54 protein-coding genes and 5 tRNA genes (2 of these 59 only partly in view) are annotated in these 56,553 nt (G+C 73.8%); 41 read left to right on the top strand and 18 right to left on the bottom strand.

Annotated elements, in window-relative coordinates:
- The 4 genes from gltB to ACI79U_RS03305 form a co-directional block, all read left to right on the top strand.
- Nucleotides 1-438, top strand: the final stretch of a protein-coding gene (gene gltB / locus ACI79U_RS03320) for a glutamate synthase large subunit (protein ID WP_457064809.1). Its footprint begins 4,248 nt before the window's first position; the window shows 438 of its 4,686 coding nt (coding positions 4,249-4,686); its start codon lies beyond the left edge, outside the window; it ends in the stop codon at nucleotides 436-438.
- Nucleotides 431-1,918, top strand: coding sequence for a glutamate synthase subunit beta (locus ACI79U_RS03315; RefSeq protein WP_457064811.1), 1,488 nt, complete (start codon nucleotides 431-433; stop codon nucleotides 1,916-1,918). The genes gltB and ACI79U_RS03315 overlap by 8 nt, the downstream gene beginning before the upstream one ends.
- Before the next feature lie 95 nt (nucleotides 1,919-2,013).
- Nucleotides 2,014-3,429, top strand: coding sequence for a pyruvate kinase (gene pyk / locus ACI79U_RS03310; RefSeq protein ID WP_457064813.1), 1,416 nt, complete (start codon nucleotides 2,014-2,016; stop codon nucleotides 3,427-3,429).
- Nucleotides 3,426-4,340 (top strand): acyl-CoA thioesterase, encoded by a 915-nt coding sequence (locus ACI79U_RS03305; RefSeq protein ID WP_457064815.1) that lies wholly within the window; start codon nucleotides 3,426-3,428, stop codon nucleotides 4,338-4,340. Before pyk ends, ACI79U_RS03305 begins: the two co-directional genes overlap by 4 nt.
- Nucleotides 4,341-4,359: 19 nt before the next feature.
- Here ACI79U_RS03305 and ACI79U_RS03300 read toward each other — a convergent pair whose 3' ends face one another.
- On the bottom strand, nucleotides 4,360-6,018 hold the full coding sequence (locus ACI79U_RS03300) for a pyridoxal-dependent decarboxylase (RefSeq protein ID WP_457064817.1): 1,659 nt from the start codon (nucleotides 6,016-6,018) through the stop codon (nucleotides 4,360-4,362).
- 317 nt (nucleotides 6,019-6,335) lie between these two features.
- Nucleotides 6,336-6,412 (bottom strand) — tRNA-Leu (locus ACI79U_RS03295).
- A gap of 70 nt (nucleotides 6,413-6,482) precedes the next feature.
- Between ACI79U_RS03295 and ACI79U_RS03290 the strand changes: the two genes are divergently transcribed.
- Nucleotides 6,483-7,097 (top strand): ANTAR domain-containing response regulator, encoded by a 615-nt coding sequence (locus ACI79U_RS03290; protein WP_457064819.1) that lies wholly within the window; start codon nucleotides 6,483-6,485, stop codon nucleotides 7,095-7,097.
- A 324-nt stretch (nucleotides 7,098-7,421) separates the two neighbouring features.
- Complete coding sequence (locus ACI79U_RS03285; protein ID WP_457064821.1) at nucleotides 7,422-8,753, top strand: ABC transporter substrate-binding protein; 1,332 nt, start codon at nucleotides 7,422-7,424, stop codon at nucleotides 8,751-8,753.
- A gap of 119 nt (nucleotides 8,754-8,872) precedes the next feature.
- Here ACI79U_RS03285 and ACI79U_RS03280 read toward each other — a convergent pair whose 3' ends face one another.
- The 6 genes from ACI79U_RS03280 to ACI79U_RS03255 all read right to left on the bottom strand — a co-directional run bounded on the left by ACI79U_RS03280 (nucleotide 8,873) and on the right by ACI79U_RS03255 (nucleotide 14,200).
- The gene (locus tag ACI79U_RS03280; protein ID WP_457064823.1) at nucleotides 8,873-9,289 is read right to left on the bottom strand and encodes a DUF1772 domain-containing protein; all 417 of its coding nucleotides are present in this window, start codon (nucleotides 9,287-9,289) and stop codon (nucleotides 8,873-8,875) included.
- Nucleotides 9,290-9,368: 79 nt separating this feature from the next.
- Complete coding sequence (locus ACI79U_RS03275) at nucleotides 9,369-10,256, bottom strand: ABC transporter ATP-binding protein (RefSeq protein ID WP_457064825.1); 888 nt, start codon at nucleotides 10,254-10,256, stop codon at nucleotides 9,369-9,371.
- Complete coding sequence (locus tag ACI79U_RS03270; protein ID WP_457064827.1) at nucleotides 10,253-11,278, bottom strand: ABC transporter ATP-binding protein; 1,026 nt, start codon at nucleotides 11,276-11,278, stop codon at nucleotides 10,253-10,255. The genes ACI79U_RS03275 and ACI79U_RS03270 overlap by 4 nt, the downstream gene beginning before the upstream one ends.
- On the bottom strand, nucleotides 11,268-12,266 hold the full coding sequence (locus tag ACI79U_RS03265) for a branched-chain amino acid ABC transporter permease (RefSeq protein ID WP_457064829.1): 999 nt from the start codon (nucleotides 12,264-12,266) through the stop codon (nucleotides 11,268-11,270). Before ACI79U_RS03265 ends, ACI79U_RS03270 begins: the two co-directional genes overlap by 11 nt.
- Before the next feature lie 3 nt (nucleotides 12,267-12,269).
- Entirely contained in the window at nucleotides 12,270-13,487 is a 1,218-nt protein-coding gene (locus tag ACI79U_RS03260; RefSeq protein WP_457064831.1) for a branched-chain amino acid ABC transporter permease, read from the bottom strand.
- Nucleotides 13,488-13,777: 290 nt separating this feature from the next.
- Nucleotides 13,778-14,200 carry a PaaI family thioesterase gene (locus ACI79U_RS03255; protein WP_457064833.1) on the bottom strand — a complete coding sequence of 141 codons (423 nt, stop codon included), beginning with the start codon at nucleotides 14,198-14,200 and terminating at the stop codon, nucleotides 13,778-13,780.
- 67 nt (nucleotides 14,201-14,267) lie between these two features.
- Between ACI79U_RS03255 and polA the strand changes: the two genes are divergently transcribed.
- A complete protein-coding gene (gene polA / locus ACI79U_RS03250; RefSeq protein ID WP_457064835.1) occupies nucleotides 14,268-17,036 on the top strand; it encodes a DNA polymerase I in 2,769 nt (922 codons plus the stop codon).
- A 122-nt stretch (nucleotides 17,037-17,158) separates the two neighbouring features.
- On the opposite strand, the gene ACI79U_RS03245 is transcribed toward polA, so the two are convergent.
- On the bottom strand, nucleotides 17,159-17,782 hold the full coding sequence (locus ACI79U_RS03245; protein WP_457064837.1) for a 2'-5' RNA ligase family protein: 624 nt from the start codon (nucleotides 17,780-17,782) through the stop codon (nucleotides 17,159-17,161).
- A complete protein-coding gene (locus tag ACI79U_RS03240) occupies nucleotides 17,770-18,648 on the bottom strand; it encodes a class I SAM-dependent methyltransferase (protein ID WP_457064839.1) in 879 nt (292 codons plus the stop codon). The genes ACI79U_RS03245 and ACI79U_RS03240 overlap by 13 nt, the downstream gene beginning before the upstream one ends.
- 226 nt (nucleotides 18,649-18,874) lie before the next feature.
- Between ACI79U_RS03240 and rpsA the strand changes: the two genes are divergently transcribed.
- The gene (gene rpsA, locus ACI79U_RS03235) at nucleotides 18,875-20,371 is read left to right on the top strand and encodes a 30S ribosomal protein S1 (protein ID WP_457064841.1); all 1,497 of its coding nucleotides are present in this window, start codon (nucleotides 18,875-18,877) and stop codon (nucleotides 20,369-20,371) included.
- Between the two features lie 356 nt (nucleotides 20,372-20,727).
- Here rpsA and ACI79U_RS03230 read toward each other — a convergent pair whose 3' ends face one another.
- On the bottom strand, nucleotides 20,728-20,982 hold the full coding sequence (locus tag ACI79U_RS03230) for a hypothetical protein (RefSeq protein WP_457064843.1): 255 nt from the start codon (nucleotides 20,980-20,982) through the stop codon (nucleotides 20,728-20,730).
- 150 nt (nucleotides 20,983-21,132) lie between these two features.
- Between ACI79U_RS03230 and coaE the strand changes: the two genes are divergently transcribed.
- Nucleotides 21,133-21,729: a dephospho-CoA kinase gene (gene coaE / locus ACI79U_RS03225; protein WP_457064845.1), complete on the top strand. Its 597-nt coding sequence runs from the start codon at nucleotides 21,133-21,135 to the stop codon at nucleotides 21,727-21,729.
- A 90-nt stretch (nucleotides 21,730-21,819) separates the two neighbouring features.
- Entirely contained in the window at nucleotides 21,820-22,311 is a 492-nt protein-coding gene (locus ACI79U_RS03220; RefSeq protein ID WP_457064847.1) for a VOC family protein, read from the top strand.
- Between the two features lie 54 nt (nucleotides 22,312-22,365).
- Here the strand turns inward: ACI79U_RS03220 and ACI79U_RS03215 are convergent.
- From ACI79U_RS03215 to ACI79U_RS03200, 4 genes are all read right to left on the bottom strand, one after another.
- Nucleotides 22,366-22,440: transfer RNA gene (locus ACI79U_RS03215), tRNA-Val, on the bottom strand.
- Nucleotides 22,441-22,498: 58 nt separating this feature from the next.
- Nucleotides 22,499-22,569, bottom strand: a tRNA-Cys gene (locus ACI79U_RS03210).
- Nucleotides 22,570-22,611: 42 nt separating this feature from the next.
- A tRNA-Gly gene (locus ACI79U_RS03205) sits at nucleotides 22,612-22,683 on the bottom strand.
- A gap of 136 nt (nucleotides 22,684-22,819) precedes the next feature.
- The gene (locus tag ACI79U_RS03200; RefSeq protein ID WP_457064849.1) at nucleotides 22,820-23,278 is read right to left on the bottom strand and encodes an SsgA family sporulation/cell division regulator; all 459 of its coding nucleotides are present in this window, start codon (nucleotides 23,276-23,278) and stop codon (nucleotides 22,820-22,822) included.
- Between the two features lie 250 nt (nucleotides 23,279-23,528).
- On the opposite strand from ACI79U_RS03200, the gene ACI79U_RS03195 reads away from it, so the two are divergent.
- From ACI79U_RS03195 to ACI79U_RS03070, 26 genes are all read left to right on the top strand, one after another.
- Entirely contained in the window at nucleotides 23,529-24,155 is a 627-nt protein-coding gene (locus ACI79U_RS03195) for a sigma-70 family RNA polymerase sigma factor (protein ID WP_457064851.1), read from the top strand.
- On the top strand, nucleotides 24,152-25,051 hold the full coding sequence (locus ACI79U_RS03190) for an anti-sigma factor domain-containing protein (RefSeq protein WP_457064853.1): 900 nt from the start codon (nucleotides 24,152-24,154) through the stop codon (nucleotides 25,049-25,051). The genes ACI79U_RS03195 and ACI79U_RS03190 overlap by 4 nt, the downstream gene beginning before the upstream one ends.
- A gap of 17 nt (nucleotides 25,052-25,068) precedes the next feature.
- On the top strand, nucleotides 25,069-25,587 hold the full coding sequence (locus ACI79U_RS03185) for a TIGR02611 family protein (RefSeq protein WP_457064855.1): 519 nt from the start codon (nucleotides 25,069-25,071) through the stop codon (nucleotides 25,585-25,587).
- 25 nt (nucleotides 25,588-25,612) lie between these two features.
- A tRNA-Val gene (locus ACI79U_RS03180) sits at nucleotides 25,613-25,684 on the top strand.
- Between the two features lie 118 nt (nucleotides 25,685-25,802).
- Complete coding sequence (locus ACI79U_RS03175; RefSeq protein ID WP_457064857.1) at nucleotides 25,803-26,180, top strand: HNH endonuclease; 378 nt, start codon at nucleotides 25,803-25,805, stop codon at nucleotides 26,178-26,180.
- A 10-nt stretch (nucleotides 26,181-26,190) separates the two neighbouring features.
- Nucleotides 26,191-26,760, top strand: a complete 570-nt coding sequence (locus tag ACI79U_RS03170) for an MOSC N-terminal beta barrel domain-containing protein (protein ID WP_457064859.1) — start codon at nucleotides 26,191-26,193, stop codon at nucleotides 26,758-26,760.
- 49 nt (nucleotides 26,761-26,809) lie between these two features.
- The gene (locus ACI79U_RS03165) at nucleotides 26,810-27,952 is read left to right on the top strand and encodes a CapA family protein (RefSeq protein ID WP_457064862.1); all 1,143 of its coding nucleotides are present in this window, start codon (nucleotides 26,810-26,812) and stop codon (nucleotides 27,950-27,952) included.
- 77 nt (nucleotides 27,953-28,029) lie between these two features.
- A complete protein-coding gene (gene thrS, locus ACI79U_RS03160; RefSeq protein ID WP_457064864.1) occupies nucleotides 28,030-30,066 on the top strand; it encodes a threonine--tRNA ligase in 2,037 nt (678 codons plus the stop codon).
- On the top strand, nucleotides 30,063-30,635 hold the full coding sequence (locus tag ACI79U_RS03155) for an HIT family protein (protein ID WP_457064866.1): 573 nt from the start codon (nucleotides 30,063-30,065) through the stop codon (nucleotides 30,633-30,635). Before thrS ends, ACI79U_RS03155 begins: the two co-directional genes overlap by 4 nt.
- Nucleotides 30,636-31,319, top strand: coding sequence for a phosphatidylinositol phosphate synthase (gene pgsA, locus ACI79U_RS03150; RefSeq protein ID WP_457064868.1), 684 nt, complete (start codon nucleotides 30,636-30,638; stop codon nucleotides 31,317-31,319).
- Nucleotides 31,316-32,272 (top strand): phosphatidylinositol mannoside acyltransferase, encoded by a 957-nt coding sequence (locus ACI79U_RS03145; RefSeq protein WP_457064870.1) that lies wholly within the window; start codon nucleotides 31,316-31,318, stop codon nucleotides 32,270-32,272. The genes pgsA and ACI79U_RS03145 overlap by 4 nt, the downstream gene beginning before the upstream one ends.
- Nucleotides 32,272-33,501 (top strand): glycosyltransferase family 4 protein, encoded by a 1,230-nt coding sequence (locus ACI79U_RS03140; RefSeq protein WP_457064872.1) that lies wholly within the window; start codon nucleotides 32,272-32,274, stop codon nucleotides 33,499-33,501. Before ACI79U_RS03145 ends, ACI79U_RS03140 begins: the two co-directional genes overlap by 1 nt.
- Nucleotides 33,502-33,512: 11 nt before the next feature.
- Nucleotides 33,513-34,061, top strand: coding sequence for a hypothetical protein (locus tag ACI79U_RS03135; protein WP_457064874.1), 549 nt, complete (start codon nucleotides 33,513-33,515; stop codon nucleotides 34,059-34,061).
- Nucleotides 34,062-34,110: 49 nt separating this feature from the next.
- Nucleotides 34,111-35,019, top strand: coding sequence for a pyridoxal 5'-phosphate synthase lyase subunit PdxS (gene pdxS, locus ACI79U_RS03130; RefSeq protein WP_457064876.1), 909 nt, complete (start codon nucleotides 34,111-34,113; stop codon nucleotides 35,017-35,019).
- On the top strand, nucleotides 35,016-35,696 hold the full coding sequence (pdxT, locus tag ACI79U_RS03125) for a pyridoxal 5'-phosphate synthase glutaminase subunit PdxT (RefSeq protein ID WP_457064878.1): 681 nt from the start codon (nucleotides 35,016-35,018) through the stop codon (nucleotides 35,694-35,696). Before pdxS ends, pdxT begins: the two co-directional genes overlap by 4 nt.
- Nucleotides 35,693-36,451: a YebC/PmpR family DNA-binding transcriptional regulator gene (locus tag ACI79U_RS03120; RefSeq protein WP_457064880.1), complete on the top strand. Its 759-nt coding sequence runs from the start codon at nucleotides 35,693-35,695 to the stop codon at nucleotides 36,449-36,451. The genes pdxT and ACI79U_RS03120 overlap by 4 nt, the downstream gene beginning before the upstream one ends.
- A 153-nt stretch (nucleotides 36,452-36,604) precedes the next feature.
- A complete protein-coding gene (gene ruvC, locus ACI79U_RS03115) occupies nucleotides 36,605-37,174 on the top strand; it encodes a crossover junction endodeoxyribonuclease RuvC (RefSeq protein ID WP_457064882.1) in 570 nt (189 codons plus the stop codon).
- Nucleotides 37,171-37,806, top strand: coding sequence for a Holliday junction branch migration protein RuvA (gene ruvA, locus ACI79U_RS03110; RefSeq protein ID WP_457064884.1), 636 nt, complete (start codon nucleotides 37,171-37,173; stop codon nucleotides 37,804-37,806). The genes ruvC and ruvA overlap by 4 nt, the downstream gene beginning before the upstream one ends.
- Before the next feature lies 1 nt (nucleotide 37,807).
- Nucleotides 37,808-38,968, top strand: coding sequence for a Holliday junction branch migration DNA helicase RuvB (gene ruvB, locus ACI79U_RS03105; RefSeq protein ID WP_457064886.1), 1,161 nt, complete (start codon nucleotides 37,808-37,810; stop codon nucleotides 38,966-38,968).
- A 157-nt stretch (nucleotides 38,969-39,125) separates the two neighbouring features.
- Entirely contained in the window at nucleotides 39,126-39,464 is a 339-nt protein-coding gene (gene yajC, locus ACI79U_RS03100; RefSeq protein WP_457064888.1) for a preprotein translocase subunit YajC, read from the top strand.
- Between the two features lie 12 nt (nucleotides 39,465-39,476).
- Nucleotides 39,477-41,012 carry a protein translocase subunit SecD gene (gene secD / locus ACI79U_RS03095; RefSeq protein ID WP_457064890.1) on the top strand — a complete coding sequence of 512 codons (1,536 nt, stop codon included), beginning with the start codon at nucleotides 39,477-39,479 and terminating at the stop codon, nucleotides 41,010-41,012.
- Complete coding sequence (gene secF / locus ACI79U_RS03090) at nucleotides 41,009-42,442, top strand: protein translocase subunit SecF (RefSeq protein WP_457064892.1); 1,434 nt, start codon at nucleotides 41,009-41,011, stop codon at nucleotides 42,440-42,442. The genes secD and secF overlap by 4 nt, the downstream gene beginning before the upstream one ends.
- Nucleotides 42,439-43,068 (top strand): adenine phosphoribosyltransferase, encoded by a 630-nt coding sequence (locus tag ACI79U_RS03085; protein WP_457064894.1) that lies wholly within the window; start codon nucleotides 42,439-42,441, stop codon nucleotides 43,066-43,068. The genes secF and ACI79U_RS03085 overlap by 4 nt, the downstream gene beginning before the upstream one ends.
- A 30-nt stretch (nucleotides 43,069-43,098) precedes the next feature.
- Nucleotides 43,099-45,168: an NAD(+) synthase gene (locus tag ACI79U_RS03080; protein WP_457064896.1), complete on the top strand. Its 2,070-nt coding sequence runs from the start codon at nucleotides 43,099-43,101 to the stop codon at nucleotides 45,166-45,168.
- A 112-nt stretch (nucleotides 45,169-45,280) separates the two neighbouring features.
- Nucleotides 45,281-47,680, top strand: a complete 2,400-nt coding sequence (locus tag ACI79U_RS03075) for a RelA/SpoT family protein (RefSeq protein ID WP_457064899.1) — start codon at nucleotides 45,281-45,283, stop codon at nucleotides 47,678-47,680.
- On the top strand, nucleotides 47,680-47,940 hold the full coding sequence (locus tag ACI79U_RS03070; RefSeq protein WP_457064901.1) for a hypothetical protein: 261 nt from the start codon (nucleotides 47,680-47,682) through the stop codon (nucleotides 47,938-47,940). Before ACI79U_RS03075 ends, ACI79U_RS03070 begins: the two co-directional genes overlap by 1 nt.
- Before the next feature lie 11 nt (nucleotides 47,941-47,951).
- Here ACI79U_RS03070 and ACI79U_RS03065 read toward each other — a convergent pair whose 3' ends face one another.
- Both ACI79U_RS03065 and ACI79U_RS03060 read right to left on the bottom strand, forming a co-directional pair.
- Nucleotides 47,952-48,596: a class I SAM-dependent methyltransferase gene (locus ACI79U_RS03065; RefSeq protein ID WP_457065099.1), complete on the bottom strand. Its 645-nt coding sequence runs from the start codon at nucleotides 48,594-48,596 to the stop codon at nucleotides 47,952-47,954.
- A gap of 136 nt (nucleotides 48,597-48,732) precedes the next feature.
- Nucleotides 48,733-49,539: a peptidylprolyl isomerase gene (locus tag ACI79U_RS03060; protein ID WP_457064903.1), complete on the bottom strand. Its 807-nt coding sequence runs from the start codon at nucleotides 49,537-49,539 to the stop codon at nucleotides 48,733-48,735.
- 151 nt (nucleotides 49,540-49,690) lie between these two features.
- On the opposite strand from ACI79U_RS03060, the gene ACI79U_RS03055 reads away from it, so the two are divergent.
- The 5 genes from ACI79U_RS03055 (at nucleotide 49,691) to ACI79U_RS03035 (ending at nucleotide 55,876) form a co-directional block, all read left to right on the top strand.
- Nucleotides 49,691-50,374 (top strand): MBL fold metallo-hydrolase, encoded by a 684-nt coding sequence (locus ACI79U_RS03055; RefSeq protein WP_457064905.1) that lies wholly within the window; start codon nucleotides 49,691-49,693, stop codon nucleotides 50,372-50,374.
- Nucleotides 50,374-51,639, top strand: coding sequence for a histidine--tRNA ligase (gene hisS, locus ACI79U_RS03050; RefSeq protein ID WP_457064907.1), 1,266 nt, complete (start codon nucleotides 50,374-50,376; stop codon nucleotides 51,637-51,639). Before ACI79U_RS03055 ends, hisS begins: the two co-directional genes overlap by 1 nt.
- The gene (locus tag ACI79U_RS03045; protein WP_457064909.1) at nucleotides 51,636-52,643 is read left to right on the top strand and encodes an aldo/keto reductase; all 1,008 of its coding nucleotides are present in this window, start codon (nucleotides 51,636-51,638) and stop codon (nucleotides 52,641-52,643) included. Before hisS ends, ACI79U_RS03045 begins: the two co-directional genes overlap by 4 nt.
- 39 nt (nucleotides 52,644-52,682) lie before the next feature.
- Nucleotides 52,683-54,464, top strand: coding sequence for an aspartate--tRNA ligase (gene aspS, locus ACI79U_RS03040; protein ID WP_457064912.1), 1,782 nt, complete (start codon nucleotides 52,683-52,685; stop codon nucleotides 54,462-54,464).
- A gap of 113 nt (nucleotides 54,465-54,577) precedes the next feature.
- Entirely contained in the window at nucleotides 54,578-55,876 is a 1,299-nt protein-coding gene (locus ACI79U_RS03035; RefSeq protein WP_457064914.1) for a glycosyltransferase, read from the top strand.
- A 73-nt stretch (nucleotides 55,877-55,949) separates the two neighbouring features.
- Here the strand turns inward: ACI79U_RS03035 and ACI79U_RS03030 are convergent, their stop codons facing one another.
- On the bottom strand, nucleotides 55,950-56,553 hold the 3' portion of the coding sequence (locus tag ACI79U_RS03030) for a DUF559 domain-containing protein (protein ID WP_457064915.1). The gene runs 269 nt beyond the window's last position; 604 of the gene's 873 nt are visible here — the last part of the coding sequence; its start codon lies off the right edge, out of view; it ends in the stop codon at nucleotides 55,950-55,952.

Genomic DNA, 56,553 nt, shown 5'->3' with positions numbered 1-56,553 from the left:
CGGGTCGGCGAGCGCTTCTGCGTGCGCAACTCCGGTGCGCTGGCGGTCGTCGAGGGCGTGGGCGACCACGCGCTGGAGTACATGACCGGCGGGTCGGCGATCATCCTGGGGCCCACCGGCCGCAACATCGCCGCCGGCATGTCCGGGGGGATCGGCTACGTGCTCGACCTCGCCCGGCACCGGGTGAACCCGGAGATGGTGGAGGTCGAGGAGCTGGACGGCGAGAGCTCGCTGTGGCTGCGCGACGTCCTCACCCGCTACCGGGAGGCGACCGACTCCGCGGTGGCCACCGCCCTGCTCGCTGACTGGGGCCGGTGGTCCGAGCGGTTCAGCGTGATCATGCCGCGTGACTACCGGCGTGCCCTGGAGGCCCGGCGGGCCGCCGAGGCCGCCGGGTACGACGTGGACCGAGCTGTGATGGAGGCTGCACGTGGTTGATGCGACGGGTTTCCTGAAGTACGACCGGCAGCTGCCGCCGCGGCGGCCGGTCGACCTGCGGCTGCTGGACTGGAAGGAGGTGTACCTCAACCGGGACACCGGTGAGGACTCCGTCTTCCCGGTCACCGCCCTGCGCGAGCAGGCGGCCCGGTGCATGGACTGCGGCATCCCCTTCTGCCACCACGGCTGCCCGCTGGGCAACCTGATCCCGGAGTGGAACGACCTCGCCCGCCGGGACGACTGGCAGGAGGCGATCGAGCGGCTGCACGCCACCAACAACTTCCCGGAGTTCACCGGGAAGCTGTGCCCGGCGCCCTGCGAGGCCGCGTGCGTGCTCAACCTGGAGAACGCACCGGTCACGATCAAGCAGATCGAGTGGGAGATCATCGACCAGGCCTTCGTCAACGGCTGGGTCACCCCCCAGCCGCCGGCGGTGCTGACCGGCAAGAAGATCGCCGTGGTCGGCTCCGGGCCGGCCGGGCTGGCCGCCGCCCAGCAGCTGACCCGGGCCGGGCACGAGGTCACCGTCCTCGAGCGCGACGACCGGGTCGGCGGGCTGCTCCGGTACGGCATCCCCGAGTTCAAGATGGAGAAGCGCCACCTGGACCGGCGGCTGGACCAGATGCGCGCCGAGGGCACCCGCTTCGTCACCGGGGTCGACGTCGGCGGCGAGGGCCCCGACGACGTGACGGTGGAGCGGCTGCAGTCGGACTACGACGCGGTGGTGCTGGCGATCGGCACCCCGGTGGCCCGCGACCTGCCGCTGCCCGGCCGGGAGCTGCCCGGCGTGCACTTCGCCATGGAGTACCTGCCCGACGGCAACCGCCAGGCGCTCGGCGAGCTCGAGCACCCGGCGATCGACGCCCGCGACAAGCACGTGGTGATCATCGGTGGCGGTGACACCGGCGCGGACTGCCTGGGCACCGCCCACCGGCAGGGCGCGGCGTCGGTGGCCCAGCTGGACTACAAGCCGGCCCCGCCCGGCACCCGGCCGCAGGACAACCCGTGGCCGACCTACGAGATGGTCCTGCGGGTCTCCCCGGCTCACGAGGAGGGCGGCGAGCGGCTGTTCGCGGTCAACACCGAGGGCTTCGTCGCCGGGGACGACGGCCGGGTCGCCGGTGTCCAGGTCTCCGACGTCCGCCTGGTCAACGGCCGCAAGGAGGTCGTCGAGGGCACCACGCGGGTGCTCCCGGCCGATCTGGTGCTGCTGGCCCTGGGCTACACCGGGCCGCAGACCGCCGGGCTGGTCGAGCAGCTGGGGTGCGCGGTCACCGAGAAGGGTGCGGTCGCCCGCGACGGCGACTACATGTCCACGGCGCCGGGTGTCTTCGTGGCCGGTGACATGGGTCGTGGCCAGTCGCTCATCGTCTGGGCGATCGCCGAGGGGCGGGCCGCGGCGGCCGCCGTCGACACCTGGCTGACCGGCGCCTCCCAGCTGCCCCGCCCGGTCACCCCGACGGCGGTGCCACTGCGCTGACCTGCGCAGACGTCCCAGACGACTGCGACCCCCCGGGGGGACACGGCCGACCCCGTCGGGCGTGTCCCCTCGGGGGGTCGACTAGTTTCAGAGGCATGTCTCGCCGCGCGAAGATCGTCTGCACGCTGGGTCCGGCGACCGCCACCCCGGAGCAGGTCACCGCCCTCGTCGAGTCCGGGATGGACGTCGCCCGGCTCAACTTCAGCCACGGCAAGCACGCCGACCACGAACAGGCCTACCGCCTGGTCCGGGAGGCCTCGGACAAGGTCGGCCGGGCCGTCGCCATCCTCGCCGACCTCCAGGGCCCGAAGATCCGGCTGGGCACCTTCACCGAGGGCAAGGTGGAGTGGCCGACCGGAGCCCGGGTCTGCATCACCGTCGAGGACGTCGAGGGCACCGCCGAGCGGGTCTCGACCACCTACAAGGACCTGGCCAACGACGTCCGCGTCGGTGACCGCCTGCTGGTCGACGACGGCAAGCTCGCCCTCACTGTCGCCGAGGTCGACGGCCCGGACGTGTACTGCCTGGTCCTCGAGGGCGGCCCGGTCTCCAACAACAAGGGCCTGTCCCTGCCCGGCGTCGCGGTCAGCGTCCCCGCCATGTCGGACAAGGACGAGGAGGACCTGCGCTTCGCCCTCTCGCTGGGGGTGGACTTCGTCGCGCTGTCCTTCGTCCGTTCCCCCCGCGACGTCGAGCTGGTCCGCGAGGTGATGGCCCAGGAGGACGTGTTCGCCCCGGTCATCGCCAAGCTGGAGAAGCCCGAGGCGGTCGAGAACCTCGACGCGATCTGCGACGCCTTCGACGGCATCATGGTCGCCCGCGGTGACCTCGGTGTGGAGCTGCCGCTCGAGCAGGTGCCGCTGGTGCAGAAGCGCGCCGTGCAGGCCGCCCGCGAGCGCAACAAGCCGGTCATCGTGGCCACGCAGATGCTCGAGTCGATGATCGAGAACTCCCGGCCCACCCGCGCCGAGGCCTCCGACGTGGCCAACGCCGTCCTCGACGGCGCCGACGCGGTGATGCTGTCGGGGGAGACCTCGGTGGGCAAGCACCCGATCGCCGCGGTCCGCACGATGGACCGCATCATCGCCGCGGTCGAGACCGACGAGATCCTCGCCCCCCAGCTGCTCAAGGCATCGCACTCCCGGCCGGGGGCCATGGTGCGGGCGGCCAAGGACGTCGGCGAGGCGCTCGACGTGTCGGCGCTGGCCGCCTTCACCTCCACCGGCCGCAGCGCCCAGCGGCTGGCGGCGCTGAAGACCCGGCTGCCGATCCTGGCCTTCACCAACGACCCGCGGGTGCGCAGCCGGCTGGCGTTGTCCTGGGGCGTGGAGACGTTCATCGTCCCCACGGTCGAGCACACCGACGACATGGTCGCCCAGGTCGACTTCTCGCTGCTGTCCATCGGCCGGCTGCGCGAGGGCGACCAGGTCGTCGTCGTGGCCGGCTCCCCGCCGAACACGGCCGGGACGACCAACCTCGTCCGGGTGCACGAGGTGGGAACGCAGGCGTGACCGCAGCAGCGGCGGCGTCGGGGGCGGGATCAGCCGGGGAGGTCCCGGCCCCGACCCCGGCGGCCGAGCTCATGGTCGTCCTCGACCTGGAGGAACGCGCCCCGGACCTGTTCGTCGGCAGCACCCCCCGGACGCCGCTGCAGCGGATCTTCGGCGGTCAGGTGGCTGCCCAGGCGCTCGCCGCGGCGAACGCCACGGTGCCGGCCGAGCGGCCGGTGCACTCGCTCCACTCGTACTTCCTCCGGCCGGGCGACCCGCAGGAGGAGATCCGCTACGAGGTGGACCGGATCCGGGAGGGCCGGTCGTTCAGCACCCGGCGGGTGGTGGCCCGGCAGACCCGCAAGGGCGAGGACGTCGCCATCTTCGCGCTCACCGCGGACTTCACCGCGGGGGAGCGGGCGGTGGTGGAGCACTCCCTGCCCATGCCGGAGGTGCCCGGCCCCGACGGGCTCCCCGGGCTGCCCGAGGTGCTCGCCGCCCACCCCGACCGGGCCGAGGGCGCGCGTGCCCTCAACCGGGCGGTCGACTCCCGCTACCTGCGTGACCCCTACGACCCCGAGCCCCGCACGGCGGGGGACACCGCGTTCCGGGCCTGGTTCCGGGTCACCGGGCGGCTGCCCGACGACGACAACGTGCACGCCGCCGCGCTCACCTTCGTCAGCGACCTGACCCTGCTCTCCGCCGGGCTGGCCCGCATCGGCGGTGGCTGGGGCGGATCGATCGTCGGGGCGAGCCTGGACCACGCGGTGTGGTTCCACCGGCCCGCACGGGCCGACGAGTGGTTCCTCTACGAGACCGACAGCCCGGCGGCGGCCAGTGGTCGCGCAGTGTGCTTCGGGCAGATCTGGTCCGCCGACGGCACGCACGTGGCCACCGTCGCCCAGGAGGGGCTCATCCGCTCGCTCGGCTGAGCCCCTCCCGGCGGGTCGCTCAGTCCTGGGAGGGCGCGCCGTCGAGGTCGGCCTGGGCCGCGGCCTGCTCGGCGGTCTCGTCCTGGGCGGCCGGGGTCTCGACCACCGGCTGCGCGGCTGCCTGCTCTGCGGCTGCCTGCTCTGCGGCTGCCCGCTCTGCGGCGGCCGCCTCCTCGCGCGCTGCCCGCTCGCGGCGCTCGGCCTCCTGCCGCTCGCGGGCCTGCTCCGCGAAGTCGTTGGCCAGCCAGTCGTGGCCCTCCACCAGCAGTGCCCAGACCCGCTCGACGTGCTGCCGGGCCGTCGCGGGCGCACCGATCGCCACCCGCAGCACCGCGGAGCCGCCCACCGTCGTGTGGGTCAGGAAGACCTCGCCGCCGTCGTTGAGCCGCTCCAGCAGGGTCATGGTGGCGACGTCGGCGTCCACGCCGTCGGCCCAGCGGGGGCGCAGGCACACCAGCGACAGCGGGTGCGGGGCGACGACGTCGAAGCGGTCGTCGGCCGCCGCCCAGGCCGCCAGCTCCTGGGCCAGGGCCACGTGGCCGCGGATGTGCTCGCGCAACCCCTCGGCCCCGTACCAGCGGACCACGAACCACAGCTTCAGCGCCCGGAAGCGGCGGCCCAGCTCGATCTGCCAGTCGCGGTAGTCGACGACCGCGCCGGTGTCGGTGGCGGCGTTGCGCAGGTACTCGGGGAGGATCGACAGCGCGCCGGTGAGCGCGGCCCGGTCGGCGACCCAGAAGAGCGTCGCGTCGAAGCCGGTGAGCAGCCACTTGTGCGCGTCGGTGGTGTAGCTGTCGGCCCACTCCACCCCGGCCTGCAGCGCACGCAGCTCGGGGGCGACGGCGCTGACCCCGGCGTAGGCGGCGTCGACGTGCAGCCACACCCCGAAGCGCTGGCAGACCGGCCCGATCTCGGCCAGCGGGTCGACCGCCGTCGTCGAGGTCGTGCCCACGGTGGCGCAGACCAGCACCGGGGTGAACCCGCGGGCGACGTCCCGCTCCAGCCGCGCGGCGAGCGCACCGGGCCGCATCGCCAGCTCCTCGTCGACCTCGACGATGCGGATCGCCTCGGCACCGAGGCCGGCGATGCGCACCGCCTTCTCCATCGAGCTGTGCGTCTGGGCGGAGACGTAGACGGTGTACTCCTCGGGGAGCACCCCGTGGCGCAGCGTGGCGCCCTTGCTGGCCCGGTGCAGGGCGGCGAGCAGGGCCACCAGGTTCGCCCCCGAGCTGGAGTCCTGGACGACGCCGCCGCCGGTGCCGGTGGAGCGGAAGGACGCCGGCAGCCCGAGCAGGTCGGCCAGCCAGTCCATCACGTGCTGCTCGAGCTCGGTGGCGGCCGGGCTGGTCACCCAGGACATCCCCTGCACGCCCAGGCCGGCGCTCACCAGGTCACCCAGCACCGAGGGCCCGGAGGTGTTCGCCGGGAAGTACCCGAAGAAGCCGGGGTGCTGCCAGTGGGTCAGCCCGGGGACGACGACGCGGTCGAGGTCGGCCAGCACCGCGGCGAACGGCTCGCCCCGCTCGGGCGCCTGCGGCGGGAGGGCGGCGCGCACGTCGCCGGGGGAGACCTGCGACCGGACCGGGAGCGAGCCCACCCGGGCCCAGTAGTCGGCGATCCAGTCGACCACCTCGTGGCCGTGCTGGCGGAACTGCTCGGGGGTCATGTGGCCGGTCACGCGGTCACGGTATTGCGGTGCTCGTCCGGCACGCGCAGTGGGGCACCGGCCGCTCCGCAGGTCGGGAGGGGCGTCTGGTGACGGGTCCGATGGAGCCGGGGACGGCCGCCCGGCCGGGGTGACTCCGGTGTGGGGCCCGGAGGGTCCCCGCCGGAGGCACGGGCAGCGGCTCGACGGCGGCCGGGACGGCACTCGGCCGCGGTGCGGTCAGTGAGGAGTGGAGCCCGGAGGGTTCCGCGACCGAACGACGAAGCTGCTCAACGGCGGCCGGGAACGGCCGTTGGCGGCGGTGCGGTCCGTGAGGATCGCCATGTGCATGGTGCCCCCGGTGCGACTCGAACGCACACTGCGCGGGTTTTGAATCCGCTCCCTCTGCCGATTGGGGTACGGGGGCTCAACTCGACCGAGTGGCCCGCAGCCTATCCGGCTCGGGTTCCGCGCCTGCGGTCGATAGGATGATCTCCGTGACCAACGAGCCGACCCGGGTCCTCATCGCCGAGGACGAGGCACTGATCCGCCTCGACCTCAAGGAGATGCTCGAGGAGGAGGGGTACGTCGTCGTCGCGGAGGTCGGTGACGGGCAGGCCGCGGTCGAGCAGGCCCAGCAGCTGCGGCCCGACCTCGTCGTCCTCGACGTGCAGATGCCCGTGCTCGACGGGATCGCCGCGGCCGAGCAGATCGCCAGCGCCCGCATCGCCCCGGTCATCGTGCTCACCGCCTTCAGCCAGCGCGAGCTGGTCGAGCGCGCCCGCGACGCCGGGGCGATGGCCTACCTGGTGAAGCCGTTCTCCAAGAACGACCTGGTCCCGGCGATCGAGGTCGCGGTCGGGCGGTTCCAGGAGATGCACGCCCTGGACGCCGAGGTCGCCGACCTCAAGGAGCGCCTGGAGGCCCGCAAGGTCATCGAGAAGGCGAAGGGCCGGCTGATGACCGAGCGCGGGATGACGGAGGCCGAGGCGTTCCGGTGGATCCAGCGCACGGCGATGAACGAGCGCACCTCGATGCGCGCGCTGGCCGAGGCGATCATGACGACCGAGGTCGGCGACGCCGCCCCGGCCGGGGGACAGCCCACCGCCTGAGCGCCACCGCGTCCGCCCTGCACTCGCACGACCGGCCGCCGGCTCCGCGATCCGCGGGCCGGCGGCCGTTCCGTCTCCCGGGCCGCGCCGGCCACGACAGCCGACGGCGCGTGACGGGCGACACGGTCGTTGCGCACGTGTGTCGGCGTGTCCCACGGTGTGGCGCACCCGAGACGCGCAGGTCACAACGTCATCACGGTGCACTGAGCGGGGGTGGTGGCCGCCGGTGTGGCAGTTAGGTTCTGCCCACTGACCGGCCGGCCGGTGGGCTGTCCAGCTCTTCGGGCCCGGTGACCACGCACGCACCCCACTGGGAGTTCCTTGATGCGCACCCGCACCACCGCTCGCGCGATCGCCCTCTCCGGTGCCGCCCTGCTCGCGCTGACCGCCTGCGGCGGCGGCGACGACGGCGGCGACACCGGCGGCGGCACCGACGCGAGCGGCGAGAAGCAGGTCAACGTCTACGGCACCGACGGCAACATGGGCAACGCCCTCGGCGAGGACTTCTCCGAGCCGGGCGCCCTGGCCGGCATGTCGGGTACGACGCCGCTGACCGAGCTGTCCGGCGACTTCACCGACCGCCTGCTCTCGGTCGACCCCAACCTGCAGGACTTCAACTACGCCGGTGAGACCTACGACGCCGTCATCCTCACCGCGCTGGCGGCCCAGGCGGCCGGCAGCAGCGACGCCACGGTGTTCGCGCCGTACGTCAACGGGCTGACCTTCGGCGGCGAGACCTGCGAGTCCTACGCCGCCTGCCTGGAGATCATCAACGCCGGCGGCAACGTCGACTACGACGGCGTCAGCGGCCCGCTGAGCTTCGCCGAGCCCGGGGAGCCGGCCCAGGCCAGCTTCGGGATCCTGCAGTTCGGCGAGGACAACCAGCTCGACGACTCGGCGACGGAGTTCGTCATCGCCGGCGACGAGGCCAACGCCGCCACCGACGAGGGCCCGGCCTACGCGCCGGCGGGTGCCACGGGCGACCCGCTGGTGGTCGGCACCCTGCTGCCGCTGACCGGGAACCTGGCCTTCCTCGGCCCGCCGGAGGTCGCCGGCGCCCAGCTGGCGATCAACGAGGTGAACGAGGCCGGCGGCGTGCTCGGCCAGCCGGTGCAGCTCGTCGAGGGTGACTCCGGTGACGCCTCGACCGACACCGCCACCCAGACGGTCGACCGGCTGCTGCAGTCCAACGTCGACGCCATCGTCGGTGCCGCGTCCTCCGGGGTGAGCCTCACGGTCATCGACACCATCACCGGTGCCGGCGTCCTGCAGATCTCCCCGGCGAACACCTCCGACCAGTTCACCACCTACGACGACAACGGGCTGTACTTCCGCACCGCGCCCCCGGACACCCTGCAGGCCCGCGCGCTGGCCGACCTGATCGCCGAGGACGGCAACAACACCGTCGGCATCCTGGCGATCAACGACCCGTACGGCACGGGTCTGGCGCAGAACACCCGCGACAACCTGGTCGCGGGCGGTCTGTCGGAGGACAGCATCGAGTACATCACCTACGACCCGCAGGCGGCGAACTTCAGCTCCGAGGTCCAGCAGATGGTCGACTTCAACCCCGACGCCATCGTGGTCATCGGGTTCGAGGAGTCCTCGCGGATCATCCAGGACCTCAACGCCCAGGGCATCGGGCCCCAGCGCTGAGCTGAGGTACGAGGCGCTGTGACCCAGCAGCGCTGACCCGGTTCCACCGTTCCAGGCTGCGGCCCGGCACCCTCGAGGTGCCGGGCCGCAGTGCTGTGCGGGGTCCCGCGGGTGGCGCCTCAGCCGACGAGGAGCGCGGCCACGACGACCCCGGCGGTCGCCAGGACCACCCGGACGGAGTCCACCCGCAGCAGCCGGCGGTGCACGGCGGCGTCCCAGCCGCCGTCCAGGCGCCGGTGCAGCGGGACCGCCCCCACCGCCGTCACCAGCAGCACGAGCGTGACGAGCCCGGCCGCGGCGAGGACGAGACCCAGCGGCGCACCCACCGGGCGGTCGACCAGCAACCAGCCGCTGGTCACCAGCTGGGCCGCGAAGAGGGGACCCACCAGCCGGGCGACGCGGCGCTGGTGGGCGCGCTCGTAGGGCGGGAAGGCGTCCGCGGGCACCTGGTCGAACTGCGGGTAGACGAGCACCCGCACGGTCCACTGGACGCCGGCGTAGGCGCTGACCGCGATCAGGTGGGCGACGAGGAGCACCCGGTGAGTCTGCCCGGACCGGCCGTGCCGGGGACGACGACGGCGCCGGTCCCCTGGGGAGACCGGCGCCGTCGGGGTGTCACTGGGCCTTGGCGAGGGTCCCCAGGTAGAGCTCGATCACCTTCGGGTCGTTCATCAGCGACTTGCCGGTGTCGGTGTAGGCGTTGCGCCCCTGGTCCAGCACGTAACCGCGGTGGCAGATCTGCAGGCAGCGCCGGGCGTTCTGCTCGACCATGATGATCGAGACCCCGGTGGCGTTGATCCGCCGGCAGCGGATGAACACCTCGTCCTGCAGCACCGGGGACAGGCCGGCGGAGGGCTCGTCGAGCAGCAGCACCGACGGGTCCATCATCAGCGCCCGGCCCATCGCCACCATCTGCCGTTCGCCGCCGGAGAGGGCCCCGGCCTTGCCCTTCCGCCGGTCACCGAGCAGCGGGAAGAGGTCGGCGACGTAGTCGAAGCGCTCCTTGAACGTCTTCGGCCGCAGGTAGACGCCCATCTGCATGTTCTCCTCGATGGTGAGCGAGGGGAACACGTTGTTGTTCTGCGGCACGTAGCCGACGCCGAGCGAGACCAGCCGGTGGGCCGGGGCGGAGGTGATGTCCTCCCCGCGCAGCGTCACCGCGCCGGACCGGACCGGGATCAGCCCGAACAGCGCCTTGAGCAGCGTGGACTTGCCGGCACCGTTGGGGCCGATGATCCCGACCAGTTCGCCGTCCGAGAGGTAGAAGTCGCACCCGTTGAGGATGTTGACCCCGGGGACGTAGCCCGCCACCAGGTTGTCGGCGCGCACCAGCGCCCCCTCGGCGAGGCGCTCGTGCTCCTCCCGGGTGGCCGCCTTCTCCGCGGGGGACAGCTCCGCTGCGGTGCCTGCGCCGGGCTCGTCGGCGACCGGTGCGTCCTGTTCGGACTCCGGCACCAGGAACCTGCGGTCCTCCGGCGGACCTGTCGTATCCGCGGTGCTCATCGTCCTGCCCTCCTCGTGCGGCCCCGGTCGGAGCTGATGTCGTTCTCGCGCCGGGCACGTTCGGCCGCCTGGTCCTCGGCGAGGAAGCGGTCTTCCTCCTCCTCCGTCAGGGGGGCGTCGTGGTGGGCACCGAGGTAGGCGTCGACGACGGCCTTGTTCTGGCTGATGGAGTCCGGCGCGCCCTCGGCGATGACCTTGCCGGCGGCCATGACGACCACCCAGTCGCTGATGTCCCGGACGACGTCCATGTCGTGCTCCACGAAGATGACCGTCATGCCCTCCTCGCGGAGGTCCTTGACGTGGCCCAGCAGGCTCTGGGTCAGGGCGGGGTTCACCCCGGCCATCGGCTCGTCGAGCATGACGACCTGCGGCTCGCTCATCAGCGCCCGGGCCATCTCCAGCAGCTTGCGCTGACCGCCGGAGAGGCTGCCGGCGAAGTCGTCCTTCTTGGCGTCGAGCTTGAACCGCCGCAGCAGGTCCATGGCCCGCTCGGTGTTGGCCTTCTCCTGGGTACGCCAGGTGCCCGGCACGAGCGCGCGCAGGAAGCTCTCCCCGCGCTGCTCCTGGGCACCGAGCAGCATGTTCTGCAGCACGGTGAGCCGGGACAGCGCCTTGGTCAGCTGGAAGGTGCGGACGACGCCGAGCCGGGCGACCTGGTGCGGGCTGAGCTTGCCCAGGTCGCGACCGTTGAACGACCAGGTGCCGGTGTTGGGCTGGTCGAACCCGGTGAGCAGGTTGAACAGCGTCGTCTTGCCGGCGCCGTTGGGCCCGATGAGGCCGGTGATCCCGCCGCGCTGGATCTCCAGGTGGTCGACCGAGACCGCGGTCAGGCCACCGAAGGTGCGGGTGACGGAGTCGACGACGATCGCCGGATCGGGCTTGGCGACCCCGACCTCCCAGGGGACGTCGCGCAGCGCGGCCTGGGCCAGCCGCTGCGGCGCCGCCCGGTGGGCGCCGCCGGACCGGGCGAGCTCCCCGGGCTGCGCGGCGTGGGCGCCGTGCGGGGTGGGGTCAGCGGGCATCGAGCATCACCTCTCGTCGGTCACCGAAGATGCCCTGGGGCCGGAACACCAACAACAGCATGAGCCCGATGCCGACCAGCACGTAGCGCAGCTGCGCCACGTCGGTCGAGGAGAGCAGCTCCGAGGGGATGACCCCGTTGGAGATCAGCGAGCGCAGCCCGGTGTCGGCGAACTGCAGGATGAACAGCAGCAGCATGGATCCGATGACCGGCCCGAGCACCCGGGCGGCGCCGCCGAGGATCAGGGCCCCGTAGGCGAGGAAGGTGTTGGCGTTCTGGTACTGGTCGGGGATCGCCGAACCGGTGCCGACGGCGTAGACCATGCCGCCGAAGGCGCCGAAGATCCCGCCGAGCACCAGCGCCTGCATCTTGTAGGCGTAGACGTTCTTGCCCAGCGAGCGGACGGCGTCCTCGTCCTCGCGGATCGCCTTCACCACCCGGCCCCAGGGTGCGCGCATGAGTGCCCACACCAGCAGTGAGCACAGCGCCACCAGGATCCAGCCGACGGTGCAGACCCACAGCTCGCCGCCGCTCCAGGTGGTGCCCAGCAGGTTGTACCGCCGGCCGGTGTCCCAGGGCGCGAGGGCGATGAAGTCGCGGTTGAACGCCGAGAGGCCGCGGGTGCCGCCGGTGACCGGGGTGGCGGAGACCGACCGGAAGACCAGTCTCAGCCCCTCGGCCGTGGCGATCGTGACGATCGCGAGGTAGTCGGCGCGCAGGCGGAGCGTCGGCAGGCCCAGCAGGAGGGCCAGTGCCACCGCGGCGAGCACCCCGACGAGGACGCCGACCCAGAAGGGCAGCCCCCACTGGCTCACCGAGATGGCGATGCCGAACCCGCCCAGCATGGCGAAGGCGATCTGGCCGAAGTTCAGCAGCCCGGTGTAGCCGAAGTGCACGTTGATGCCGATGGCCAGCAGGGCGAAGAAGATCGCCTGGAACCCGAAGAACGCCTTGCCCGCGATGGCGAACGCGTTGAGGAGGTCGGCCATCGGTCAGCCGATCCTGGCGCGGCTGCCCAGGATGCCCTGGGGACGGACGACGAGGATGACGATCAAGAGGAGCAGCCCTCCGACGTACTTCATGTCATTCGGGATGACGAGGGTGGACATCTGCACGAAGACGCCGACGATGATGCTGCCGAGCAGGGCGCCGTAGGCGGTCCCGAGCCCGCCCAGGGTGACCCCGGCGAACATCAGCAGCAGCAGCCGGAAGCCCATGTCCCACTGGACCTGGTCGGAGAGGCCGAGGAGCACCCCGCCGAGCGCGGCGAGCGCCCCGCCGAGCACCCAGACGAAGAGGATCACCCGGTTGACGTCGATCCCGGAGGACGCGGCGAGGTCGCGGTTGTCCGAGACGGCTCGCATCGCCTTGCCGATCTTGGTGCGCTGCAGCATGAGCGCGACCAGCACCAGCACCACGACCGCGATGGCGATCGAGGCGACGTCCCGGTCCTGCAGGGTGAACGGGCCGTAGCTCTCCGCCCGCTGCCCCTGGAAGTCGGCGTAGGGGTTGGAGAACCCGCCGTAGAAGATCTGGTAGCCGTACCGCAGCGCCAGCGACAGGCCGATCGAGACGACCAGCGCCGCGATGAGCCCGGTGCCGCGGCGCCGCAGCGGCCGCCAGATGGCCAGTTCGTTGAGCGCGCCGACGACGCCGCCGACCACCATCGCCAGCAGGGCCGCCGGGATCAGCGGCACCCCACCCTGGACGTTGATGTACCAGGCCGCGACGGCGCCGATGGTGACCAGCTCGCCGTGGGCGAAGTTGGTCAGCCCGGTGGTGCCGTAGATCAGCGACAGGCCGACGGCGGCCATGGCGATCAGCAGCCCGAACCGCAGCCCGTCGACGAACAGCTGGACCGCGCGGATCGTGCCGCCGCCGTCGTTGCGGCTGCCGTCGTTCAGGCCGATGTTCACCGGCTGCTGTCGCCCGAGGTCGACGGTGACCGTCCGGCTGGGCTCGCCGTTGAGCTCGACCTCCTCCGGCAGGTCGTCGGGGTCGACGCTGACGACGTACTGGCCGGGGCCCGGCAGGTCGACCTCCCACCGGCCGTCCTCGTCGGTCTGGACGGTGTCCACGGGGTCGCCGTCCGGCGTCGTCACCTCGACCGTGACGCCCTCGATCGGGCCGCTGACGCTGGTCTGCAGGGTGCCGCGCACCTGCTCGCCCTCGGCGGAGGCGATCCCGGGTACGAGCGTGGCGAAGGCCATCGCGACCGCGGCGATGAGCAGGGCCAGGGTCAGGGGACGACGGCCGCCGCCCCAGTGGCGTGCGCTCCGCCAGGGTGTTCGCGGGGCCGACGAGGCCTCCCGGGTGGAGCTGCGTTCCCCGCGCCTCGCGGCACGGTGGGGCGCGTGCGTCACTCGACCTCCCAGCCGTTGGATGTGAGGCGGGACAGTAACCCACCCGTGTTACGGCCTCGACCTGCTGCGACGCTTCGTGACACATCTGCGACACGCCGACGTGCTGACGGTCGGTCGCGCACCACCGGTCCGGGCGCTCAGTTCGGCGTCGCGGTGCGCGCCGGTCGGATCATGCAGGTCAGCCGCGCGCTGGCCGTGGGCCGTCCGGTGTCGTCGGACACGGAGATGAGGAAGGTCGCCAGGGTGCGGCCGCGGCGGACCGGGGTGCACACCGCGGTGACCAGGCCGGAACGGGCGCCGCTGAGGTAGCTGGCGTTGAGCTCGATGCCGACCACCGAGCCCCCGGGACCGGCGTGCAGCACCGCCGCGTACGAGCCGATGCTCTCGGCCAGCGCGCAGGTCGCGCCGCCGTGCAGCAGGCCGAAGGGCTGCTCGTTGCCGGCCACCGGCATGGTCGCGACCAGGCGGTCGGGGTCCCACTCGGTGATCCGGATGCCCAGCTTGTCGTCGAGCGGGCCCTGCGTGTCGGCCGGCAGCCAGTCAGGTCGTGGGTACGTCACGCTGCCGCACGCTAGCCACCGCGGCGCGGGGCCGGGATGTCGGTGGGCGGACTTAGGATCGCGGGCGATGTCCGCTCCCGCCGCCGCCCCGTCCGACGCCCCCGCTGCCGCCCCGGTCCCGACCGCCGAGGGCGGCCGGCCCCGGCTGCTCCTGCTCGACGGCCACTCACTGGCCTACCGGGCCTTCTTCGCCCTGCCGGTGGAGAACTTCTCCACGACCACGGGGCAGCCGACCAACGCGGTCTACGGCTTCACCTCGATGCTGATCAACGTGCTGCGCGACGAGCAGCCCTCGCACCTGGCGGTCGCCTTCGACGTCAGCCGGAAGACCTTCCGCAGCGAGATCTACGCCGAGTACAAGGCCAACCGGGCCGAGAGCCCCACCGACTTCCGCGGGCAGGTCAGCCTCGTCCAGGAGGTCCTCGGCGCGCTGCACGTCCCGGTGATCACCGCCGAGGGCTACGAGGCCGACGACGTCATCGCCACGCTCACCGTGCAGGCGGTCGAGCAGGGCATGGACGTGCTCATCTGCACCGGTGACCGCGACGCGCTCCAGCTGGTCAACGAGCACGTGACGGTGCTCTACCCCCGCAAGGGCGTCTCCGACCTGACCCGGTTCACCCCGGGGGAGGTCGAGGCCAAGTACGGGCTCAGCCCGGTGCAGTACCCGGACTTCGCCGCGCTGCGCGGCGACCCGAGCGACAACCTGCCGAACATCCCGAGCGTGGGGGAGAAGACCGCGGCCAAGTGGGTGCGCGAGTACGGCTCGCTCGACGCCCTGGTCGACCAGGTCGACACGGTCAAGGGCAAGGTCGGGGAGAAGCTGCGCGAGCACCTCTCCCAGGTGCTGCAGAACCGGCGGCTCACCGAGCTCGACCGGCAGGTGCCGCTGGAGGTGGGCCCGGTGGACCTCGCCGTCCAGCCCTGGGACCGCAACGAGGTGCACACCCTCTTCGACAACCTGCAGTTCCGGGTGCTGCGCGACCGGCTCTTCGCCACCCTCTCCAGCGCCGAGCCGGAGGTCGACGGCGGTTTCGAGGCCACCGCCGACGAGGTGGCTCCCGGCGGGCTCGGCGACTGGCTCGCCGCGCACGCCCGCACCGGGCACACCGGCATCGTCTTCCGCGGCACCTGGGGCCGCGGCACCGGCGAGCTCACCGGCCTGGCGCTGGCCGCGGCCGACGACCACGCGACCTTCGTCGACCTCACCGACCACGAGCAGGGCCCCGCACTCGACGCCGCCGACGAGCAGGCGCTGGCCGACTGGCTGGCCGACCCGGCCGCGCCCAAGGTCGTGCACGAGGTCAAGGGCCCGCTGCTGGCCGTCTGGGCCCGCGGGTGGGAGCTGCGCGGGCTCGCCAGCGACACCGCGCTCGCCGCCTACCTGGCCAACCCCGGTCAGCGCTCGTTCGACCTGGGCGACCTGGCGGTGCGCTACCTGCGCCGCGAGCTCAAGGACGCCGCCGCGCCCGAGGAGCAGCTGACCCTCGACGGTCTCGGCCCCACCGAGGCCGACGTCGCCGCCGAGGCCGCGCACGCAGACGTGCTCAAGGCGGTCGCGGTCAACGACCTCTCCGACGCCCTCGAGCAGGTGCTCGGCCAGCGCGGTGGTGACCACCTGCTGGGCCAGATCGAGCTGCCGCTGACCCGGGTGCTCGCCGCGATGGAGCGTCGCGGCATCGCCGCTGACCTGGACTCCCTGCACGAGCTGCAGAAGGAGTTCGCCGCCCAGGTCGCCGAGGCCGCGCAGGAGGCCTACGCCGTCATCGGCAAGGAGATCAACCTGGGCTCGCCCAAGCAGCTGCAGGCGGTGCTGTTCGACGAGCTGGGGCTGCCGAAGACCAAGAAGAACAAGACCGGCTACACCACCGACGCCGAGGCGCTGACCTCGCTGCTGGCCTCCACCGGTCACCCGTTCCTCGAGCACCTGCTCCGGCACCGCGACGTCACCCGGCTGCGCACCGTCATCGACGGGCTGATCCCGATGGTGGACGACGCCGGGCGGATCCACACCACCTACCAGCAGACGATCGCCGCCACCGGCCGGCTCAGCTCCACCGACCCCAACCTGCAGAACATCCCGATCCGCAGCGCCGAGGGCCGCCGGATCCGGCAGGCGTTCGTGGTCGGCCCGGGCTACGAGTCGCTGATGACCGCCGACTACAGCCAGATCGAGATGCGCATCATGGCGCACCTGTCCGAGGACGCGGGGCTGATCGAGGCCTTCACCTCGGGGGAGGACCTGCACTCCTTCGTCGCCTCGCGGGCCTTCGGCATCCCGATCGAGGCGGTCGACCCGGAGATGCGCCGCCGGATCAAGGCGATGAGCTACGGGCTGGCCTACGGACTGTCCGCCTACGGGCTGGCCCAGCAGCTGCGGATCACCCCGGAGGAGGCGCGGGCGCAGATGCACGCCTACTTCGAGCGGTTCGGCGGCATCCGCGACTACCTCGACGGCGTGGTCGACGACGCCCGGCAGACCGGGTACACCGAGACGACGCTGGGCCGCCGGCGCTACCTGCCCGACCTGACCAGCGACAACCGGCAGCGCCGGGAGATGGCCGAGCGGATGGCGCTCAACGCCCCCATCCAGGGCTCGGCCGCCGACGTCATCAAGGTGGCGATGCTCGGCGTGGAACGGGCGATCGAGGCCGAGGGCCTGCGCTCGCGGATGCTGCTGCAGGTCCACGACGAGCTCGTGCTCGAGGTGGCCCCGGGGGAGCGGGAGCAGCTCGAGGCCCTGGTGCGTCGGGAGATGGCCGGCGCGGCGCAGCTGTCGGTCGCGCTGGAGGTCTCCGTGGGCGTCGGCGCCAGCTGGGACGCCGCCGCCCACTGACGGCCTCGTCCGGAGGCTCGCCCCGAGCCTGCGAGGGGGGAGGGGGACGAGGTCCTTCTGCCCACCGCTCGCAGGCTCGCGGCGGGCCCCTGCACGGGGGCCGAGTGGGACGGGGTGATCCGTCAGGCGGGCGGCTCAGCCAGCGGGAACTCGGCGACCAGGTGCCAGGAGTCGGGCTCCCGGGTGCCGGCGAAGAGGCTCACCGTGGTCACCTGCGACCGGATGGGCAGCTGTTCCCGGATCGCCTCGGCGACCGTGCGCAGGCCGGCGTCGTCGCCGAGGCGCCGCTCGGCCACCGAGAGGTGCGGGCTCGGGTCCTCGCCGTGCGCGCTCCGGTAGGGCGGGTGGTCGGGGAAGGCCTCGACCACCGCGGCGGTGAGCCGGCGGAACGGCTCGTCGTCGGCCGGGGCCAGCCACAGCACCTCCTCGCCGAAGCAGCCGGTGTGGTCCAGCACGCAGTCGAAGACCGGCTGGGTGGCGACCACCCGGCCCAGCTGGACCAGCATCCCCTCGTCGACCTGGTTCGGCGGCGCGAAGGGGTAGATGACGGTGACGTGCGCCGGCACGCCCCAGACCGCCGACGCGTCGAACTGCCGCCGGTGGTCGCCGACCACCGGGTCCGCCTCGGGCACCAGCACCACCAGGGCCGTCTCGGCGGCGCCGTCCAGGGCCCGGTGCGCGGCGTCGTCCAGTGCGGGCGCCGCAGGGCCGTCCAGGGTCTGCGCCTGGTCGGTCAGCTCGTCCATGCGGTCTCCTCCGGTCGGTGGGGCAACTCGCAGACCAGCACGAGCGTGCCCGGCACGAGCGCTCCCCGCGCGGGGGACCACTGCCCCCAGGTCTGGGTGCGGCCCGGGGTCCACTCTGGCTCCAGCAGGTCCCGCAGCACCAGGCCTGCGTCGACGACGGCCCGCACCCAGTCGCCGACCGTGCGGTGGTGCTCGACGTAGACCGTGCGCCCGGCGCCGTCGGTCTCGACGTAGGGCGTGCGGTCGAAGTAGGAGGAGACGACCCGCAGGTCCTCGGGGTCGGGGGAGTCCGGCATCGCCCAGCGCATCGGGTGGTTGACCGAGGCGACGAACCGCCCACCGGGCCGGAGCACCCGGGCGACCTCGCGCAGCACCGCACCCGCGTCCGCGACGAACGGCAGCCCCCCGAACGCCGAGCACGCCAGGTCGACGCTGCCGGTGGCCAGCGGCAGCGCCCCGGCGTCGGCCTGCAACAGCGGCACCGACAGGCCGGTGGCCCGGTTCAGCTCCGCGGCCCGGGCGAGCATCCCGCCCGAGACGTCCAGCGCCACCGGGGCGGCGCCGGCGCGGCGCAGCCAGCGGGAGCAGGGGGCCGAGCCGCAGCCGATCTCCAGCACCCGGCGCCCGGCCACCTCCCCGAGCAGGTGTGCGTCGGCCTCCCGGAGGCCCTCGGGGCACCACAGGAAGTCCGCGTCGCCCAGGTCGGTGCCGTGCTCGGCGAGGTAGGCGGGTGCGGCGGCGTCCCACCACCCGCGGTTGGCCCGGGCCGACTCGGTCTGACCGACCGGGCGGCGCGTGACGTCGCCGGCGGCGGGATAGCCGTCCGCGGCCAGCGGGAGGGGGAGCGGGTCCTGGGCGGGGTCCATGGCGCGCCGATCGTGACACGCCGGGGCGCGGCACACCGGCCGGACCCGTGGTGGACCTGCCCAGCCGACGTCCGTACGATGGGGAATTGCGCCAGAGGTCTGTGGTGTTCGTCCCCCTCAGCGGGAGGGCGATCCCCCTCGGTTCCCTGCCCGCGAAGCCGCCCGTGGCCGCCTGGTCCCGGGTTCCCCTGTCCCTACGCACCCCCCGTCCGGAGCACTCGACCACATGACCTCCACCCAGGTCCGTCCCGACAGCACCCCCCAGATCGCGGTCAACGACATCGGCACCGCCGAGGACTTCCTCGCCGCGATCGACCAGACCATCAAGTACTTCAACGACGGCGACATCGTCGAAGGCGTGATCGTCAAGGTCGACCGGGATGAGGTGCTGCTGGACATCGGCTACAAGACCGAGGGCGTCATCCCCTCGCGCGAGCTGTCCATCAAGCACGACGTCGACCCGACCGAGGTCGTCAAGGTCGGCGACGAGGTGGAAGCCCTCGTCCTCCAGAAGGAGGACAAGGAAGGCCGCCTCATCCTGTCCAAGAAGCGCGCACAGTACGAGCGCGCCTGGGGCACGATCGAGGCGAAGAAGGAAGCCGACGAGGTCGTCACCGGCACCGTCATCGAGGTCGTCAAGGGCGGCCTGATCCTCGACATCGGCCTGCGCGGGTTCCTCCCCGCCTCGCTGGTCGAGATGCGTCGCGTCCGCGACCTGCAGCCCTACGTGGGCCGCGAGCTCGAGGCGAAGATCATCGAGCTGGACAAGAACCGCAACAACGTGGTCCTGTCCCGCCGCCAGTGGCTGGAGCAGACCCAGTCCGAGGTGCGCAGCGAGTTCCTCAACAAGCTCGCCAAGGGCCAGGTCCGCACGGGCGTCGTCTCCTCGATCGTCAACTTCGGTGCGTTCGTCGACCTGGGTGGCGTGGACGGCCTGGTGCACGTCTCCGAGCTGTCCTGGAAGCACATCGACCACCCGTCCGAGGTCGTCGAGGTCGGCCAGGAGGTCACCGTCGAGGTCCTCGACGTCGACCTGGACCGTGAGCGGGTCTCGCTGTCGCTGAAGGCGACGCAGGAGGACCCGTGGCGTCAGTTCGCCCGCACGCACCAGATCGGGCAGGTCGTGCCCGGCAAGGTCACCAAGCTGGTGCCCTTCGGTGCGTTCGTCCGTGTCGACGAGGGCATCGAGGGCCTGGTCCACATCTCCGAGCTGGCCGAGCGCCACGTGGAGATCCCGGAGCAGGTCGTCCAGGTGGGCGACGAGATCCTGGTCAAGGTCATCGACATCGACCTGGACCGCCGTCGCATCTCGCTGTCGCTGAAGCAGGCCAACGAGGGCGTCGTCGGCGACGAGGACCAGTTCGACCCGGCCGCCTACGGCATGGCCGCGTCCTACGACGAGCAGGGCAACTACATCTACCCGGAGGGCTTCGACTCCGAGACCGGCGAGTGGCTCGAGGGCTACGACGAGGCCCGCGAGACGTGGGAGAAGCAGTACGCCGAGGCCCAGGCCCGGTTCGAGGCGCACCGCAAGCAGATCGCCGCGGCGAAGGAGGCCGACGCCGAGGCCGCTGCCGGCGGCAGCTACTCCAGCGCTGCCGAGCCGGAGGACGACACCGTCTCCACCGGTGGCGGCGGTAGCAGCAGCGGCGGTGGCGGCGGCACGCTCGCCTCCGACGAGGCTCTGGCCGCGCTGCGCGCCAAGCTCGCCGGCGGGGAGTGACCTCGCCGCTCTGCTGAGCAGCACCTGAACAGTGCGCCGTCCACCCTCCGGGGTGGGCGGCGCACTGTCGTCTGTGCCAGCGATCGTCGCGGTGCTGGGTGTGTCCTGTCCCGCGATCGAGCGACGGGGCGGCTCAGCGGCGGTCGGGGACGGCGCCTGGCCGCGGTGCGATCCGGAGGATCGCGATGACATGACGACGACCCCGTCGACCGGGGGCGGTCGACGGGGTCGTCATCGGCGAGCGCGCGGGCCGGTGTCCGGTCGTCCCTGACCGGATCAGCGCGAGGTCTGCCGTGACCTGGCTGCCGTGGGCCGCACGCCGAGCGGGCGGGGCGCCGCTCAGGAGCTGGGAGGGCTCAGAGGCTGAGGATGATCGCGAACGCGGTGCGGGGGCGGCCGCCGGCGTTGGCCAGGAAGTCCCAGGTGTGGCGGCCGGAGGCGACGGTGGGCAGCAGGGCGCGCAGGAAGGACGACGCCCGGCGCTGCGGCAGCCGCTCGCGGACGCCGGGCAGCTCGGAGCAACGGACCCCACCGGGGACGTCGATCCGGTGACGGCCACGGCGGGAGGTGCCGCGGGCCGACTGCGGGCCGTCGAGCGTGCTGCGGGACATGATCACTGCCTCTCTGCTGTGGCGGGGGAGGTCCACCGGGACGAAAGGTAAGTCCTGTGACTGCTGTGACTCGTGCGACGCGCCGATCGGTCGACGCTGTGACCTCGCTGTGACCCGTCGGGCGCGAGGTTCCTTCACTAGGGTCGCGGTGTGCTGAGGATCGGGCTGACCGGTGGGATCGGGTCGGGCAAGAGCACGGTGGCCGCGTTGCTGGCCGAGCGCGGCGCGCTGGTGGTCGACGCGGACCGGCTGGCCCGCGAGGTGGTGGCGCCCGGGACACCGGGACTGGCGGAGGTGGTCGCCGCCTTCGGTGACGGGGTGCTGGCGGCCGACGGCTCGCTCGACCGGCCGGCGCTGGCGGCGATCGTGTTCAGCGACCCCGCGGCGCGGGCCCGGCTGGACGCCATCGTCCACCCCCGGGTGCGCGCCCGGGCCGCTGAGCTGGTCGCGGCGGCGCCGGCCGGCTCCGTGGTGGTCCAGGACGTCCCCCTGCTGGTCGAGACCGGTCAGGCCGGCTCCTACGACCTCGTGCTGGTCGTCGAGGCCCCCCTGGAGACCCGGGTGTCCCGGTTGGTCGAGCGTGGGCTCGCCGAGGACGACGCCCGGGCGCGGATCGCCAGCCAGGCCACCGACGAGCAGCGGCGCGCGGTCGCCGACGTGGTGCTGGCCAACGACGGCGACCGGGCCGCGCTGGCCGAGCAGGTCGAGCGCTTCTGGGCCGAACGCGTGGCGCCGGCGCTGCGCTGAGCCGACCCGGCTCCGATGAGTTCCGTGGCCGGAGGCGGTCCTCATCGCGGGTGACCCCGACCGGGGTGGCCCACCGAGAGAGGACCGGCCATGAGCCAGCAGAAGATCGTCCCCAGCCTGTGGTTCGACGGGCAGGCCGAAGAGGCGGCGCACTACTACATCGACGTGTTCGGCGGTGGGCGCGTGCTCGACGTCGCCCGGTATCCCGAAGGGGGGCCCGGGCCGGCCGGTGAGGTGATGAGCATCGAGTTCGAGGTCAACGGTCAGCGTTTCGACGGGATCAACGGCGGCCCGCAGTTCCCGTTCACCGAGGCCGTTTCGTTCCAGGTGGACTGCGCCGACCAGGAGGAGGTCGACCGCCTCTGGGACCGGTTCACCGGCGACGGCGGGCAGGAGGGCCAGTGCGGGTGGCTCAAGGACAGGTACGGCCTGTCCTGGCAGGTGGTGCCGGTCGGGATGAAGGAGGTCTTCGCCGACCCGGACCCGAACCGTGCCCAGCGCGCGATGCAGGCGATGCTCGGGATGACCAAGCTGGACGTGGCCGCCCTGCGGGCCGCGGCCGACGGCGTGCCGGTCGGCTGACACCCCGGACATGCGGAGAGGCCCCCAGGTCGCTGACCTGGGGGCCTCTCCGGCTGGTGGGCGATACTGGGATCGAACCAGTGACCTCTTCCGTGTCAGGGAAGCGCTCTACCGCTGAGCCAATCGCCCGTTCCGGCCCGCTGGCCGGATCCGCCTCCCCCGTCGACACACCACAGGGGCGGCGCCGAGGTGGAGACGGGATTTGAACCCGTGTAGACGGCTTTGCAGGCCGTTGCCTCGCCTCTCGGCCACTCCACCGCACGCCGGGCGCCGGTCTACGACCAGCGCCCGGGAGTTCCGAGCGGACGACGGGATTCGAACCCGCGACCCTCACCTTGGCAAGGTGATGCTCTACCACTGAGCCACGTCCGCTTGCTCGTTGCGTACTGCGCTGTGCAACGGGAAGAACTCTAACCGATGCCCTCCGGGCCACCAAACCCGGGGGGTACCCGGGGTGTCGGGGAGGGGTGTCCGCCCAGGTCAGCGACGCGCCGGCACCCGTTCGCCGTCACAGCGCGGTCGGGTTGTCGGTGCCACCGCGGAGCAGCTCGGACAGCTCCTCGTCGACCGAGGACGCGTCGCTCTCCGTGCCGACGGGCACCAGGATCTCGGTCTCGCGCAGGAAGTCGCCGACGACGGCGGCCGACAGCTCGAACAGCGCCTCGCCGGACGGGGCCCGCAGCTGCAGGAAGAGCACGTCCAGACCACCCCGGGCCGGCCACAGCCGGACGTCGCCGTCGCCGGCGGGGGCGGTGAGGCCGGCCCGCAGCAGCTCGCGGCTGAGCAGCCACTCGACGCCGTCGTCCTCGGGCTCGTCCAGGAACTCCCCGTCGATCAGGCCGTCGTCGACCAGGTCGCCGCCGGGCAGCTCCTCGGCGAGCGCGTCGGCGAGGGCGTCGGTCGGGTCGTCGCCGGCGTCACCGAACCGGATCCGGACGGCGAAGGGGTCGGTGGAGTCGTAGACCAACGCGGCCGGGACTGCCGTCCAGGACTGCGGACCGACCAGGTGGAGGGTCGTTCGAGCCGTGCAGCCGGACCTCGGGAAACGCGCCATGTCCTTCACAACGACCAACGGTGGGGGAGGTGACGCCCGCCTGCGGCGTGTCGTGCCCCGTCCGCCCCACCGGTCACAGCCGCCCCGTGAGATCACCCGGATGGGTGCTCGGCGCGGGCCGCTGAACCGATCCGGTGCGAACAGGCGAACCCCCCGTGTGACCATGGGCCTCGTGAGCCGTCCGCTGCGCCGCCCCGATGACGGAGCGGCCGAGCGGGAGCTGATGCGCCGGATCGGCTCCGGCGACCGGACCGCGATCGACGAGCTCTACGAGCGGTTCCGCCGGCCGGCGTTCGCCCTCGCCCGCCGGGTCGTCGCCGACGACGTGCTCGCCGAGGACGTGCTGCAGGACGTCTTCCTCGCCGTCTGGCGCGACCCGGGCGCGTTCGACGGCAGCCGGGGCACGGTCGCCTCCTGGTTGCTGGCGATGGTCCACCACAAGGCGGTCGACGCCGTGCGACGCGAGGAGTCACACCGGCGCCGCCAGGCCCGGGCCGAGGACGAGCTCGCCCTGGCCGCGCCGATGGCGCTCTCCGACGTCGCCGACGAGGCGGCCGACCGGGTCGCCGCGGCCAGGGTGCGCACCGCGCTGCAGGCACTGCCCGACCCGCAGCGGGAAGCGCTGACCCTCGCCTACTACGGCGGGTACACCCAGCGGGAGGTCGCCGCGCTCACCGGGGCGCCGCTGGGCACGGTGAAGACACGCATGCTCGCGGGCATGCGCCGCCTCAAGGACGCGCTGGGCACGGGTGTGCCCGGCGAGACCCCCGCAGACGGGACCGCACGATGACCATCCCCGGAACACCCGCCCCCCCACCCGGCGACGACCACCGGGCGTGGGACGAGTTGGCCGTGGGCTGGGCGCTGCACGCGCTGGAGCCGGAGGACGAGGACCGGTTCGCCGCCCACCTGCCCGGGTGCGCGCACTGCGCCCGGACCGTCGCCGACACCCAGCAGGTGATGGGGACGCTGGCCGCCGACCTGCCCGCCGCCGAGCCCTCCGACGCCCTGCGGGACCGGCTGCGCGCCGCGGTGGAGGAGACCGAGCAGGTGCGCCGGCCCGAGCCGCGGCCCGCGCAGCAACCGGCGCCCCCCGCCGGACGGCCGCTCCCGGCGGCCGCACGGGCCGGCGACGGGCCCGGTGCCAGTGCCCTGAGCCCGGTGGTGCCGCGGCGGGCGATCGACCCCGATCTCCGGCCGGCCTGGCGCCGGGTGCTGCCCACCGCGCTCGCCGCGGCGGCGGTGGCCGCGGTGCTGGTCCTGGGGGCGTGGAACGTGCTCCTCGCCGGTGACCGGGACGCCGCGCGCGCGGCGGCCGCGCAGCGGTCGGAGGTGCTCGACCAGCTGCTGGTCCCGGGGCGGGCGGCCATCGCCCCGCTCACCGAGGAGGACGGCCGGCGGGTGGCGACCGTGGTCGCGCGCGAGGGCCAGGTCCAGGTGCTCTCCACCGGGCTGCAGCCCAACGACACCTCGGACAGCACCTACGTCGTCTGGGGGGTGGCTGACGGTTCCCCGGAGGCCATCGGGGAGTTCGACGTCGTTTCCCCACAGATGGAGCTGCGGACCGTAGGCTCTGCGGCGACCGGGCTGGACGAGTACGGCACCTACGCCATCAGCCTCGAGCCCGGTCGGCAGGCTCCGTCGGAACCCACGGAGATCGTCGCGAACGGGCAGGTGACGAGCTGAGCGGTCAGGAGACGGTGATGGCGCCGGGGGAGCACCTCCCGCGCCCGGGCGGCATGCCCGGCGCCGGGGACACGGTCGCGGAGGCGGGCCAGCGGGAGCGCGTGGCCGAACGGCGGGACCGGTTCGCCGGCGACGGGGTGCACAGCCTGCGCGAGCGGGTCGCGGACAGCGCCTGGCGCCGGCGGATCGCCGCCCGGCGGGCCTTCGACGCGCCCTACCGGGTCGGCGTGGGGATCGTCGGTGGGCTGGTGGTCGCGGTGGGGGTCGTCACCATCCCGCTGCCCGGGCCCGGCTGGTTGACCGTCATCGCCGGGCTGTTCGTCCTCGCCTCGGAGTTCACCTGGGCCGAGCGGCTGCTGCAGTTCACCCGGCACCACGTGGGCCGCTGGACCAGCTGGCTCGGCCGGCAGCCGCTGTGGGTCCGGCTCGCCGTCGCCGCGCTGACGGCGACGTTCGTGGTCGCGGTCCTGGTCGTGACCCTGCACCTGATGGGCGTCCCGGACTGGGTCCCGGGGTGGGTTCCACTCTGGCGTTGAGCGTCTGGCAGAATCATCGACGTCCGGGCGATTGGCTCAGTGGTAGAGCGCTTCGTTCACACCGAAGAGGTCACTGGTTCGAACCCAGTATCGCCCACCGGATGCGGCCCCCGACCTGATCAGGTCGGGGGCCGTCGTCGTCCGTGGGCCGCCCCACGGGACGACGGCGGGCAGCCGCGAGCGCCCGGGACCGACGGCGGGGACCATGGGTGCTCGTGCAACCCGATCGCGCGGCCCGGCTGGCCGGGGCGCTGGTGCGCGACGGCGCCACCTGCATCTGGTGCGGGCGCGCCTTCACCGGCCAGGTCCGCCCCACCACCGAGCACCTGGTGCCCCGGGTGAAGGGCGGCCCGTCGTGGGCGGAGAACGAGGTCGCCGCCTGCGGCCGCTGCAACGGCGCCCGCGGCCACGCCGGGCCGGTCGACTGGCTGGCCGAGTGCCGCCGGCGGGGCTGGGAGCCGGACGAGGAGCGGCTGGCCCGGGTCCTCGGCTCGCTCGCCGAGGCGATCGCCCACCGCGGCGGGCAGCGCCGGGCACGGCCCTACCTGGACGGCCAGCTGCGCCGGCTGCGGCGCCGCGGCCTGGCGGCGTAGCGTCCCCGGCATGGCTGATGTGGACCCGAGCCGCGTGGTGGGCAGCGTCGGGCAGGTCGCGGTCTACCCGGTGAAGTCGCTGGCCGGCCGGACGGTCGCCGAGGCCGAGGTGGACGGCGCCGGGCTGCGCGGTGACCGCGCCTGGGCGGTGGTCGACGCCGACACCGGTGAGCGCGTCACGGTCAAGACGACGCCGCAGCTGCGGGAGGTCGTCGCCACCGGTGATGCCGAGGCCGACACCATCACGCTGACCGAGGTGCTGGGCCGGCCGGTGCGCCTGGCGGCCTCGGCGGCCGGCCCCCAGGTCGACGCCGCCGCCGTGCACCTGGTGTCCCGGGAGGCGATCGACCGCGCCGAGGCCGGGGACGTCCCCGAGGGCTGCTCGGCCGACGACCCGCGGGCCAACCTGCTGCTGCACCTGCCCGCCGCCGACGAGCGGAGCTGGGTCGGCCGGCGGGTGCGCATCGGGGAGGCGGTGCTGGACGTCGTCCGCACCCCGAAGCACTGCCTGGGCGTCTACGCCGAGGTGGTCACGCCCGGCCGGGTCGCCGCGGGCGACCCGGTGGAGCTGCTGGACTGAGCTGCGCGTCGCCCACCCGCGTGCGCGGCCGTCGCTAGGGTCCTGACCCGTGCGGAGCGGTCGGGGGGTGGTGCTGGCCGTGCTCGCCGCGCTGCTGACCGGCTGCGGTGCGGACGACGGCGGCGCCCCGGCGGCTGTCTCCTCGGCGTCCACCTCCTCGGCATCCACCGCCCGGCCCCCGGTGAGCTCCGCCCCGGCCCCCGAGCCGCCGGACTCCGTCACCCTGGTCGCCACCGGCGACGTGCTGGTCCACCAGGGCCGTGCCCTCACCCGCGGCGCCCGCCAGCCGGACGGCTCCTGGGACTTCACCGCGGTCTTCGCGCCGGTCGCCCCGGTGCTGCGGGCCGCGGACCTGGCGATCTGCCACCTGGAGACCCCGGTCGCGCCGCCCGGCGGGCCGTACTCCGGCTACCCGTCCTTCGCCGTCCAGCCCGAGATCGTCGACGCGCTCGCCGACGCCGGGTACGACGTGTGCTCCACCGCCTCGAACCACTCGCTGGACGCCGGGTTCGCCGGGCTGGTCCGCACGCTGGACACCCTGGACGCCGCCGGCATCGCGCACACCGGCACCCACCGCACGGCGGGGGAGCCACCGACGGTCGTGGACGCCGGGGGCGTGCGGGTCGGGCACGTGGCCACCACGTTCTCGCTGAACGGGGTGCCGCTGCCGGCCGACGCCCCCTTCGCCGTGGACACGTTCGACCCGCCCGACGTCAGCGGGGTGCTGGCCGATGCGGCCGCCGCGCGGGCGGCGGGGGCGGAGGTCGTGGTGGCCAGCGTGCACTGCTGCGCGGAGTACGACCACGCGCCCCTCCCGGCCCAGGAGGCGGCGTTCCGCACCCTGCTGGCCTCGCCCGACGTCGACCTGGTGCTGGGCCACCACGCGCACGTCGTCCAGCCCTTCGAGCGGATCGACGGGGAGTGGGTGGCGTACGGCCTGGGCAACCACCTCGCCGAGCACGCCACCCGCGGTCACGACACCGAGGACTCGGTGATCGCCCGGTTCACCTTCACCCGCGGCGACGACGGCCGGTTCGGCGTCTCGGCGGCCGAGGCGGTGCCGGTGCGCATCGAGCTGGGTGGCGACGCGGTCACCCTGGTGCCGGCGGACCCGGTCAGCACCGCCCGGATCACCGCGGTGCTCGACGCCCGCGGCGCCGTCGCCGACGGCCTCCGGGTCGTCGAGGGGTGACCCGGCCGGGGCCGGTGGCGCACTAGTCTCAGGGTCCCGGCCGCCCGGCCGGACCGCACCGACCCCCAGGAGCCAGAGTGTCCGCCCCGCCCTCCCCGACCGCCGTCACCCCGATCCGGGTCCCGGCCGGGACGACGGCGCTGCAGGCGCTCAAGGACGCCGGGGTGGCGCTCAAGGGCGCCGACGCCGCCGTCGTCGTCCGGGAGGTGGCCACCGGTGAGCTCAAGGACCTGGCCTGGACCCCGGGGACCGACGCCGAGGTCGAGCCGGTGCCCGCCTCCAGCGCCGACGGCCGCGCGGTGATCCGGCACTCCACCGCCCACGTGCTCGCCCAGGCGGTGCAGGACCTCTTCCCGGGTACCCGGCTGGGCATCGGCCCGCCGGTGGAGAACGGCTTCTACTACGACTTCGACCCGGAGCGGCCGTTCACCCCCGAGGACCTGCAGGCGCTGGAGAAGCGCATGCAGGCGATCGTGAAGCAGGGGCAGAACTTCAGCCGCCGGGAGATCGGCGACGACGAGGCCCGGGCCGAGCTGGCGCACGAGCCGTACAAGCTGGAGCTGATCGGCCTCAAGGGCGGTGCCGGCGACGACGCCGCCGAGGGCGCCGACGTCGAGGTGGGCGGCGCCCAGCTGACCATGTACGACAACCTCGACCCGCGGACCGGGGAGCGGGTCTGGACCGACCTGTGCCGGGGCCCGCACCTGCCGCGCACCAGCACCATCCCGGCCTTCACCCTGACCCGCAGCGCCGCCGCCTACTGGCGGGGGAACGAGAAGAACCCGCAGCTGCAGCGGGTCTACGGCACCGCCTGGGAGAGCAAGGACGCGCAGAAGGCGTACCTGGAGCAGATCGCCGAGGCCGAGCGCCGCGACCACCGTCGGCTGGGCGTCGAGCTGGACCTGTTCAGCTTCCCCGACGAGATCGGCTCGGGCCTGGCCGTCTTCCACCCCAAGGGCGGGGTGGTGAAGCGGGAGATGGAGGACTACGTCCGCCGTCGGCACCTGGAGGAGGGGTTCGACTACGTCGGCACCCCGCACATCAGCAAGCGCGGGCTGTTCGAGACCTCCGGCCACCTGCCGTACTACGAGGACACCATGTTCCCGGCCATGGAGCTGGAGAACAGCGAGTACTTCCTCAAGGCCATGAACTGCCCGATGCACAACCTGATCTTCCGGTCGCGCGGGCGGTCCTACCGGGAGCTGCCGCTGCGCTTCTTCGAGTTCGGCTCGGTCTACCGGTACGAGAAGTCCGGTGTCGTGCACGGCCTGACCCGGGTCCGCGGCCTCACCCAGGACGACTCGCACAGCTACGTCACGCCCGAGCAGGCGCCCGGGGAGGTCCGGCACCTGCTGGCCTTCGTCCTGGGGCTGCTGCGCGACTTCGGCCTGGACGACTACTACCTCGAGCTGTCCACCCGGGGCGAGGGGCCGAAGTTCATCGGTTCCGACGCGGAGTGGGCCAACGCCACCGCGGTGCTGGAGGAGGCGGCGCGGGAGACCGGGCTGGAGCTCGTCCCGGACCCGGGCGGCGCTGCCTACTACGGCCCGAAGATCTCCGTGCAGGCCCGCGACGCCATCGGGCGCACCTGGCAGATGTCGACCATCCAGTACGACTTCAACCAGCCCGCCCGCTTCGGCCTGGAGTTCAGCGCCGCCGACGGCACCCGGCAGCAGCCGGTGATGATCCACTCGGCGAAGTTCGGCTCGATCGAGCGGTTCTTCGGCGTGCTCACCGAGCACTACGCCGGCGCCTTCCCCGCCTGGCTGGCGCCGGTCCAGGTGGTCGGCATCCCGATCACCGACGAGCAGGTTCCCTACCTGACCGACGTGGCGCGGCAGCTGCGCGCGCACGGCATCCGGGTGGAGATCGACGACTCCGACGACCGGATGCAGAAGAAGATCCGCACCGCCAGCAAGCAGAAGGTCCCGTTCGTCCTCATCGCCGGGGCGACCGACGCCGAGGCCGGTGCGGTCTCCTTCCGCTACCGGGACGGCTCGCAGCGCAACGCGGTGCCGGTCGCCGACGCCGTCGAGCAGGTCGTGGCCTGGGTCGCCGCGCGGACCAACGCCGACCCGACCGCGGCCGACGCCGCCGAACCGGCCGCCGGATGACCGACGCGGAGGAGCTGAGGATCCCCGTCGTCAACGACGACGGGGGCCCCTCGGCCGGGTTCGAGCACCTGTGGACGCCGTACCGGATGGCCTACATCCGCGGGGAGAACAAGCCGGTCACCGACGCGGCCGACGAGTGCCCGTTCGACCGGATCCCCGGCCTGGGCGACGAGGAGGGGCTCGTCGTCGCCCGCGGGGAGACCGTCTACGCCGTGCTCAACCTGTACCCGTACAACGCCGGGCACCTGATGGTCGTCCCGTACCGGCACGTGCCCGACTACACCGACCTCACCGACGCCGAGGTCGCCGAGCTGGGCGCGTTCACCCAGACGGCGATGCGCGTGGTGCGGTCGGTCAGCGGCGCCCACGGGTTCAACGTCGGGATGAACCAGGGCGGGATCGCCGGCGCCGGCATCGCCGACCACCTGCACCAGCACGTCGTCCCGCGCTGGGGCGGGGACACCAACTTCATGCCGGTGATCGGGCTCACCCGGGTGCTGCCGCAGGTGCTCACCGAGACCCGTCGGCTGCTGGCCGAGGCCTGGCCGGCCGCCGGGACGGGGGCCTGAGTGCTCGGGGTCAACCTGCGCCCGGCCGTCGCCCGCTTCTGGGCGCCGGTGGTGCGCGGGCTCGTGCGGGCCGGGGTGACCGCCGACGCGGTCACCGCCACCGGCACGCTCGGCGCGGTCGCCGCGGCGGTCTTCCTGATCGGCAACGGCTGGCTGTTCTGGGGCGCGGCCACGGTCACCGTCTTCGTCCTGCTCGACATGCTCGACGGGGCGCTGGCCCGCGCCCGCGGCGGCGGGTCGGTGTTCGGTGCGGTGCTGGACTCCACCGGCGACCGCGCGGCCGACGCGGCCATCTTCGCCGGCCTGGTGTGGTGGTTCTCCGGTGCCGGTGACAACCGGCTGCTGGTGCTGCTCGCGCTGGTCTGCCTGGTCCTCGGCATCCTCACCTCCTACATCAAGGCCCGGGCCGAGGGTGTCGGCCTGACCTGCGACGTCGGTGTCGTCGAGCGCACCGAGCGGCTGATCCTGGTCCTGGTGGGCACCGGCTTCACCGGCCTGGGCATCCCGTACGCGCTGCACGTCGCGCTCTGGGTGCTGCTGGCCGGCAGCGCGGTCACCGTGGCCCAGCGCTTCGCCGCGGTGTACCGGCAGTCCCGTGGCCGGCCGCTGCCGGCTGCACCCCGGCCGGCGCCGGACCCCGCGCCGGCCGCCGACCCGGCCCCGTCCACCGACCCGGCGCCGTGACCCCCGGCCGCCGACCCGACCGCCTACCCGACCGCCTGGACACCCTGCGCGACCGGCTGACCGACGGCGGGTACGCGGCGGGCTGGCGGGCCGTCCGGCTGCTGCCCGGGCCGGTGGCGGCGGCGGCCTTCGGGGCCGGCGGGTCCTGGGCCGCGACCCGCAACGGGCGGGGGGTGCGCCAGCTGCGCGCCAACCTGCGGGTGGTCACCGGGCTGGACGGTGCCGACCTGGACGAGCTCACCCGCCGGGCGATGCGCTCCTACGCGCGCTACTGGCAGGAGGCCTTCCGGCTGCCGACGATGGGCACGGCGCGGGTGCTCGCCGGGGCCACCATGGACGGACGGGAACACCTGGAGAAGGTGCGGGCCGACGGACGCGGTGCGGTCATCGCGCTGCCGCACAGCGGCAACTGGGACGTGGCGGGGGTGTGGCTGGTCGACTGGCTGGGTGGTCCCTTCGTCACGGTCGCCGAGCGGCTGCGGCCGGAGTCGCTGTACCGGCGGTTCGTCGACTACCGGGAAGGGCTGGGCATGCGGATCCTGCCGCTGACCGGTGGCGAGCGGCCGGCGTCGGCGGTGCTGCGCGAGTGGCTCTCCGCCGGCGGCACCACCTGCCTGCTGGTCGACCGCGACCTCTCCGGCGACGGCGTGCCGGTCGACTTCTTCGGCCGGCCCACGACCATGCCCGGCGGCCCCGCGCTGCTCGCGGCCCGGACCGGAGCGGCCCTGCTGCCGGCGGTCTGCCAGTTCGACGGCGCCGGCTGGCGCTTCGTCGTCCACCCCGAGGTGCCGGTCGCCGGACCGGGCCGGCTGCGGGACCGGGTGGGCGCCGCCATGCAGCAGGTCGCCACCGCCTTCGCCGGCACCATCGCCGAGCAGCCCGAGGACTGGCACGTGCTCGGCCGCATCTGGCCCGACGTCGGCCCCGACCCGGTCGAGGCCGGGGGTCGCTGATGCGCATCGGCATGGTGTGCCCGTACCAGTGGGACGTCCCCGGCGGGGTCCAGTACCACGTGCGCGACCTCGCCGACACGCTCCGTGCGCTGGGCCACCACGTCGAGGTGCTCACCCCCGCCGAGCACGAGGAGAACCTGCCGGCCGAGCACGTCACCTGGGCCGGGCGCGCGGTGGCGATCCCGTACAACGGCTCGATGGCCAGCGTCCAGTTCGGGCTGGTCTCCGCCGCCCGGGCGCGCCGGTGGCTGCGGGAAGGGGCGTTCGACGTCGTGCACGTGCACGAGCCGGCGTCGGTGTCGCTGTCGCTGCTGGTCTGCATGATCGCGCGGGGGCCGATCGTGGCCACCTTCCACGCCGCGTCGACCCGGTCCCGGGTGCTGGCCGCCCTGGGCCCGTGGGCCCGACCCTGGCTGGAGCGGATCAACGGCCGGATCGCCGTCTCCGACTTCGCCCGCCGGCTCCAGGTCGAGCACCTGGGCGGCGACGCCGTGGTCATCCCGAACGGGGTGCACGTGCCGGCGTTCGCCGAGGGTCCGCCGCTGCCCGGCCACCGGCGCGGTGCGGGCGGCCCCACGATCGGTTTCCTGGGCCGCTACGACGAGCCCCGCAAGGGGCTGCCGGTGCTGCTGGAGGCGATGCGGACCGTGGTGGCGACCCACCCCGGGGCCCGGCTGCTGATCGCCGGCCGCGGCGACCCGGAGGAGCTCACCGGGCTGGTGGGGGAGGAGCTCCGTCCGCACGTCACGCTGCTCGGGGAGCTCGACGAGCCGGGCAAGGCCGCCTTCCTCCGGTCGATCGACGTGTACTGCGCGCCGAACCTGATGGGGGAGTCCTTCGGCGTCATCCTGCTCGAGGCGATGGCCGCGGGTGCGCCGGTCGTCGCCAGCGACCTCGACGCCTTCGCCCGGGTGCTCGACGACGGGGCCGCCGGGGTGCTGGTCCGCCGCGGCGACGCCGCCGCACTGGCCGCGGCGCTCACCGGGCTGCTGGCCGACCCGGTGCGCCGCGGCGACCTGCAGGCCGCCGGCCGCCGGGTCGTCGCCGGCTACGACTGGTCGGTCGTCGCCCAGCGGATCCTCGCGGTCTACGAGACGGTCGCGCTCCCCGGCGGGGCACCGGTCACCGCCTCGACCGAGGACGACGCGGCGCTGCTCGGGCACGTGCCCGGCTCGGCCGCTGCGCGCGTCGCGCCGCCGGGGCCCTTCCGCCGCCGGGTGCGCCGCTAGCCTGGACCCCGATGACCACCGCCACCTGGCTGCTGCTCGCCGTCGCTGTGCTGGCGGCGGCCCTGCTGGGCTGGGCGTTCTGGACGCTGACCCGGCTGCGGCGGCTGGCCGGCCGGGTGCGCCGGGCGGGCGAGGTGCTCGACGCCGCGCTGGTGCGACGGGCGGAGCTGGCGGCGGCGGTGGCCCGGGAGCGGGCCGACGAGCTCGGGCCCGAGCTGGCCACCGCGCTGGCGGCGGCCGCGGCGGGGGCCCGTGCACCCGCGGCCGGCGACCGCGAGGCCGCGGAGAACCGGCTGGGCGGGCTGCTGCGCCGGGTCCCGCCCGGGGCGCGCCCCCCGGAGCTGCAGGACGTCGGGATGCGGGTGGGCCTGGCCCGCCGGTTCTACAACGACGCCGTCCGGGACACCCTGGTGCTCCGCACCGGCCGGCCCGCCCGGGTGCTGCGGCTGCACACCGCCCGGCCGCTGCCCCGCTACTTCGACATCGACGACGGCCTGGACGCGGTGCTCACCGGCCCCGGCGCCGGGGCGGCCTCCGGCGCCGGGCGGACGGTCGGCTGACCCGCCGTACGCTGGGCCGTCCGCGCCCGACGACCTGTGAGGCCACCCCGTGTCCCTGACCGACCCCCAGCACCAGCCCAGCACCGGCACCGACCGGGTCAAGCGCGGCATGGCCGAGCAGCTCAAGGGCGGCGTCATCATGGACGTCGTCACCCCCGAGCAGGCCAGGATCGCCGAGGACGCCGGCGCCGTCGCCGTCATGGCGCTCGAGCGGGTGCCCGCCGACATCCGCGCCCAGGGCGGCATCGCCCGGATGAGCGACCCGGACATGGTCCAGGGGATCATCGACGCGGTGTCCATCCCGGTGATGGCCAAGGCGCGGATCGGGCACTTCGTCGAGGCGCAGGTGCTGCAGAGCCTGGGCGTCGACTACATCGACGAGTCCGAGGTGCTCACCCCGGCCGACGAGGCGCACCACATCGACAAGCACGCGTTCACCGTGCCGTTCGTCTGCGGCGCGACCGACCTGGGCGAGGCGCTGCGCCGGCTCGCCGAGGGCGCGGCGATGATCCGCTCCAAGGGCGAGGCCGGCACCGGCAACGTCGTGGAGGCCACCCGGCACATGCGCGCGCTGCGCGCCGGGATCAAGCGGCTGGGCACCCTGGACGAGACCGAGCTGTTCGTGGCGGCCAAGGAGCTGCGCGCCCCGCACGACCTGGTCGTCGAGGTCGCCCGCACCGGGAAGCTGCCGGTCGTGCTGTTCACCGCCGGCGGCATCGCCACCCCGGCCGACGCGGCGATGATGATGCAGCTGGGCGCCGAGGGCGTCTTCGTCGGCTCGGGCATCTTCAAGTCCGGTGACCCGGCGCAGCGCGCCGCGGCGATCGTGCAGGCCACCACGTTCTCCGACGACCCCGACGTGATCGCCAAGGTCTCCCGCGGCCTGGGCGAGCCGATGGTCGGCATCAACGTCAGCACGCTGCCGGTCTCCGAGCGGTTCGCCACCCGCGGCTGGTGAGCGCCGCGCGGACGGCGGACGTCACCGTCGGTGTGCTCGCGCTGCAGGGCGACGTCCGGGAGCACCTGGCGGCGCTGACCGCCGCCGGGGCCCGGGCGGTGACCGTCCGCCGCCCCGAGGAGCTGGCCGCCGTCGACGGGCTGGTGCTGCCCGGCGGGGAGTCGACGACGATGGCGAACCTGGCCCAGCGGTTCGGGCTGCTCGAGCCGCTGCGGGACGCCGTCCGCGCCGGGCTGCCCACCTACGGCTCCTGTGCCGGGATGATCCTGCTCGCCGACCGGGTGCTGGACGCCCCCGCGGGGCAGCAGACCGTCGGCGGGCTCGACGTCACCGTGCGCCGCAACGCCTTCGGCCGGCAGGTCGACTCGTTCGAGGACGAGGTGGAGATCGACGGCGTCGACGGGGGGCCGGTGCACGCCGTCTTCATCCGGGCGCCGTGGGTCGAGCAGGCCGGGGACGGCGTCGAGGTCCTCGGCCGGGTCGTGGGCGGACCGGCCGACGGTAAGATCGTCGCCGTCCGCCAGGGATCCCTGGTGGCCACCAGCTTCCACCCCGAGCTCACCGGCGACATCCGGGTGCACGCGCGCTTCGTGGAGCTGGTGCGGGCAGCCCGTGCCCGGGACCGGAGTTCCGACGGCGCCATCGCAGGCGCCGGCAGTGGAGGAGGCAAGTCGTGAGCGGCCATTCCAAGTGGGCGACGACCAAGCACAAGAAGGCCGGGATCGACGCCAAGCGCGGCAAGCTCTTCGCCAAGCTGATCAAGAACATCGAGGTGGCGGCCCGCACCGGCGGCGGTGACCCGGCGGGCAACCCGACGCTCTTCGACGCCATCCAGAAGGCGAAGAAGAGCTCGGTGCCCAACGACAACATCGACCGGGCGGTCAAGCGCGGGTCCGGTGCCGAGGCCGGTGGCGTCGACTACCAGGGCATCACCTACGAGGGCTACGCCGCGGCCGGGGTCGCCGTGCTCATCGAGTGCCTCACCGACAACAAGAACCGGTCGGCGATGGAGGTGCGCACCGCGATGACCCGCAACGGCGGCACCATGGCCGACCCGGGCTCGGTCTCCTACCTGTTCTCCCGCAAGGGCGTCGTCGTCGTGCCGGCCGCCGGCCACACCGAGGACGACGTGCTGCTGGCCGTGCTCGACGCCGGGGCCGAGGAGGTCCGCGACCTCGGCGACACCTTCGAGGTGGTCAGCGAGCCCGGCGACATGGTGGCCGTGCGCACCGCCCTGCAGGAGGCCGGCATCGAGTACGACTCCGCCGACATGGGCTTCGTGCCCAGCGTCCAGGTGGAGCTCGACGTCGACGGCGCGGCCAAGGTCTTCAAGCTGATCGACGCGCTGGAGGACCTCGACGACGTGCAGAACGTCTACGCCAACTACGACGTCTCCGACGAGGTCATGGAGCAGGTCACCGCCGACGCCTGATGAAGGACCCCCTCGCCCCCCACGCTTCGCAAGCTCAGCGCGGGACCCTGCGAGGGGGCCGACGGCTGGGTGCGTGTCGTGCTCGGCTCACGGGCCGTTCCCGATTAGCGTTCAGCATCGAACACCTGTTCGTGCGATCGTGGGGGAGTGGGCATGCGCGTGCTCGGCATCGACCCGGGCCTCACCCGGTGCGGCTGGGGTGTGGTCGAGGGGCGACCCGGTGCCCGGCCCACCGCGCTGGGGGTGGGCGTCGTCCGGACGTCCCCCGACCTGGACCTGGAACTCCGGCTGCTGGAGGTGCACACCGCCGTGACCGCCCTGCTGCGTGAGCACCGGCCGGTGGCCGTCGCCATCGAGCGCGTCTTCACCCAGAACAACAAGGGGACGGCGACCGGCACCGCCCAGGCCGCCGGGGTGGCCGCCCTCGCCGCGGCCCAGGCCGGCGTGCCCGTCGCCTGGCACACGCCCAGCGAGGTCAAGGCCGCCATCTCCGGCAACGGCCGCGCCGACAAGGACCAGGTGACCCTGATGGTCACCCGGGTGCTCGGGCTGGCCAGCCCGCCCAAGCCGGCCGACGCCGCCGACGCGCTCGCGCTGGCGATCTGCCACACCTGGCGCGCCCCGGCGCAGCAGCGGCTGCGCACCGCGGCGCTCGCCGGGGGCATCGGCGCGCCGCTGCCCGGCGCCCGCACCCTGCCGCGCTGGACGGGGGTGTCCCGGTGATCGCCTCGGTCAACGGCCGGGTCGCGGCCGTCTCGCCCGACGGCGCGGTCGTCGAGGTGGGCGGGGTCGGGCTCTCCGTGCAGTGCACCCCCGGCACCATCGCGCGGCTCCAGGTGGGTGAGCAGGCCCGGCTGTCGACCAGCCTCGTCGTCCGGGAGGACTCGCTCACCCTCTACGGCTTCGCCGACGACGACGAGCGCCAGCTGTTCGAGCTGCTGCAGACCGCCAACGGCGTGGGGCCCCGGCTGGCCCAGGCCGTGCTGGCGATCCACCCGCCTCGCGAGGTGCGCCGCGCGGTCTCGATGGGCGACCTCAAGGCGCTGATGCAGGTGCCGGGGATCGGCAAGAAGGGCGCCGAGCGGCTGGTGCTGGAGCTGCGCGACCGGCTCGGCACGACCACCGTGGACACCCAGCTCGACGGCCCGCTGCCCGCCGGGCTGGCGCCGGTCACCCCGGTCGCCCCGTGGCGGGACCAGCTCACCGCAGCGCTCGTCGGGCTGGGCTGGTCCGGCCGCGAGGCCGAGACGGCGCTGACCGCGCTGGAGCCGGTCGCCGAGGAGCAGCAGGCCGCCGGTGGCGTCCAGGTCGCCGTGCTGCTGCGCCAGGCACTGCAGTTCCTGGGCCGGGCGTGACGTGACGGGCTCGCCGTTCGACCGGTCGCTGACCGGGGAGGCCGCCGAGGGGTACGGCCGGGACTTCTCGGTCGAGGACTCGTCGTTGTCGGGTGCCGCGGGGGACGAGGAGCGGGTCGTCGAGTCGGCCCTGCGCCCGCACTCGCTGGCCGACTTCATCGGCCAGCCGAAGGTGGCCCGCCAGCTCGACCTGGTCCTGGAGGGCGCCAAGCGCCGCGGTCGCCCGCCGGACCACGTGCTGCTCTCCGGCCCGCCCGGGCTGGGCAAGACCAGCCTCGCGCTGATCATCGGCTCGGAGCTGGGTACGGCGGTGAAGATCACCAGCGGGCCGGCGATCGAGCGGTCCGGTGACCTGGCCGCGATGCTGTCCAACCTCGCCCACGGCGACGTGCTGTTCATCGACGAGATCCACCGCATCGCCCGCCCGGCCGAGGAACTGCTGTACATGGCGATGGAGGACTTCCGGGTCGACGTCGTCGTCGGCAAGGGCCCCGGCGCGACCGCTATCCCGCTGGAGATCAACCCGTTCACCCTCGTCGGCGCCACCACCCGGGCCGGCCTGCTCACCGGCCCGCTGCGCGACCGGTTCGGCTTCGTCGGGCAGATGGAGTTCTACGAGACCGCCGACCTGCAGCGGGTGCTCACCCGCAGCGCCGACCTGCTCGGGGTGGCGCTCACCGACGACGGCTCGGCGGAGATCGCCGGCCGCTCGCGGGGCACCCCGCGGATCGCCAACCGGCTGCTGCGCCGGGTGCGTGACTTCGCCGAGGTGCGCGCCGACGGCCGGATCACCCGCGACGTCGCCCGGGCGGCGCTGGCCCTCTACGACGTCGACGAGCTGGGCCTGGACCGGTTGGACCGGGCCGTCCTCGATGCGCTGGTGACCAAGTTCGGCGGGGGCCCGGTGGGGGTGGCCACCCTGGCGGTCTCCGTGGGCGAGGAGCCGCACACCGTCGAGGAGGTCTGCGAGCCCTTCCTGGTGCGTGCGGGGCTGCTCGCCCGCACGCCGCGCGGGCGGGTGGCCACCGAGGCGGCCTTCCGGCACCTGGGGCACCCGGTGCCTCGTGGGGGCATCGCGCTCGGTGGGACCGCTGCGCCCAGTGGGGGCAGCGGGGACCCGACATCGGACGGGGCGTCGTCACAGACCCTCTTCGACGCCTAGACTCCTCAGCGCTGGCGCGCAACCCGGTCCTGCCGGCCCACGCGCCTCGCCCCGGGGCCACTCCGTGTGTGGGAGTGCGCCGGCGCCGATGCACCCGAGCGGCCCTCCCGGGCCGCACCGACCGCGCGACCTGCCGCGGTAGAGAGGCTCACCAGTCGTGGAACAGCTCTTCCCGTTCGTCCTGCTCGCCCTGGCGTTCGTCCTGCTCATCGTGCTGCCGGCCCGGCAGCGCAAGAAGATGCAGGCCAACGCCAAGGCCCTGCAGGAGTCGCTGACGGTCGGCACGCCGGTCATGCTGACCAGCGGCATCCACGGCACGGTGGCCGGCCTCGGTGACGGCACCGTCGACCTCGAGGTCGCCCCCGGCGTCGTCGTGACCGTCGCGCGCCCGGCGGTGATGGAGGTCCGCACGCCGGCCACCCCGGCCGACGGCGCCCCGAACAGCACCGGCGGGACGGTCGACGGCGACGGCGACCCCACCGACCGCGCTCGCTGACCCGGAGCTCCGATGGCTGCCCGCCAGCTCCCCGCGCGCCGCTACTTCGCGGCCTTTCTGCTGATCGTCGCGGGGCTGTACGCGCTGGTCTTCCTCACCGGTGACCAGCGCACCCCCCAGCTCGGCCTGGACCTCCAGGGCGGCACCACCGTCACGCTGGACGCGCAGACGCCCAACAACGAGGCCCCGGCCCCCGAGGACCTCGAACTCGCCCGGCGGATCATCGAGCAGCGCGTCAACGGCCTGGGCGTCGCCGAGGCCGAGGTGGTCACCGAGGGCGACAGCAACATCGTCATCTCGGTGCCCGGTGACGACGGCGAGGCCGCCCGCGAGCTGGGCACGACCGCGCAGCTGCGCTTCCGCCCGGTGCTGCAGGCCGAGCCGGTCACCCCGCCCGCCGAGGACGCTCCGCCGGCCGAGGCCCCGGCCGAGGACGCCGTCCCTGCGGAGGGAGCCCCGGCCGTCACCCAGGAGGAGGCCGCCGCGGAGTTCGCGACCCTCACCTGCGACGGCCAGACCACCGACGTCGACCGGCCCGACGACTTCATCGCCGCGTGCGGTGAGGACGGCGCCGTCAAGTACCTGCTGGGCCCGTCGGTCCTCGAGGGCACCGATGTCACCGACGCCACCGCCGGTACCCGTGCGGGCACCGGTGAGTGGATCGTCGACCTGTCGCTGAACAACTCCGGCGCCGATGCCTGGGCCGAGTACACCACCGCGAACGTCGGCAACAGCGTGGCCATCACCCTGGACGGCCGGGTGGTCTCCGCGCCGACGATCAACAGTGCCATCGTCGGTGGCCGCACCGAGATCAGCGGCAACTTCACCCAGGCCGAGGCGACCGAGCTGGCCAACCAGCTCAAGTACGGCGCGCTGCCGCTGACCTTCGAGCAGGCGACCGCGCAGTCGATCTCCACCGAGCTGGGGGAGGAGCAGCTGCGCGCCGGGCTCATCGCCGGTGCCATCGGCGTCGCCCTGGTCTTCGTCTACGCGCTGCTCTACTACCGGCTGCTCGGGCTGGTGATGATCGCCAGCCTGGTGCTGTCCGCGGTCGTGGTCTACGGCTGCCTGGTGCTGCTCAGCCGCGAGCTCGGGCTGGCGCTCAGCCTGGCCGGCATCGCCGGGTTCATCGTCTCGATCGGCATCACAGCCGACTCGTTCGTCGTCTACTTCGAACGGCTCAAGGACGAGATCCGCGAGGGGCGCTCGCTGCGCAGCGCCGTGCCCCGCGCCTGGGTGCGTGCCCGGCGGACCATCCTGTCCGCCGACGCGGTCAGCTTCCTGGCCGCGGCGATTCTGTACTGGCTGGCCATCGGTGACGTGAAGGGCTTCGCCTTCACCCTCGGGTTGTCGACCGTGCTCGACCTCATCGTGGTCTTCCTCTTCACCCACCCGCTGATGGCGGTGCTGAGCCGGGTCAAGTCCTTCGGCTCCAACCGCTTCTCCGGCCTCGGCCAGGTCGACCGCGGACGCCGGGCCGCCCCGGCGACGGCGCGCGAGCCCGAGCTGGTCGGCGCCGGCAGCAGCACGAACGGGAGCACGCGATGACCACCCCCCGCGACGACGCCGACCAGACCCCGGATCAGGCCCCGGTGCCGGTCGGCTCTGCCGCCGACGAGTCCGTCGACGAATCGGCCGTGCCCGACCAGGCCGCCGAGGAGAGCGTCGGCGACCAGGCGCTCGCCGACGCCGGCCTGCCCGCGGAGGGCGGCGCCGCCGCCCGCCCGCCGCACCGGGCGTCGCTGGCCCACCGGCTGTACAACGGCGAGGTCGGCCTGGCCGTCGTCGCCAACCGCCGCTTCTGGTTCCGGGTCACCGCCGTCGTCGTGCTGCTGTGCGTCCTGGCCATGGGGGTCCGCGGCTTCAACTTCAGCATCGAGTTCTCCGGCGGCAACAGCCTGCGGGTGCCGGCCACCAGCGAGCAGCTCGCCGACGTCCGCGAGGCCGCCGAGGGGGCCGGTGCCGAGGTGGCCAGCGCCCAGGTGGTCGGCGGCGACTCCGTGCTGCTGCGCACCAGCGCGCTGGACAACGAGACCGAGCGGGCGGTCGTCGACGCCGTGGCCGAGGCCGCCGGGGTCGCGCCGTCCGCGGTGAGCCCGCAGTCGGTCAGCGCCGACTGGGGTGGGGACGTCACCAACCAGGCGCTCATCGCGCTCGCGGTCTTCCTGGTCGCCGTCGTCGCCTTCCTCGCGGTGCGCTTCCAGCCCAAGATGGCCGTCGGGGCGATCGCCGCGGTGCTGCACGACATCATCGTGACCGCGGGCATCTACGCGCTGATCGGCTTCGAGGTCTCGCCGTCCACGGTGATCGGGCTGCTCACCATCCTCGGGTTCTCCCTGTACGACACCGTCGTCGTCTTCGACAAGGTCGACGAGAACGTCAAGGACCTGACCAAGAGCAACCGGTCGACCTTCACCGAGGCCTCGGACCTGGCGGTGAACCAGACCCTGATGCGCTCGATCAACACCTCGGTCATCGCGCTGCTGCCGGTGGCCGGGCTGCTGTTCGTCGGCGCCGGGCTGCTGGGTGCCGGCACCCTCAAGGACCTCGCTCTGGTGCTGTTCGTCGGTCTGGCCGCCGGCACCTACAGCTCCATCTTCCTGGCCACCCCGGTGCTCGCCGCGCTCAAGGAGCGGGAGCCCGAGCAGGAGGCCCTGCGCCGGCGGGTGCTCGCCCGCCGGTCCGCCGAGGCCCGCAGCGCCGGGAGCCCGGCCGGGCCGGTGGCCAGCGCCCGCCGCGGCGGGGCCACCCGACGGTCGGCGGTGGCCGTCGCGGAGCGCACCGGGATCGAGCGCACCGGGACCGAGCGCCCCGGGACCGAGCGCCCCGAGACGCTGCCGGAGCGGCCGACGGCCGACGTCCAGGTGGAGTCGCCGTCCTCGGTGCAGGGGTCCCTCGCCCGGGGCGGCGCCACCGCCCCGCGCCCGGGTCAGCGGCCGGCGCGCGGTCAGCGGCCGGCGGGCAGGAAGCGCCGGTGAGCACCGTGCCCGCCGCCCGGAGCGCCGACGCCGGGACCCAGGTGCCGATCGACGAGCTCGTCGCGTCGATCGCGGTCACCATCCCGGACTTCCCCGAGCCCGGGGTGCTCTTCCGCGACCTGACCCCGGTGTTCGCCGACGGCGAGGCCTTCCGCGCGGTCGTCGACGCGCTGGCCGAACCGGCCGGCGTCGACCCGCGGGCGGCGGCGCTCGGCCGGTCCGACGGCGGCCCGGGCGACGGTGCCACCGACGTGGGCTTCGACGTGGTCGCCGGGGTCGAGGCGCGCGGCTTCCTGCTGGCCGCCGCCGTCGCGGTGCGCACCGGCACCGGGGTCGTGCCGATCCGGAAGGCCGGCAAGCTCCCGCGCGAGCGGGTGTCGGTCGACTACGCCCTGGAGTACGGCACCGCCACCCTGGAGCTGCACACCGACTCGATCCGCCCCGGGCAGCGGGTGCTGCTGGTGGACGACGTGCTCGCCACCGGCGGCACGCTGGGTGCGGCGGTCGCCCTGCTCGAGCAGCTCGGCGGCGTGGTCACCGCGGTCTCGGTGGTGATCGAGCTGGGCGCCCTCGGCGGGCGTCAGCGCGTCGCGCCGCACCCGGTCCACTCCCTCTGGATGACCTGAGCCGTCGGCGCCGGATGACATGATCGGCGCGTGAGTCCAGCAGCTGAGGAGTCCGCGACCCGGTTCCGGTCGGTCTACCGGCACGGCTTCGCCCGGGTTGCCGCGGTCACCCTGCCGGTGACGATCGCCGATCCCGCGGCCAACGCCGCGGCCGTGCTGGCGCAGGCGCGGGAGTGCTCGGCCGAGGGCGTCGCCGTCGCGGTGTTCCCGGAGCTGTGCCTGTCCGGCTACTCGATCGAGGACCTGCTGCTGCAGGACCCGCTGCTGGACGCCGTGGAGGCGGCCGTCGCCGAGGTGGTCGCCGGCTCGGCCGACCTGGCCCCGGTGCTGGTCGTCGGTGCGCCACTGCGGCACCGCAACCGGGTCTACAACACCGCGGTGGTCGTGCACCGCGGCCGGGTGCTGGGCATCGTCCCGAAGTCCTACCTCCCCACCTACCGGGAGTTCTACGAGGGCCGGCAGTTGGCCTCCGGCGTCGATGCCGCCGGTGAGCTGCACACGGTCGCCGGGGAGCCGGTGCCGTTCGGCCCCGACCTGCTGTTCGACGCCGTCGACGTGCCCGGGCTGGTGCTGGCGGTGGAGATCTGCGAGGACATGTGGATCCCGGTCCAGCCGAGCGCCGAGGCGGCGCTGGCCGGGGCCACCGTGCTGGCCAACCTCTCGGGCAGCCCGATCACCGTCGGGCGGGCCGACCAGCGGGCGACGCTGGCGCAGGCCACGTCCATCCGCTGCCTGGCCGCCCACGTCTACGCGGCCGCCGGGCAGGGCGAGTCGACGACCGACCTGTCCTGGGACGGGCAGACCATGATCTGGGAGAACGGCGTCCTGCTCGCCGAGTCCGACCGCTTCCCCGACGGGCCGCGCCGTTCGGTCGCCGACGTCGACCTCGACCTGCTCCGCGCCGAGCGGGCGCGGATGGGCACCTTCGACGACAACCGGCGGGCGCTGGCCGGCCGGCTGCACCACCGGCGGGTGGAGTTCCGGCTGCAGCCCCCGACCGGCGACCTCGGCCTGCGGCGCCGGCTGGACCGCTTCCCGTTCGTGCCGGCCGATCCCGCGCGGCTGGCCCAGGACTGCTACGAGGCGTACAACATCCAGGTCGTCGGCCTGGAACGGCGGCTGGCCTCGATCGGGTGGCCGACGGTGGTCATCGGCGTCTCCGGCGGGCTGGACTCCACCCACGCACTGATCGTCGCCGCCCAGGCGATGGACCGGGCCGGCCGGCCGCGCAGCGACATCCTGGCGTTCACCCTGCCGGGGTTCGCGACGGGCGCGGAGAGCAAGGCCAACGCCGTCGCCCTCGCCACGGCGCTCGGGGTCACCTTCGAGGAGATCGACATCCGCCCGGCAGCCACCCGGCTGCTCACCGACATGGGCCACCCGGCCGGCCGCGGTGAGCCCGTCTACGACGTCACCTTCGAGAACGTCCAGGCCGGCCTGCGCACCGACTACCTGTTCCGGCTGGCCAACCAGCGCGGCGGGATCGTGCTGGGCACCGGCGACCTCTCGGAGATCGCGCTGGGCTGGTCGACCTACGGCGTCGGTGACCAGATGTCGCACTACAACGTCAACGGAGGCGTGCCCAAGACGCTCATCCAGCACCTGATCCGCTGGGTGGTCGCCTCCGGGCAGTTCGACGAGCCGGTACTGCGGACGCTGGAGCGGATCCTCGCCGCGGAGATCACCCCGGAGCTGGTGCCGGCCGACGAGGGCGGGTCGGTGCAGAGCACCGAGGCGAAGGTGGGGCCCTACGCGCTGCAGGACTTCACCCTCTTCCACGTGCTGCGCTACGGCATGCGACCGTCCAAGATCGCCTTCCTCGCGCTGCACGCCTGGTCCGACGCCGAGGCGGGGGAGTGGCCGGCGGGGTTCCCGGCCGACCGCCGGGTGTCCTACCAGCTGGCCGAGATCCGGCACTGGCTGGAGGTGTTCTGCCAGCGGTTCTTCGCCTTCAGCCAGTTCAAGCGCTCGGCGATGCCCAACGGCCCCAAGGTCTCCGCCGGGGGATCGCTCTCCCCACGGGGTGACTGGCGGGCACCGTCGGACGCCACGGCCCGGGTGTGGCTGGCGGAGCTGCACCGCGAGGTGCCGGAAGGCTGATCCGGTCCGCCCGGGCGACGACCCACCCGCCAAGGGGGCACGACGGGCCGACCCGGACGGGGCGCGGCTAGCATGGGATGGGTCCCACCCTCCTCAGCAGGCAGGAGCTCTCGTGGCCGGTGACGTCGCCGCACCGCAGACGTCCGACGCGCCCGCCGTCGAGGTGGAGCCGCCCCGCGCGGCCCTGCCCGAGCGGCCGGCGGTCCGCCGCCCCGATGACGTCGCGCCCGAGCCCGGCGGGGACGCCGAGGCGGTACCCCGCCGGCGGGTCCGTGACCGGCTGGCCCGCCGCATCGTCGCCGGTCAGCGCTCCACCGGGATCCGGCCGGTGCTCGAGCCGCTGGCCGTGCTGCACCGCCAGAGCCACCCCAAGGCCGACCTCCTTCTCCTGCAGCGGGCCTACGACGTCGCCGAGGAGGCGCACGCCCCGCAGAAGCGCAAGAGCGGCGACCCCTACATCACCCACCCGCTGGCGGTCGCCACCGTCCTGGCCGGCCTCGGGATGGACACCACCACCCTGGTGGCCGCGCTGCTGCACGACACCGTCGAGGACACCGGCGTCACGCTGGAGACGATCCGCGCCGACTTCGGCCCCGAGGTCGCCCACCTGGTCGACGGCGTCACCAAGATCGACAAGGTCACGTTCGGCGACGCCGCCCAGGCCGAGACGATCCGCAAGATGATCGTGGCGATGTCCCGCGACCCGCGGGTGCTGGTCATCAAGCTGGCCGACCGGCTGCACAACATGCGCACGCTGCGCTTCCTCCCGCCGGAGAAGCAGGAGAAGAAGGCGCGCGAGACGCTGGAGATCCTCGCCCCGCTGGCCCACCGGCTGGGCATGAACACCATCAAGTGGGAGCTGGAGGACCTCGCGTTCGCCACGCTCTACCCCAAGCGCTACGACGAGATCGTCCGGCTGGTCGCCGAGCGCGCGCCGTCCCGGGACACCTTCATCTCCGAGGTGACCAGCCAGGTCACCGAGCAGCTCAAGGCGTCGAAGATCGAGGCGACCGTCACCGGCCGGCCCAAGCACTACTACTCGATCTACCAGAAGATGATCGTCCGCGGCCGCGACTTCACCGACATCTGGGACCTGGTCGGCATCCGCATCCTGGTCGAGTCGGTGCGCGACGTGTACGCGGCGCTGGGCATCATGCACGCGCACTGGCAGCCGGTGCCCGGCCGGTTCAAGGACTTCGTGGCGATGCCGAAGTTCAACATGTACCAGTCGCTGCACACCACGGTGATCGGGCCGCAGGGCAAGCCGGTCGAGCTGCAGATCCGCACCCACGAGATGCACCGCACCGCGGAGTACGGCATCGCGGCGCACTGGAAGTACAAGGAGAAGGCGCGCGCCGGCGGCACCCAGGCCGGCCCCGCACCGGGCACCGCCGGCGACGACATGCTGTGGCTGCGCCAGCTGCTGGACTGGCAGCGGGAGGCGCAGGAGCCCGGTGAGTTCCTGGAGACCCTGCGGTACGACCTGGGTCCGCAGGAGGTGTTCGTCTTCACGCCCAAGGGCGACGTGATCAGCCTGCCCGGCGAGGCCACCCCGGTCGACTTCGCCTACGCGGTGCACACCGAGGTCGGCCACCGCTGCATCGGTGCCCGGGTCAACGGCAACCTGGTGTCCCTGGACAGCAAGCTCGCCAACGGCGACGTCGTCGAGGTGTTCACCTCCCGCTCGCCGAACGCCGCCCCCTCCAAGGACTGGCTGGCGTTCGTCGGCTCGTCCCGGGCGCGCACCAAGATCCGGCAGTGGTTCACCAAGGAGCGGCGTGAGGACGCCGTCGAGGCCGGCAAGGACGCGCTGACCAAGGCGATGCGCAAGTCCGGCCTGCCGCTGCAGCGGCTGCTCGGTGGGGAGGCGCTGGGCACGCTCGCCGCCGACCTGCACTTCGCCGACGTCAGCGCGCTCTACGCGGCCGTGGGGGAGAACCAGGTCTCCGCGGCGTCGATCGTGGAGAAGCTGCTCACCGCGCTGGGCGGCTCCGAGGGCGCCGCCGAGGACATCGCCGAGACGGCGATCCCCACCAAGCGGACGGTGGCGCGCACCGCCAGCGGCGACCCGGGCATCGTCGTGCACGGCATGACCGACGTCTGGGCCAAGCTCGCCAAGTGCTGCACCCCGGTGCCCGGCGACGAGATCCTGGGCTTCGTCACCCGCGGTGGTGGCGTCAGCGTGCACCGCACCGACTGCACCAACGCGGCCGACCTGCAGAGCAAGCCCGAGCGGCTGGTGGAGGTCGACTGGGCCTCCCAGCCCGGCGCGGTGTTCCTGGTGGCCATCCAGGTCGAGGCGCTGGACCGGCACCGGCTGCTCTCCGACGTCACCCGGGCGCTCGCCGACGAGCGGGTCAACATCCTCTCCGCCTCGGTGCAGACCAGCCGGGACCGGGTGGCGATCAGCCGGTTCACCTTCGAGCTCGCCGACCCGGCGCACCTGGGTGCGGTGCTCCAGACGGTCCGGAACGTGGACGGCGTCTTCGACGTGGAGCGCGTCACCGCCTGATGGACGTCCGGGGGGTCGACCCGCGGGACGTCAGCTGGGAGGTCGACGCACCGCGGTACCGGGTGTACCTCTGGTCCGCCGGGCCGGGGGCGTGGAGCGACGAGTACGAGCTCAGCGGCGCGGGCGTCGATGCGGCTGCCGTGCTCGCCTGGGCGACCGGCCGGGTCGCCGAGCCGGGCATGGACCGCTTCGAGGCGTTCGTCGTCGTCGATGGCGTGCGCGAGGGCCGCGGACTGGTCCGGCTGACCACCTCCCCCTGACCGGGCCTCCGTCAGGGACGGCGGGTGGCGACGACGGCGTACAGCGGGTCGCCGACGCCCGGCGGGGTGCGCAGCGTGACCGTCGGCTCGGTGAACCGCCCGCTGCGCCGCACCAGTTCGGCCACGACGGCCCCGTGCTGCTCGTCGTCGGTCGCCAGCCAGCCGCGGACGGCCTTGGTGGGGAAGCAGCGGTTGGAGAAGGTGATCGCCAGCGGGCCGCCGGGGCGCAGCACCCGGCCTACGTCGGCCAGCACCTCGACGGGCCGGGTGAGGTAGTCGATCGACACGCAGCACACCGCCGCGTCGGCGTCCTCGTCGGGCAGCGGGATGCCCGGGTCGGCGTTCAGGTCGTGCACCACCCGCTGCGTGGCCGCCGGGTTGGCGGCCAGCTCCTCGTCGTTCATGCCCAGCACCACCAGCTCGGCCGGCGGGGTGCGGAAGTGCGACACCCACGACGACATCAGGTCCAGCACCCGCGTCGGCCGCGGCGCCGCGCCGTCGATGCCCAGCTCGGCGTACAGCTCCCCGACGGCGGCGATCGCACCCGCGTCGATGTGCGTGACCAGCCGCGGCCGGTCGTAGAACCCGGCGTCCGGGCCGTCGTCGGTGCGGTCGAAGAAGCCCGGCGGGAAGCCGGCGTACGGGTCGGCGTCCATCACGGCCCGAGTGTGCGGGCGGCGGAGCCGCCCCGCTCGGCAGCAGGGGCACGCCCGGGCGCCACCGCCGTGGCCGGCCCGGACGCGCGACGGCCCGGCCCCCGCGGGAGGGGCCGGGCCGTCGCGCGTGGTGCGGCTACTGCTGGACGGTCATCGACTCGATGGTGACCGGCTGGGCGGGGGCGCCGTCGGACGCGCCGCCCTCGATCCCGGCGGCCGCGATGGTGTCCAGCACCTGCAGGCCGGCCTCGTCGATGGTGCCGAAGACGGTGTAGTTCGGCGGCAGGGTGCTGTCGGCGTAGACCAGGAAGAACTGGCTGCCGTCGAAGCCGGACCCGTTGTTGGCCATCGCCAGGGTGCCCCGCGGGTAGGTCTCCTCGCCGGTGACCTGGGTGGGGAACTCGTAGCTGGGCCCGCCGGTGCCGGTGGCGCTCGGGTCGCCGCACTGCAGGACGCTGAGCGTCTCCGAGGCGGTCTCCCGGTGGCAGGTCGTCCCGTCGTAGAAGCCCTGCTGGGCCAGGTACACCATGCTGGCCGAGGCGCAGGGGGCGCTCTCCTGGTCCAGGGTCAGCGGGATCGGGCCGACGTTCGTCGTCATGGTGACCTCGGTCGTGCCGCTGGTCGGCACCTCGGCCGGGGGGATGCCGACGTCGGTGGTCGTCTCGCCCCGGCTGGCCTCGGTGAAGTCGCACGTGCCGTCGCTGCCGTCGACGACCGGTGCGGTGGTGCTGTTGTCGCTCGCGACGCCGGCGGTGTCCGCCGTGTCGTCCTCGCCGGTGATCCCGGTGATGATGAAGACGGCGGCCACCACGGCCAGCACGGCGATGACCGTCACGCCGATGAGCAGGTTCCGGCGCCGGGTGCGGGCCTGCTGCTCACGGCGCTCCAGCTGACGCTGCAGGTGGCGCTGGGCGGCCTCACGGCGCTGCTTGTTGGTCGGCACTCTTCTCGGGCTCCTCGGGCGGTGGTCGGCGTCGGGCCCGGGGCGGCGGGGCCGTGCGCCCGGGCGGCGTCAGGTGCGCAGTGTAGGTGCGCACCCTGGCGGCTCCCTGGCAGCGCGGCCGGGGGTGATCACAGCCGCGTAACCTGCACGGGTGCTCATCCGCTCCTTCCCCGCCGGTGCGTTCGGCACCAACTGCTACGCCGTCGCCCCGGGGCCCGGGCAGGAGTGCGTCGTCGTCGACCCGGGGATGGACGCGGTCGAGCCGCTGGCCCGGATGCTGGCCGACGACGGGCTCAAGCCGGTCGCCGTCGTGCTGACCCACGGCCACCTCGACCACACCTTCTCCGTGCTGCCGGTCTGCTCCGGCTACGACATCCCCGCCTACCTGCACCCCGAGGACACCGGCATGCTGTCGGACCCGGCGCGCTGGCACGGCCCCCAGCTCGCCCCGCTGATCACCGGCGTGCAGCTCCCGGACCCCGCCGACGTCCTGCCGCTGGCCGACGGGGCGACGATCTCGCTGGCCGGCGTCGACCTGACCGTGCGGCACGCGCCGGGGCACACCCGGGGCTCGGTGGTCTTCTCCCTGGACCTGGGGGAGGCCCCCGGCCTGCTCGCCGGTGACGTGCTCTTCGCCGGCTCGGTCGGCCGGGTCGACCTGCCCGGCGGCTCCTGGGAGGACATGCTCGGCTCGCTGCGCGACGTCGTCCTGCCGCTGGACGACGAGACCGTCGTCCTGCCCGGGCACGGGCCGGCCACCACGATCGGGCGCGAGCGCGCCACCAACCCCTACCTCGCCGAAGCGGCGAGCGCACCCAAGGGACGAGGTCTCTGATGAGCGAGCCCATGCGGGCTCCGAAGGGCACGTTCGACACGTTGCCCCCCGACTCGGCGCAGTTCCTCGCCGTCCGCGACACCCTCACCGCGCCGCTGCGCCGGGCCGGCTACGGGTACATCGAGACGCCGACGTTCGAGGACACCGCGGTGTTCTCCCGCGGGGTGGGGGAGTCCACCGACGTCGTCGCCAAGGAGATGTACACGTTCACCGACCGCGGCGGCCGGTCGCTGACGCTGCGCCCCGAGCTCACCGCCGGGCTGATGCGGTCGTTCATCGAGCACCGGCTGTACTCCGGCGCGCTGCCGGTGAAGCTCTGGGCGGTCGGGTCGGCGTTCCGCTACGAGCGCCCGCAGGCCGGCCGCTACCGGCACTTCACCCAGGTCGACTGCGAGGCCCTCGGGGTCGACGACCCGGCGCTGGACGCCGAGGTGGTGGCGCTGGCCGTGCAGGGCTTCCGCGACCTCGGCCTGCGCGACTTCGAGCTGCTGCTCACCTCGCTGGGCGACGCGACCTGCCGGCCGCAGTACCGCGAGCTGCTGGTGGCCTACCTGTCGAAGCTGGACCTGGACGCCGACACCCGGCGCCGGGCGGAGATCAACCCGCTGCGGGTGCTGGACGACAAGCGGCCGGAGGTGCAGGCGCAGCTGGACGACGCCCCGCTGATGGTCGACCACCTCTCGGACACCACCAGGGCGCACTACGACGCCGTCCGCCAGCACCTCACCGACCTGGGTGTGCCGTGGACCGAGGCGCCCCGGCTGGTCCGCGGCCTGGACTACTACACGAAGACGACCTTCGAGTTCGTGCACTCCGGCCTCGGCGCGCAGTCGGCGATCGGTGGTGGCGGGCGCTACGACGGGCTCTCCGCGGCGCTCGGTGGCCCGGACCTCTCGGGCATCGGCTACGCCGTCGGGGTCGACCGCACGCTGCTGGCGGTGCAGGCCGAGGGGCTCGACCTGGGCGCGGCCGCCGGGGTGCAGGCCTTCGTCGTGCCGCTGGGCGCGGAGGCCAAGCGGGTCGCCGTCCGGCTGGTCGGGCAGCTGCGCGAGGCCGGGATCTCCGCCGACACCGTGTACGGCGACCGGGGGCTGAAGGGGGCGATGAAGGCCGCCGACCGGTCCGGTGCCACGCACGCGGTGGTGCTCGGCGACCGGGACCTGGCCGAGGGGGTCGCCCAGCTGCGCGACCTGCGGTCGCACGAGCAGGTCGCCGTCCCCCTGGGCGAGCTGTTCGAGCGCGTGCGTGCGACGGTGGGTGCGTGACTGTGACTTCCTCGACCCCGCTGGAGACCCGCCCGCTCGGCCGGACCGGTGCCGACGTGTCCGTCGTCGGGCTGGGCACCTGGCAGCTGGGCGGTGACTGGGGCGAGGTCACCGAGGCCGACGCCGCCGCCGTCCTGGACGCCGCGCTCGACGCCGGGGTGACCCTGCTGGACACCGCCGACGTCTACGGCGACGGCCGCTCCGAGCAGCGCATCCGCCAGGCGCTGGCCGCCCGCGGCGAGCGCCCGTTCGTCGCGACCAAGGCCGGCCGGCGCGCCGACCCGTTCACCGCCGAGGAGTACACCCCGGAGAACCTGCGCGCCTGGATCGACCGGTCGCGGGAGAACCTCGGGGTGGACACCCTCGACCTGGTGCAGCTGCACTGCCCGCCGCCCACCGTCTACTCCGACGAGCGGGTCTACGACACCCTCGACAAGCTGGTCGAGGAGCAGGCGATCGCCGCCTACGGCGTCTCGGTGGAGACGGTGACCGAGGGGCTGACCGCGCTGCAGCACCCCGGCGTGCAGACCATCCAGGTCATCCTGAACATCTTCCGGCGCAAGCCGCTGGAGCAGCTGCTGCCGGCCGCGCAGCGCGCCGAGGTCGGCGTCCTCGCCCGGGTGCCGCTGGCCAGCGGCCTGCTCACCGGCAAGTACGACGAGTCGACGACGTTCGCCGCCGACGACCACCGCACCTACAACCGCAACGGCGAGGCCTTCGACGTCGGGGAGACCTTCGCCGGCGTGCCGTTCGACGTCGGCGTCGCCGCCGCGCGCGAGGTCGCCGAGATCGCCGGCCCGGACGTCTCCACCGCCGGGTTCGCGCTGCGCTGGGTGATCGACCAGCCCGGCGTCACCACCGTCATCCCCGGCGCCCGCAACGTCCAGCAGGCGCTGGACAACGTGGCCGCCGCCTCGCTCCCGTCGCTCACCGAGGGCCAGCTGGCCGACCTCGAGCGGGTGTACGACGAGCGGATCCGCGCCCACGTGCACGACCGCTGGTGAACTCCCGCTCGCTCCGTACTCCCTGAGAAAGGCACTCCCTTGCTGCGCACCCACGACGCCGGGACGCTCCGCGCCTCCGACGCCGGCTCCACGGTCACCCTCGCCGGCTGGGTCGCCCGCCGCCGCGACCACGGCGGGGTCGTCTTCCTCGACCTGCGCGACTCCTCGGGCTACGCCCAGGTCGTCGTCCGCGAGGAGGAGGCGCACGCCCTGCGCAACGAGTACTGCGTGCTCGTCACCGGGCAGGTGCAGCGCCGCCCCGCCGGCAACGAGAACCCGGAGCTCTCCACCGGCGAGATCGAGGTCGTCGCCGCGGACCTCACCGTGCTGTCGGCCGCGGCGCCGCTGCCGTTCCCGATCGAGACCGCCCAGGCGGCCGGGGACGACGTCCGCTACAAGTACCGCTACCTCGACCTGCGCCGGCAGGGCCCGGCGGCGACCCTGCGGCTGCGCAGCGAGGTCAACCGGATCGCCCGCGGGGTGATGGCCCAGCACGGGTTCACCGAGGTCGAGACCCCGTCGCTGACCCGGTCCACGCCCGAGGGCGCCCGCGACTTCGTCGTCCCGGTACGGCTGCAGCCGGGCCACTGGTACGCGCTGCCGCAGTCGCCGCAGCTGTTCAAGCAGCTGCTGATGGTCGGCGGCCTGGAGCGCTACTACCAGATCGCCCGCTGCTTCCGGGACGAGGACTTCCGCGCCGACCGGCAGCCGGAGTTCACCCAGCTGGACTTCGAGATGAGCTTCGTCGACCGGGACGACGTCCTGGCGGTGGCCGAGCACGTCATCCGGGCGCTGTGGCGCGAGCTGGCCGGGTACGAGGTCCCGGAGATCCCGCGGATGACCTACCGCGAGGCGATGGACCGGTTCGGCTCCGACAAGCCCGACCTGCGCTTCGGCGTCGAGCTCACCGAGCTGACCTCCTACTTCACCGAGACCCCCTTCCGGGTCTTCCAGGCGCCCTACGTCGGCGCGATCGTGATGCCCGGCGGCGGGTCGCAGCCGCGGCGGGCCTTCGACGCCTGGCAGGACTGGGCGCGGTCGCGCGGCTACAAGGGCCTGGCCTACGTCACGGTCGCCGAGGACGGCACGCTCGGTGGCCCGGTGGCCAAGAACATCTCCGAGGCCGAGCGGGCCGGGCTGGTCGAGGCGGTCGGCGCGGCGCCGGGCGACTGCGTCTTCTTCGCCGCCGGCCCCCGCCGGCAGGCCCAGGAGCTGCTCGGCGCGGCCCGCAACGAGGTCGCCAAGCGGCTGGAGATGATCGAGCCCGGTTCGTGGTCGTTCCTGTTCGTCGTCGACTTCCCGATGTTCGAGCAGACCGAGGACGGCGACTGGACGTTCATGCACCACCCGTTCACCTCGCCCACCCCGGAGTGGCGGGAGCGCTTCACCGAGGACAAGGGCGCCGCGCTGTCGGACGCCTACGACCTGGTGTGCAACGGCAACGAGCTGATGAGCGGCTCGGTCCGCATCCACGACGCCGAGCTGCAGGAGCGGGTGTTCCAGACCCTCGGCATGACGCTGGAGGAGGCCCGGGCCCAGTTCGGCTGGTTCCTGGAGGCCTTCGACTACGGCCCGCCGCCGCACGCCGGCGCCGCCATCGGCTGGGACCGGCTCACCGCGCTGCTGGCCGGCGTCGACTCCATCCGCGAGGTCATCGCCTTCCCGAAGACCGGGGCCGGCTTCGACCCGCTGACCGGCGCGCCGACGCCGATCACCCCGGCGCAGCGGAAGGAGGCCGGCATCGACGTCGACCCGCACGCCGAGCCGGCCCCCGGCGAGCCGGGTGCGCCCGGCCCGACCGACCCGTCGAAGAAGGCCTGAGCCCGCTCGTCCGCCGCAGTTGATCATCGGCGGACGGCCGCCTGCACTGGCGTGTCGGGCAGCCGTTCGCCGATGATCACCGCGAGAGCGGGACGGCGGGAGGAGTGGCGGGCATGCGGGTGCTGGTCGCGGCGATGCCGTTCGCCGGTCATGCCACGCCGATGGCTGCGGTCGCCGCGGCCCTGTGCGTCCGGGGGCACGACGTCGTCGCCTACACCGGGCACAAGTACGCCGACCGCTTCACCGCGGCCGGGGCCACCTGGTTGCCCTGGCGACAGGCCCCGGACTTCGACGACGCCGACCTGCGGGCCACCTTCCCGCAGGTGGGCAACGGGCGGGGACCGCGCGCGGTCACCGCGAACGTGGAGCACGTCTTCCTGCGCACCGGCCCCGGCCAGGCGCGGGACCTGCTCGCCGCCGGCCCGTTCGACGTGCTCGTCTCCGACCAGCTGGCGGTCGGCTCGGCCCTCGCCGCCGAGGTCACCGGCACCCCCTGGGCCTCGGTCTCCCTGGTGCCACTCGGGCTGACCAGCCGCGATGTGCCGCCGTTCGGGCTCGGGCTGCAGCCGGGTCGTGGGCGCCGCGGCCGGGCCCGCGACGCGGCGCTGCGCCGGCTCACGCACCTGGCCCTGGGGCGGCGGCTGGACCGGGTGGCCACCGAGGTCCGCGCGGAGCTCGACCTGGGCCCCGCGTCGTCGGGGGCCCTCGACGCCTTCTACTCACCGCAGCTGGTGCTCGCCCACGGCGTCCCGGAAGTGGAGTACCCGCGCGGTGACCTGCCCCGGCACGTGCACTTCGTCGGCCAGCTGGCCCCGCCGCCCGGCGGGGCCCCGCTGCCCGTCTGGTGGCCGGAGCTGCCGGACGACGGCCGACCGCTGGTGCACGTCACCCAGGGCACCTACGACGTCGACCCCACCGATCTGCTGCTGCCGACGCTGCGGGGGCTGGCCGACCGGCCGGTGACGGTCGCGGCGGCCACCGGCGGTGCCGACCTCCCGGCTGCGGTGGTGCCGGCCAACGCGCGACAGGCCTCGTTCCTGCCCTACGACCGGCTGCTGCCCCGGACGTCGGTCGTGGTCACCAACGGCGGGTGGGGCGGGGTGCTGGCGGCGCTGGCGGCCGGCGTCCCCCTGGTGGTCGCCGGCGGGACCCTGGACAAGCCGGAGATCGCCCGCCGGGTCGCCTGGTCCGGTGCCGGGATCGACCTGCGTACCGGACGGCCGCGGCCGTCGCAGGTGGCGGACGCCGTCGCACGCGTGCTGGCCGACCCGGGGTACGCGCGGCGGGCCGCGGAGGTGGCCACCTCGCTGGCCGCCCGTGGTGGCGCCGGCCAGGCCGCCGACCTGGTGGAGCAGCTGGCCTCGGATCGCCGTCCGGTGCTGCGCGAGGCGCCCGATCCGTGGGCCGCCTGATCCCCGCCCCGCCTGGATGATCATCGGCACGTGCACTGCCCCAGGGGCGTGTCCGGTAGCCGATCACCGATGATCACCTGGGGCCGGGGCGCCATCCCCGGCTGAGCAGTGCCGCCCGCGTGCGACCGACGACCACGTCGGGCGTGCTCAGGTGCCGGCGCGTGAACCGCAGCACCAGCCAGCCGTCGGCGGCCATCAGGCTGTAGCGGTCGACGTCCCGGTCGAACTGGTCGGGCTCTGCATGCTGCTGCCCCTCGTACTCCAGCAGGACCTTCCAGCGGCTGTAGCCCAGGTCCCCGTGGGCCACCACCCGACCGCGGCGATCGTGGACCTCCACCTGAGGTTCAGGGTCGGGTAGGTCGCTGGTGAGCAGCCAGTAGCGGGTGATGCTCTCCGGGCGGGAGTGCGCCTTCGGGGTGAGCAGAGGTGCGCAGGCCCGCGCGCGGACCACGCCGCGCACCCGGCCGGCGCGGGCCAGTCGGTCGCCCAGGCGGGCGGGGTCGAGGTGTGCACGGCGGTACAGCGCATCGCCCACCGCGACCAGTTCCGGTGGCGGCAGCAACGGTGCGAGATCGAGGAAGGTCTGCGCACCGGAGGTCATGCGCAGGCCGGCGTGCCGGACGACGTCCGCGTGCGTCAGCTGCCGCCCGTGCATCACCAGCCCGGCGTGCTGGGGG

Source organism: Modestobacter sp. SYSU DS0904 (assembly GCF_054051115.1).
Note: the sequence above shows the minus strand (reverse complement) of the source record. Positions and strands in the feature narration are given on the sequence as shown.

Excerpts from the sequence above, each read along its gene's own strand:
- ACI79U_RS03190 (WP_457064853.1), top strand. The coding sequence starts at position 24,152 with ATGACCATCCCCGGAACACCCGCCCCCCCACCCGGCGACGACCACCGG.
- ruvC (WP_457064882.1), top strand. The coding sequence starts at position 36,605 with ATGCGCGTGCTCGGCATCGACCCGGGCCTCACCCGGTGCGGCTGGGGT.
- secD (WP_457064890.1), top strand. The coding sequence starts at position 39,477 with ATGGCTGCCCGCCAGCTCCCCGCGCGCCGCTACTTCGCGGCCTTTCTG.
- ACI79U_RS03240 (WP_457064839.1), bottom strand. The coding sequence starts at position 18,648 with ATGGACCCCGCCCAGGACCCGCTCCCCCTCCCGCTGGCCGCGGACGGC.
- ACI79U_RS03035 (WP_457064914.1), top strand. The coding sequence starts at position 54,578 with ATGCGGGTGCTGGTCGCGGCGATGCCGTTCGCCGGTCATGCCACGCCG.
- pyk (WP_457064813.1), top strand. The coding sequence starts at position 2,014 with ATGTCTCGCCGCGCGAAGATCGTCTGCACGCTGGGTCCGGCGACCGCC.
- polA (WP_457064835.1), top strand. The coding sequence starts at position 14,268 with ATGTCCGCTCCCGCCGCCGCCCCGTCCGACGCCCCCGCTGCCGCCCCG.
- ACI79U_RS03070 (WP_457064901.1), top strand. The coding sequence starts at position 47,680 with ATGGACGTCCGGGGGGTCGACCCGCGGGACGTCAGCTGGGAGGTCGAC.
- ACI79U_RS03135 (WP_457064874.1), top strand. The coding sequence starts at position 33,513 with ATGACCACCGCCACCTGGCTGCTGCTCGCCGTCGCTGTGCTGGCGGCG.
- secF (WP_457064892.1), top strand. The coding sequence starts at position 41,009 with ATGACCACCCCCCGCGACGACGCCGACCAGACCCCGGATCAGGCCCCG.
- ACI79U_RS03185 (WP_457064855.1), top strand. The coding sequence starts at position 25,069 with ATGGCGCCGGGGGAGCACCTCCCGCGCCCGGGCGGCATGCCCGGCGCC.
- ACI79U_RS03140 (WP_457064872.1), top strand. The coding sequence starts at position 32,272 with ATGCGCATCGGCATGGTGTGCCCGTACCAGTGGGACGTCCCCGGCGGG.
- ACI79U_RS03155 (WP_457064866.1), top strand. The coding sequence starts at position 30,063 with ATGACCGACGCGGAGGAGCTGAGGATCCCCGTCGTCAACGACGACGGG.
- ACI79U_RS03260 (WP_457064831.1), bottom strand. The coding sequence starts at position 13,487 with ATGGCCTTCGCCACGCTCGTACCCGGGATCGCCTCCGCCGAGGGCGAG.
- ACI79U_RS03245 (WP_457064837.1), bottom strand. The coding sequence starts at position 17,782 with ATGGACGAGCTGACCGACCAGGCGCAGACCCTGGACGGCCCTGCGGCG.
- ACI79U_RS03230 (WP_457064843.1), bottom strand. The coding sequence starts at position 20,982 with ATGTCCCGCAGCACGCTCGACGGCCCGCAGTCGGCCCGCGGCACCTCC.
- ACI79U_RS03195 (WP_457064851.1), top strand. The coding sequence starts at position 23,529 with ATGGGCCTCGTGAGCCGTCCGCTGCGCCGCCCCGATGACGGAGCGGCC.
- ACI79U_RS03285 (WP_457064821.1), top strand. The coding sequence starts at position 7,422 with ATGCGCACCCGCACCACCGCTCGCGCGATCGCCCTCTCCGGTGCCGCC.
- ACI79U_RS03270 (WP_457064827.1), bottom strand. The coding sequence starts at position 11,278 with ATGCCCGCTGACCCCACCCCGCACGGCGCCCACGCCGCGCAGCCCGGG.
- ACI79U_RS03170 (WP_457064859.1), top strand. The coding sequence starts at position 26,191 with ATGGCTGATGTGGACCCGAGCCGCGTGGTGGGCAGCGTCGGGCAGGTC.
- ACI79U_RS03065 (WP_457065099.1), bottom strand. The coding sequence starts at position 48,596 with ATGGACGCCGACCCGTACGCCGGCTTCCCGCCGGGCTTCTTCGACCGC.
- hisS (WP_457064907.1), top strand. The coding sequence starts at position 50,374 with ATGAGCGAGCCCATGCGGGCTCCGAAGGGCACGTTCGACACGTTGCCC.
- rpsA (WP_457064841.1), top strand. The coding sequence starts at position 18,875 with ATGACCTCCACCCAGGTCCGTCCCGACAGCACCCCCCAGATCGCGGTC.
- ACI79U_RS03265 (WP_457064829.1), bottom strand. The coding sequence starts at position 12,266 with ATGGCCGACCTCCTCAACGCGTTCGCCATCGCGGGCAAGGCGTTCTTC.
- ACI79U_RS03220 (WP_457064847.1), top strand. The coding sequence starts at position 21,820 with ATGAGCCAGCAGAAGATCGTCCCCAGCCTGTGGTTCGACGGGCAGGCC.
- ACI79U_RS03275 (WP_457064825.1), bottom strand. The coding sequence starts at position 10,256 with ATGAGCACCGCGGATACGACAGGTCCGCCGGAGGACCGCAGGTTCCTG.